This window comes from Arthrobacter sp. efr-133-R2A-63 (assembly GCF_030209795.1).
Lineage (GTDB): Bacteria > Actinomycetota > Actinomycetes > Actinomycetales > Micrococcaceae > Arthrobacter > Arthrobacter bambusae_A.
In genome coordinates, this window is the sequence record NZ_JARVRG010000013.1 from 56,489 (window position 1) to 114,159 (window position 57,671).

Consider the following 57,671-nt stretch of genomic DNA (forward strand, 5'->3'; position numbering starts at 1 on the left):
CAACTCGCTGAGAGGCTTGTCCGAAGACACGGCCAAGTACACGATCGGGAAGTCGCTGATGCTGCCGGCGAAAGACTGCGGCTCGACGTCGGCCGGCAGCACACGTTTCGCATTGGAGATGGCCCGATCGATCTGGTTGCGTGCCCGGTCCAGGTTCGAGCCGTACGTGAACACCATGGTGATCTGCGAAACACCGTTCCGTGACGTCGACGTTGTCGACTCGAGGCCCTCGACGCTGTTCAGCGCCGTTTCGAGCGGGCGGCTGAGTTGCTTGTCGACAACCTCCGGGGACGCGCCCGGCATGGACGTGATCACCGAGATCTGCGGGAACTCGATCGAGGGAATGAGCTCCTGCTTCAGGGACGACATGGTGATCACGCCGAACACCGCCGCGAAGACGGTGATCAGCGCGATCAATGCCCTGTTCGCCAGTGAAAGCCTTGCCAGACGGAACATTGCACTGTCTCCTGGGATCTACGGTCTGTCTCTTGTCTCGAACCGGCCGCAGCCCGGACGGCTGCTAGTGCTGGACGGCGTCGGCAGGCTCAAGCTGGAGTGAACGGGCAGTGCTCGCTTCCAACTCGGCCGCAAGTTCCGGATTGTCGTTCAGTTTGACGCCGTAGCCCGGCATCATTTCCTTGAGCTTGGACTGCCAGCCCTTGAAGTTCTTCGGGAAGGACCGCTGGAGCATCTCGATCATGATGGGGACGGCAGTGGAGGCTCCGGGGGAGGCCCCGAGCAGTGCTCCGATGGAGCCGTCACGGGCCGTGATCACTTCGGTGCCGAACTGCAGCACGCCGCCCTTCTTGGAGTCTTTCTTGATGATCTGCACCCGCTGGCCCGCGGTGATGAGCTCCCAGTTGGCGCCGTCGGCCTGGGGGTAGTACTCGCGGAGGGACTCCACCTTGGCGTCGTGGCGCTTGGCCACTTCCTTGATCAGGTACGCAGTCAGGTCCATGTTGTCCTTGGCCACGGCCAGCATCGGGATGATGTTGCCGGGGCGGATGGACAGCGGCAGGTCGAGGTAGCTGCTCGTCTTGAGGAAGTTGGTGGAGAATCCGGCGTAGGGGCCGAAAAGCAGGGAACGCTTGCCGTCAACGTAGCGGGTGTCAAGGTGCGGCACGGACATGGGCGGGGCGCCCACGGAGGCCTGGCCGTAGACCTTGGCGCCGTGCTGGCCCGCGATGGCCTCGTCAGTGCAGCGGAAGAACTGTCCGGACACCGGGAAACCGCCGTAGCCCTTGCTTTCCGGGATGCCCGATGCCTGGAGCAGGTGGAGTGCTCCACCGCCGGCGCCGACGAAGACGAACTTGGCGTTGATCCGGCTGTGTTCGCCGGAAGCCGGGTACTTGAGCGAAAGGTCCCAGCCGCCGTCGGAGGCTTTGCTCACATTGGTGACGTCGTGGCCATAGTTGACTTCAACGCCGTTGGCGGCGAGGTAGCCGGTCAGCTCCCGGGTCAAGGCGCCGAAGTCGACGTCGGTGCCTTCCGCGGCGCGGGTGGCGGCAACGCGCTGCTTGGCGTCGCGGCCCTTGACGATCAGCGGAGCCCACTTGGCGATCTGTGCCTGGTCTTCCGTGTATTCCATGCTGCGGAAGAGTGTGTTCGGCTTGAGTGCTTCATAGCGCGTCTTGAGGAAGTCTGCGTGCTTGTCGCCGATGACGAAGCTCATGTGCGGAACCGTGTTGATGAAGCCCTTGGGGGAGCCGATCAATTTGTTGTCCACGAGGTGGGACCAGAACTGCCGGGAGAGCTGGAATTGCTCGTTGATGTGGAGGGCCTTGGACGGGTCAACGGACCCGTCTTTCGCTGCTGGTGAGTAATTAAGCTCACAGAGCGCTGCGTGCCCGGTTCCCGCGTTGTTCCACGGTCCGGAGCTTTCCAGGCCGGCTTCGTCGAGTCGCTCAAAGAGGGAGATGGTCCAGCTGGGTTCGAGTTGCTTGATGAACGCACCCAGGGTTGCGCTCATGATCCCGCCCCCGATAAGGACGACGTCAGCGTGGTGTGTCTTGGAAATGAAGGTCACGATCTATCTCCGATAGCGGCGGCACTGGCTGTCACAGAATATCCCCGCGTGGGCACATAACTGAAATTGCGGCGGGACGTCAAGACTTCAGGCGAACGTTTGTAAAAACTTCGTTTAAGACAGGCGATGCCGGGTACTTCTCCACGCGGTCGGAGAGGGCCAAGGCCGAGATGGGGAATGCGATGGGCACTGCCGGGACGGTCGCCGCGATCTGGGCATTGATGGTCTGGTACTGCGAGTTGCGGTCAGCGCCTTCGGGGAGTCCCCGGGCCCGGTCGATCTTCGAGAACACCTGTGGATCGCTGTAGCCGAACTCGCCGTTGCTCTCTCCGAAGAGGGTGCCCACGAAATTGTCCGGGTCCGAGTAGGCGCCGTTCCAACCGAGCAAGTGGAGCGCGTGGTCGCCGGGGGATTGAACCTTCTGGAGGTAGCCGTCATCCCAGTTCACGGGTACCGGCTTGATATTCAGTCCGATGGCGGTGAGCTCGGCGCTGATCTCCGCATAGATCTTCTCCGGAGTGGGAAGGTAGGCGCGCGTGACATTGAGCGGGTAGTAGAACTTGAGTTCCTCGCCTTTGTAGCCGGACTTGGCGAGCAACTGCTTGGCCTTGTCCGGGTCGTATCCCAGGGACGGTGCGTTGTTGTTGAAGCCGCTCAGCTTGGGGGGAACGAACTGGGACGCCGGTGAGGTGTTGTCGATGAAGAACTTGTGGATGAGGGTGTCTTTGTCGATGGCCATCTCGATTGCCTGGCGCACCCCGAGGTTCTGGAGGGGCGCCACGGACTCGTTCATCCCCAGGTACATGACGGAGAACGGGTCCCGTTGGACAATTTGCATGCCCTTCTTGACGAGTTGGTCGAAGGTGCCGGCGGTGACGAGGTCGTATCCATCGATGGTTCCCGCGAGCAGGGCCTGGAGCCGGGCCTGCGGGTAGTCGAACGGAATGAAGTTGACCGTGGCAATCTCTCCGCGGTCGCCCCAGTAGCCCTTGTAGCTCTTGAGCGTGATCCGGTCTTGGCTCCACGAGGAGAAAACGTAAGGGCCGGTGCCCACAGGGTGCGAGGCGTAGGCCGACGCCGGCTGTCCTGACAGTTTCTTGTCTAGGACGTTGGCGGTCTCGTCGGCCAAGGCCTTCGGGGAGGACATGGCGAACGCCGGCAGCGTCAAGGCCTGCAGGAAGCCCGTGAAGGGCTTGGTCAGGTTGATTTGGACGTGGCCGGGGGAGACGACCTTGCAGTTCTTGAAGAGGGAAAGCGAAGCGTCGTCCGAGAAGGACTTGAAGACGCTCTTGAATGCGATGCCCGGTGCCTGCTGACGCAGCGTTGCCGGAAAGTTGAACCAACGGTTGAAGTTGCTGCAGACGGCGGCGGCGTCAAAGGCGGTTCCATCCTGGAAGGTGACCTTCGACCGCAACGTGAAGTCGTAGCTGAGTCCGTCATTTCCTTGTGACCAGGAGGTGGCAAGCAGGGGTGTTGGTTGGCCGGTGGAAGCATCGACCCCCACCAGGCCTTCCATGACTTGCCGCGTGATGCGATACGACTCGGAGTCGTTCGTCAATGCGGGGTCGAGTCCAAGGGGCATCGACGGGGTACCGAAGTTGAAGGTCTTGCTCGGCTCTGCCGAAGCGCCGCCCGCGGCCGAGGTTGACGGTGCTGGTCCAGGACTTACCGTGCACGAGGTCAAGGCAACGGCCAGAAGGCCTGCGCCGATTTGTAGCGTGATTCGGCGAAGCTTGCTGCTTACCACTCTTGTCCCCTCAAGGCAGTTGGACGGGCTGGGGCCCGCGGCAGCCGGACCGCAGTCCAGTCTAGTTCAGGGCCCTGAGTCCCGGCTGGAAAGCGGAAGTGCCCCGGCCGAGGACCGGGGCACTTCCTGAAAGTGCGCAAGGGGGGACTTGAACCCCCACGCCCGAAGGCACAGGAACCTAAATCCTGCGTGTCTGCCAATTTCACCACTCGCGCTGGTGTTGGTACCCGGACCGGGAGTCGGGGCTTCCGCTCCGGTCATATACCGGCCTCCATTGTACCCGCGGTTTCGCGTCGGCCGATTTAATCGTGGCGGCCGCGCGTCTGTGCCGCAGGGTGGCGGCTACTTGTCGATTTTGAGGTCCCTCCGGAGCTTGGCCACGTGGCCCGTGGCCCGCACGTTGTACTGGGCCGCCGCCACCTTGCCGTCGGGATTCACCACGATGGTGGAGCGGATCAGCCCTTGGTACGTGCGCCCATAGTTCTTCTTTTCGCCCCAGGCGGCATAGGCATCAGCGACCGTGTGCCCTTCATCGGAAAGCAGGGGAAAGGTCAGCGCTTCTTCGGCCACAAACTTTTCCAGGTCCTTCACGGTGTCCGGGGAGATTCCAAGGACGTCGTAACCGGCGGCCTGAAGGCTGGCGAGGGAATCGCGGAAGTCGCAGGCCTGCTTGGCGCATGCAGGAGTTGACGCCGCGGGGTAGAAATAGATCACCGTACTGCGGCCGCGATGCGAGGCCAGGCTGGCCTCGCGCCCCGTGTGGTCCTTGAGGGTGAAATCCGGGGCGGTGTCCCCTGGAATGAGTCTTTCAGCCATGTGTGCTCCTTGCTCGCGTCCGCGACCACCAAGCTTAGTGACGGGCCGGGCGCTTCACGAATTGAACTACCCCCGGCCGGATCTTCGCCGGGCGGTCTATATACTGGCCTTTATGCCTGATATGGAAAGGTGGCCCACTGGGCGCCTGCTCTCAACGGCCGCGCGCCTCGTGGAGCATGCCTGGAACGAGAAACTGCGCGGTATGGATCTGACCCATGCCGGGGTCATTGTCATGGAAGTACTTGCCGTCAACGGACCGACCACCCAGTCGATGCTCGCCCAGATCGTCCGGGTTCAGGCGCAGACGATGGGGAAGACGCTCACGAGGCTGGAGGCCCATGGGCACGTCAGCCGCGCACGCAGCGTGTCCGACCGCCGTAGCCAGGTGGTCAGCCTGACCGAAGCGGGGGAGCGCACCCTCGGCCTCGCCACGCAGTTGGAACGCGAAGTTCTTGCACCGGTTCCCGTGGACACGGCCAAGCTGCGGCGGGAACTGCAGGCGCTGGTACGCGAATTGGCGAGTAATCATTCTTCGGCAATTGTCAACGACATTGTTGCCGCAGTGGATTCAGGAGCGGCGGCGAGCGAGGCTTCCAACTAGGCCTGCGAAGCCCTGGTCCGCGAAGCGAAGCTGGCCGAAAAACAAAAAGATCCCTGGACGGCCATTCAGCCATCCAGGGATCTTCCCTTTGGTGCACCCCCCGGGACTTGAACCCGGAACCCATTGATTAAGAGTCAATTGCTCTGCCAATTGAGCTAGAGGTGCAATTGTTTGTTGCGCACAATGCAAAGAAATAACCCTTGAGCGGCTGTTGCCGCTCAAGGGCCCTTCCCTTTGGTGCACCCCCCGGGACTTGAACCCGGAACCCATTGATTAAGAGTCAATTGCTCTGCCAATTGAGCTAGAGGTGCATTTGTCGATTTCGATCCGCGGAGGGCTTTTCTTCCCTCGTTGATCTCCGCAACGACATGTAACTCTACACGACACTTGCCGAAGTGTGAAATCGACCAGCGCCTCCCTCGCGGCTCTGCCTGGGAGGCGTCTCTTTAGCTCCTTGAGGCTCTCAGCGGCGGTTCCTGCGGGGCGGCCGGAAGCCTGCTGCCTCCGCGTGGGCGCTCGAAACGAACCAGACCTCGGCTTTGACCTCGTCATAGGACGGGCTGTCTTCATCGTGATAGGTCATGGTGTCCGCATTGCCTTTGACGGTGTAGCCATCGGGGCCGCTCCCGTCAGCGGCCGCCGCAGCCGACCCTTCACCGTATGGCTGATCGGCGGCGAGATGCCCGCCCAAAGGCGACGCGCCCGTCGAGTCCGGGGCCTGGGCCCTCGGCTCAGCAGGGGCCGAGGCGGCCTCGGGAGTTCCCGCCCGGTCGTCCCGTGTGCCTTCCGCGGCAGCGTCGACAGCCTCCGCCGCAGCGGATTCGGCCCCGGGAAGTGTCGGTGCGTGGGCGTCGGTGTACTCGCGGTGGTGGATCGGCGCGGGGGTGGCCGGGGCGCCGCCTTCGCTCCAGGTGGCTTCCCACTCTGCGCTGTCGGCCGACTGTTCGGGAGTGGTTGGCTCCGTGGCCGCCGACGCCGGAGCGCCGGCGTCGGCCGGAACGGAAGGTCCGGCGTCGGCTACTGCGACGTCGTCGGCCGTCACGCCCCCTTCAAGTTCCGGCTCGGCGCCGGGAGGCTCGGCGGCTTCGGACACCGCGGCCTCGGACAGTACGGGTTCCGAGAGCGTGGGCTCCTCGATTGCGGGTTCCTCCACCGGGGTTTCGGCCGCGGGGGACTCTTCCGGGGCCGCCGCTCCGGTTTCGGGAAGCGGGGCCAGTCGCTCCCAGTCGTCGACGTCGCCCGCTTCGGTAGTCGGTTCCTGCTCCGGTTCGCGTTCGGGTGCGGCCGTTCGTGATGCGGCCGGGTCTGGATCGGCAGCCGCGGTGGTGGCCACCAACGGGGCGGAGCCTGTCAACGCGGCGGAAGCGACGTCCATTTGTGGCGATGCGGCGGTAGCGGATGGAGAGGACGAGGCCGCGGCGCCGGCGGATGACTTCGAGCTATTTCGGCTCAAGAGCCACCAAACAATTGCGACGATCAACACAATGACAATGACCCAGATCAACCAATCCATGGGAGGAGCCCTTCTGTTCGAGTGGCGCAGGTGTGTCGTGATTTGACGTTACGTCCGTGTCGCGGGGCTGTCTAGATTAGTGAATCCACATAGGTCAATCGAATCCCTGCCTTCCGGGCTCCTGCGATCCAGATGGACGGAATTGCAGATGACCATAAACGGTCGTCTCACATATTGAGACGACCGTCCAGTATTTGAATGAAATATTGCACGAAATAGGGACAAATTCGCCTTAACCCGCCAAGCGTGTTCGTTCGCCGCAGCTCAGGAGTCATAGACTCATGCCCATGAGTGACCACACCCCCATTGCGACAGACAACCAGCCGGACATCAAGCCACGCAGCCGGGTCGTAACGGACGGCATCCATGCCGCCCCCGCGCGAGGCATGTTCCGGGCCGTAGGGATGGGCGACGACGACTTCGCCAAGCCCCAGATCGGCGTCGCGAGCTCGTGGAACGAAATTACGCCGTGCAACCTCTCGCTCAACCGACTCGCCCAGGGCGCCAAGGAAGGCGTCCACGCCGGCGGCGGATTCCCCATGCAGTTCGGCACCATTTCCGTTTCGGACGGCATTTCGATGGGCCACGAGGGCATGCACTTCTCCCTTGTTTCCCGTGAAGTCATTGCCGACTCCGTTGAAACGGTCATGCAGGCCGAGCGCATCGACGGCTCCGTATTGCTGGCCGGCTGTGACAAATCCCTCCCGGGCATGCTCATGGCAGCCGCGCGCCTGGATCTCGCCAGCGTCTTCCTTTACGCCGGTTCCATCATGCCGGGTTGGGTCAAGCTCGAGGACGGTTCGGAGAAGGAAGTCACCCTTATTGACGCCTTCGAAGCCGTGGGTGCGTGCGCTGCGGGCAAGATGAGCCGCGGAGACCTCGACCGCATCGAACGCGCGATCTGTCCTGGTGAAGGCGCCTGTGGCGGTATGTACACGGCCAACACCATGGCGTGCATCGGCGAGGCCCTCGGCATGTCCCTGCCGGGCTCGGCCGCCCCGCCCTCGGCAGACCGCCGTCGTGATGACTTTGCCCGCAAGTCCGGCGAGGCAGTGGTCAACCTGCTCCGCCTCGGCATCACCGCCCGGGACATCATGACCAAGAAGGCGTTCGAGAACGCCATCGCGGTCACCATGGCCTTCGGTGGTTCCACCAACGCCGTCCTGCACTTGCTCGCAATCGCCCGCGAGGCCGAGGTCGAGCTGACCCTGGACGACTTCAACCGCATCGGCGACAAGATCCCGCACCTGGGCGACCTCAAGCCGTTCGGCCGCTACGTCATGACCGACGTCGACAAGATCGGCGGAGTGCCTGTCATCATGAAGGCGCTGCTCGACGCCGGCCTGCTGCACGGCGACTGCCTGACGGTCACCGGCAAGACCCTCGCCGAGAACCTGGAGTCCATCAACCCGCCTGACCTCGACGGCAAGATCCTGCGCGCCCTGGACAACCCGATCCACAAGACCGGCGGCATCACCATCCTGCACGGCTCCATGGCTCCGGAAGGTGCCGTCGTGAAGAGTGCCGGCTTCGACGCCGATGTCTTCGAAGGATCCGCCCGCGTGTTCGAACGCGAGCAGGGTGCGCTCGACGCTTTGGACAAGGGCGAGATCAAGGCCGGAGACGTCGTCGTGATCCGTTACGAAGGACCCAAGGGCGGCCCGGGCATGCGTGAGATGCTCGCCATCACCGGCGCCATCAAGGGCGCGGGCCTCGGCAAGGACGTGCTCCTGCTGACCGACGGCCGCTTCTCGGGCGGTACCACCGGCCTCTGCATCGGCCACGTCGCGCCCGAAGCCGTCGACGGCGGACCCATCGCCTTCGTCAAGGACGGCGACAAGATCCGCGTGGACATCGCCGCCCGCTCGTTCGACCTCCTGGTGGACGAAGCCGAACTCGAGTCCCGCAAGATCGGTTGGGAGCCCCTCCCGGCCAAATTCACCAAGGGCGTCCTCGCCAAGTACGCCAAGCTGGTGCACAGCGCCTCCACGGGTGCTTATTGCGGGTGATTCCGGGTTCCGGCCCAACTGACTCGCAGTTGTTGTCGTTTTGACGCCTCATAACGACAACAACTGCGAGTCAGTTGGGCAGCCGGGGTAGGACCAATCCGTGGACAATGGCGTCCATATAGTGAGATGGCGTCCTTATCGTTTGACACCTATCTCACTAAGAGGGAACACTGAACGCATGATCGCATTCGTTACTGTCGGCGCCACCGTGGGCACTGTCGTACTTACCAAGCGCGTGGCCTCCTAGCCCGACTGGTAACGAACCGTCACGCGCAACCCCTCGAAGAGCCGCAAGGCTGAGGGGTTTTTTTATTTCCCGCAGTGGATGGCGCATTTGAGCAAGAACCCGCATGAACGCAGTACCCGCAGTAACTTTCACTAATTGAAGATCCCCAAAGGAAGAGTCCGATGAGCAAAGGATCGCCGATCAGCCCCTCGCTGATGGCTGCAAAGTCCGCTGGAGCCCCCAAGGCTCCGGAAAAGGTCGACCGTCCGGCTGACGCCGTCGTCGACACTGCTGCAACTCCCTCTCCTGTACTCGGGCCGAACAACGTTGTACCCCCAACGGTGATGACCGGCTCGGAAGCTATTGTCCGCTCGCTCGAAGAACTCGGCGTCGACGATATTTTTGGTTTGCCCGGTGGCGCGATCCTCCCCACCTATGACCCCTTGATGGCCTCCAAGATGAATCACGTCCTGGTCCGTCACGAACAGGGAGCCGGCCACGCAGCGCAAGGCTACGCCATGGTTACCGGACGGGTTGGCGTCTGCATCGCCACCTCTGGCCCCGGTGCCACCAACCTCGTTACCGCCATCATGGATGCCCACATGGACTCCGTGCCCCTCGTTGCCATTACCGGCCAGGTATCGGCTTCCGTCATCGGCACCGATGCCTTCCAGGAAGCGGACATCGTCGGCATCACCATGCCGATCACCAAGCATTCCTTCCTGGTGACGGATCCCAACGACATTCCGCATGTCATGGCCGAGGCTTTCTACCTTGCGAGCACCGGGCGTCCCGGTCCCGTATTGGTGGACATCGCCAAGAACGCCCAGCAGGGCACCATGACCTTCTCCTGGCCGCCCAAGATCGATTTGCCGGGCTATCGTCCGGTGGTCCGCGGCCACAACAAGCAGGTGCGCGAGGCTGCCCGGCTGATCGCTGCGGCAAACAAGCCCGTCCTGTATGTCGGCGGCGGTGTGGTCAAGGCCCACGCATCGGCCGAACTTCGTGAGCTCGCGGAACTCACCGGCGCTCCAGTGGTGACTACCCTCATGGCCCGCGGCGCGTTCCCGGATTCCCACCCCCAGCACGTCGGGATGCCCGGCATGCACGGCACGGTTTCTGCGGTAACCGCGCTGCAGCAGTCTGATTTGTTGATCACCCTTGGTGCGCGCTTCGATGACCGCGTGACGGGTGTCCTCAGCACGTTCGCTCCGCACGCAAAGATCATCCACGCTGACATCGACCCCGCGGAGATCTCCAAGAACCGTACGGCCGACGTTCCGATCGTGGGCTCCGTCAAGGAGATCATTCCGGAACTGAGCGAGGCTGTCCGTACCGCTTTCGAACTGTCCGGCACCCCGGACCTCGGCGGCTGGTGGGCCTTCCTCAACAATCTCCGCGATACCTACCCCCTGGGTTGGACCGAACCGGATGACGGACTCAGCGCCCCCCAGCGGGTCATCGAACGCATCGGTGCGCTCACTGGTCCGGAAGGAATCTATGTCGCGGGCGTTGGCCAGCACCAGATGTGGGCTGCCCAATTCATCAAGTACGAGCGTCCCCATGCGTGGCTGAACTCCGGCGGTGCCGGCACCATGGGTTATGCCGTGCCGGCAGCCATGGGCGCCAAGGTCGGCGAACCCGACCGCGTGGTGTGGGCGATCGACGGCGACGGCTGCTTCCAAATGACCAACCAGGAACTGGCCACCTGCGCCATCAACAAAATCCCCATCAAGGTTGCCATCATCAACAACTCCTCGCTGGGCATGGTGCGCCAGTGGCAGACCCTCTTCTACGAAGGCCGCTACTCCAACACCGACCTGAACACCGGCCACGACACCGTCCGTATCCCGGACTTCGTCAAGCTGGCAGACGCCTACGGCTGTGCCGCGTTCCGCTGCGAACGGGACGAGGACATCGACGCCACCATCCAGAAGGCCTTGGAAATCAATGACCGTCCCGTGGTCATCGACTTCGTGGTCAGCCCGAACTCCATGGTGTGGCCGATGGTCCCCTCCGGAGTCTCGAACGACCAGATCCAGGTTGCCCGCAACATGACCCCGGAATGGGAAGAGGAGGACTAGCCATGAGCCGCCACACACTGTCCGTTCTGGTCGAAGACAAGCCCGGCGTGCTGACGCGCGTGGCCAGCCTGTTCGCCCGGCGGGCCTTCAACATCAACTCCCTGGCCGTCGGTCCCACCGAGGTCTCCGGGATTTCCCGGATGACCGTCGTCGTCGACGCCGATGGCGACCTCATCGAGCAGGTCACCAAACAGCTCAACAAACTGATCAACGTGATCAAGATCGTCGAGCTGACCTCAGAATCTTCCGTGCAACGTGACCACATCCTGGTCAAGGTACGTGCGGATGCCGCGACACGCCTGCAGGTCACCCAAGCTGCAGACTTGTTCCGTGCCTCAGTGGTTGACGTTTCCACAGACTCGGTGGTCATTGAGGCAACCGGTACCCCGGAAAAGCTCGCAGCGCTGCTTTCAGTGCTCGAGCCGTTCGGCATCCGCGAAATAGTGCAGTCCGGCACCTTGGCCGTTGGGCGGGGATCCCGCTCCATGAGTGACAGGGCTTTGCGCTCCGCTTAGGACACTGTCCCAGGCACAGCGCAGCAGCCCGATACCGAACCACAGACAATATCTACAAAACCACTCAAGAGGAGTTACGCAAGTGACTGAAATGTTCTACGACGACGACGCAGACCTGTCGATCATCCAGGGTCGCAAGGTTGCCATTGTCGGCTACGGTTCCCAGGGCCACGCCCACGCGCTGAACCTGCGCGACTCCGGCGTCGAGGTTGTCATCGCGCTCAAGGAAGGCTCGAAGTCGATCGCCAAGGCCGAGGACGCAGGCTTCACGGTCAAGAACGTTGCCGACGCCGCCGAATGGGCCGACGTCATCATGATCCTGGCGCCGGACCAGCACCAGCGCGCGATCTACAACGACTCCATCAAGGACAAGCTGACGGCCGGCAAGGCCCTTGCGTTCGCCCACGGCTTCAACATCCGCTTCGGCTACATCGAGGCGCCCGAGGGTGTTGACGTCATCCTGATCGCCCCGAAGGCTCCCGGCCACACCGTGCGTCGCGAGTTCGAAGCCGGCCGCGGTATCCCGGACATCATCGCCGTCGAGCAGGATGCTTCCGGTTCCGCCTGGGAGCTGGCCAAGTCCTACGCGAAGGCAATCGGCGGCACCCGCGCCGGCGTCATCAAGACCACCTTCACCGAAGAGACCGAAACCGACCTCTTCGGCGAGCAGGCTGTCCTGTGCGGCGGCGTCTCCCAGCTGATCCAGTACGGCTTCGAGACCCTGACCGAAGCCGGCTACCAGCCGCAGATCGCCTACTTCGAGGTTCTTCACGAGCTCAAGCTCATCGTCGACCTCATGTGGGAGGGCGGCATCGCCAAGCAGCGCTGGAGCGTTTCCGACACCGCGGAATACGGCGACTACGTCTCCGGCCCGCGCGTCATCGACCCCCGTGTCAAGGAAAACATGGCCGGCGTCCTCGCCGACATCCAGTCCGGTGCCTTCGCCAAGCGTTTCATCGACGACCAGGACAACGGTGCAGTCGAGTTCAAGGAACTGCGTGCCAAGGCAGAGCAACACCCGATCGAGGGCGTCGGCCGCGAGCTGCGGTCCCTGTTCTCCTGGCAGCAGCAGGACGAGGACTACGTCGAAGGCTCTGCAGCCCGCTAGTCAAGGCAACCGTTGAAGCAGCGGCAAGAGCCGTAGCAATTCAACACAGAACGCCGTTCGGGATAGGCTCGAAATGAAGCCGCCCGGCATGGAGGCCGGACCCGGTATACCGGGTCCGGCCTTCGTCGTCAAAGAATCGTTTCACCAAAACCCCACCTGAAAAAGAGAGCTAAAGAGGTCACCGGTGACTAGCACCAAGCCAGTAGTACTCCTCGCTGAGGAACTTTCGCCCGCCACGATCGAAGCCCTTGGTCCGGACTTCGAAATCCGTCAAACCGACGGTGCGGACCGCTCCCAGCTGCTCTCCGCAATCGTCGACGTCGACGCCATCCTCGTGCGTTCAGCCACCCAGGTGGATGCCGAGGCAATTGCCGCAGCCAAGAACCTCAAGATCATCGCCCGTGCCGGAGTGGGCCTGGACAACGTGGACATCAAGGCCGCCACCCAGGCCGGCGTCATGGTGGTCAACGCCCCGACGTCGAACATTGTGTCCGCCGCTGAACTCACGGTCGGCCACATCCTCAGCCTTGCCCGCCACATCCCGCAGGCCAGCTCCGCACTGAAGGGCGGCGAGTGGAAGCGCTCCAAGTACACGGGCATCGAACTTTTCGAGAAGAAGATCGGCATCATCGGCCTCGGACGCATCGGCGCGCTCGTGGCCGCCCGCCTGCAGGGCTTCGAGACTGAGATTCTCGCCTACGACCCGTACATCACCTCCGCCCGCGCCGCCCAGCTCGGCGTCAAGCTCGTCACCCTGGATGAGCTTCTGGAGAAGTCGGACTTCATCACCATCCACATGCCCAAGACCCCGGAAACAGTGGGCATGCTGGGCGCAGATGCCTTCAAGAAGATGAAGGAAACGGCGTATGTGGTCAACGTAGCCCGTGGCGGCCTGATCGACGAAGAAGCCCTTCATGAGGCTTTGGAAGACGGCCAGATCGCCGGCGCAGGCGTCGACGTCTTCGTCAAGGAGCCGAGCACCGACCTGCCGTTCTTCGGCATGGACAACGTCATCGTGACGCCCCACCTGGGCGCCTCGACGGACGAAGCCCAGGAAAAGGCCGGCGTTTCCGTGGCTAAGTCAGTGCGCCTCGCCCTCGCCGGCGAACTCGTTCCGGATGCCGTCAACGTCGCCGGGGGCGTGATTGCCTCCGACGTCCGCCCCGGAATCCCCCTGATCGAGAAGCTCGGCCGGATCTTCACGGCCCTGACCCACGCATCCCTGACGCAGATCGATGTCGAGGTCGCGGGCGAAATCTCCAGCCTCGACGTGAAGGTCCTCGAGCTGGCAGCGCTCAAGGGCGTTTTCGCCGACGTCGTGACCGAGCAGGTCTCCTACGTCAACGCACCCGTCATCGCCGAGCAGCGCGGCATCAACACCCGCCTGATCACGACGCCGGAAGCCGAGGACTACCGCAACGTCCTGACCATCCGCGGGGCACTGAGCGACGGCTCCCAGATCTCCGTGGCCGGGACGCTCACCGGGCCCAAGCAGGTCCAGAAGCTCGTGGGCGTCAACGGCTACGATGTCGAAATCCCGATCAGCGAGCACTTGGTGGTTGTTTCCTACGCGGACCGTCCGGGTGTCATCGGCACCATCGGCCACATCCTGGGCATGAACAACATCAACATCGGCGGCATGCAGGTGGCCCGCCAGAGCGAAGGCGGCCAGGTCCTGGCGCTGCTCACTATTGACACTTCCGTGCCGCAGCAGGTCCTTGAAGCCATCAAGGCCGGCATCGGCGCGGACATGGTCCGCGAAGTGGATCTGGAAGACTAGCATCCCAACCGCTTGAGCTAGAAATGTGTGCCGCACTTCACATCGGCGACATATTATTGGCCGGTCTGCCTACAATGGCTTGGTCCGAAATTCGGAACCGGCGGCAGGCCGGCCAATAACTTTTGCACGCACCCGGTGGATTCCTCTTGCCTCGGCATGGTTCCTGGGACAGCAGTGTGCACACCCGCAATCCAGGACTCAGGGAGCCCTATGAACGCCGTCCAGAGGTTCATCAGAAGCCGTGTGCTTCTGCTGACCGCGGCCATTTTGATCGTCGCCATGTGTTTGTCCGTATTCATCCAGAGCCAGTCGCAGGCCGCACTGAACCGGACAGTGGATGAGAACTCACGCGGCCTGTACGACATTCTGGTCCAGGCCAAGTCCGCGAACACCAAGGACGGCGGGGCCCTCCTCCAGCCGGACATCGCGAATGGCCAGGGTGGCATCAGCTTCCCGCAACTCGAGAAGATCCGCGGGCTGAGCGGTGCGGCCGTCGCGGCGCCCATCAGCCTCGTCTCCCGGGTGACGCAGAACCTGGAAACTCCGCGGCTTGATGCCATGGATTACCTTGGCTACAACGCGGGCCTGGCTGGTGGAGCCACTGCGGGGGATCCGACTGGAACGGACGCCAAGAAATGGCCCGCACCGGAGTCCGTGCTCCCCGCGCAGCCCAAGAAGTACCGCCTGACCGCCACCGCCGTGAGCTCCGACGGAGTGTCCCAGCAGACCCTCTTCCAGACCAGTGCTGAAGGCACGCTCGGCAAGGGGCAGGTCATAGAACAGCAGACTGCCGGCGGCAAGAGCATCCGCATCGCCGGCCCGGCGGGGGAGACCGGCATCAAGTTCCCTGCGCCTGCCGGTGGCTCGGAACACAACCTTTTCAATCTTTCCGTGGCGCTGCCCATGGCTCCCCAGGTCACCGAGTCGGTTGTCGCCGTCGACCCGACAGCTGAACGCGCGCTCCTGGGCTCGGCCGGAGACTTCCTCGCCCCGCTGCAGAAGGCTCCGCCGCCCGACACCCGCAACGCCGGAGCCATCGGCCGCTACTTCGAACAACTCTTCGCGAAGAGCCCTACGCAGCAGGAACTCGAACAAGGCCCGGATTTCATGGGCGTCAACCTCAAATACTGGGCACCCCTCATGACCCAGTACCAGCAGGCAAAGCTGTCCGGCCAGATCACGGATGCCTCGCAGGCCATCCCCTTGATCGTCCGGCAGGGAACTTCGCTGGATCTGAAGTATTCGGTCAAGATCCAGGAAATCGACGATTCGGGCAATGTCGTCAACGACGTCGGCACTGTCTCGCGTTCGTTGGACAAGGATTACCTGCCCTTCGTGTCAAAGTCGCCCTTCGCCCTGGAATGGCCTGGATCAACGGACCACAGCCAGTTGCTCGGCAACACGGGCAACTTCAGCCAAGGCCTGTACCAGCCCGCCGAGTGGAGCACGGACTTCGCAGGGGCACCCAAGTACACGGACGGCGCAACCTCCGCGAATGGCGCCGTCGGCAAGTCCGCAACACCGGGCGACTGGGTAACCGTCAACAAACTGCCCGAGAAATCGGCCTTCGGGGCGATCGTGGACCAGAGCCAGCGCAAGCCCGTCGACGAACGTTCGTACCGGGAGAACCTCTCCACCGGCTCGAAGCCGGCCACTCCGCTGCCCATGGTCTATGGGACGTTCGATCCGGCCCAGATCCAGAAGGCGGCCGGCGACGTCAACAAGCTGCCCTTGGGCGGCTATGACCCGGCACCGATGACGCTCCAGAAGGATGCTTCGGGCAATGACACCGCAGCCAAGGGCCTCAAGCCTTCGTTGAGCGCCACCGGCCTGGTCAGCCAGTCCGCCGGCGCCATCACCGACTACTACGGCCTTGCCGCAGCGCGCGGTTACGACTCCAACGCCAACGTCATCGACGCCGTCCGGGTCCGCGCCAGCGCGCCGGGCAACTGGAAACAAGCCCAACCGGAGGTCGACAAGCTCGCGGCCCAGATCCGCGACATGGGTCTCGAAGCCACAGTGGTGGCCGGCTCCGCGCGTGAAGACGCCAACATCTTCGTTCCGGGATACTCCAAGGACGACGCCGGCAAGGAATCCGCACTGGGCACCGTGCAGCAGTCGTGGGTCCGGCAGGATGCCGCCGACGCCGTTTCCGGTTCCCTGACGGGCACCAATATCACCCTCCTCTTCCTGACGCTGTGCGGGGCCACCCTCCTGACCGGCGCTTCGACTGTCAGCTATATCCGCCAGCGTCGCAGCGAAGCGGGGATACTCCGTGCCATGGGCTGGACCCAAAGAAAGATCCGCAGCTGGGTCCTTGAGGAGTTCGGCATCGGTGCGGCGATCGTTGCCGTGGCCGGCATTGCGCTGAGCCTTCTGAGTTGGAACCTGGCTACCGTCATTGTTTCCGCATCAGTGCTGCTCATCTACTGCGGAGCTGCGTACATCGCGGCCCAGCAATTGCGGCACCGCGACGTCGTCGACCAGGAACCCCAACACGACGAGCGGCTGATCGCAGTTGATTCGCCCCTGACGTTTGCGTACCGCCAACTGGTCACCCACCGGTTCAGCTCGGTGGCGCTGGCCGTGGCCGTGGGCGTGTTCGGAGCGGCCGTTGGTGCCCTGATCGCCTTGCTCATCGACATCCCGCGCGCGGCCGGGGCCAGTGCCCTCAGCGGCCTTGCCTCCGCCACCGTCGCGCTGCCGAGCGTCATCCTGGCAGTCTGCGGAGTGCTCGTGGGCCTCGTGCTGACCTTGGTCACCGGTCGCTTCGAGCTCCAGGCCAGGCGCGAGCAGCTCGGCACGCTCAGGGCCATGGGCTGGAACCCGGACATGCTGGGACAGGTCCGATTCTTCGAAAATGCCTTGGTCGGAGCCGCGGCACTGATCCTGGGCGTCCTGGGGGCGCTGGGCCTGGGCCTGCTGCTCGCTCCCTATGCCGCACTTTGGGCCGCTTTGGCCGGAGTGGTGGCAGTACTTTGCTGGATTCCCATTGCAACGAAGGTGGTCAAATGACTGACAATCTCGAACCCGATCTGACCGCGACCACGGAATCCACCGACGAGTCGTTCCAGACCCGCGCCAACACCATCGTGAGGGCTGCGGACCACGGCATGCCCTTGCAATTGAGCAACATCACCATCCGCTACGGCGGCGACAAGGGCGGGGCGGAGCCGGTCACCGTCGTCGAGGACTTCAACCTGACCTTGCACGCCGGTGAGATGCACTGTGTCGCCGGGCGAAGCGGCTCAGGCAAGACCAGCATCCTGACGGTGGGAGCGGGGCTCACGCTTCCGACGTCGGGCCGTGTCCTCTGGGAGGGCGACTCCCTCGAGAAGATGGGCGACGACGAAATCGCCGACCGCCGCCGCGCCCTGATCGGGTACGTGGACCAGGGCGGCGCCTTGATCGACGGCATGAGCGCTTTGGAGAATGTGCTGTTGCCGGCCGTTCCCGACGGCGAAGTGGAGCAGCGCACCGAAATGGCCAAGGACCTGCTGGACCTGGTGGGCCTCGGCCGGCGCATGCGCCACCGTCCGGCACAGCTTTCCGGTGGTGAGCGCCAGCGTGTCGCGATCGCCCGCGCCTTGATCCTGGGCACCCGCGTCCTGGTGGTTGACGAGCCAACGGCCAGCCTGGACCGCACCTCTGCCAACCGCATCATCAGCATCCTGAAGGACACCACCAGTGACGGGATCGCCGTGCTGGTGGCGTCGCACGACCACGAGCTTGTCAGGCTCAGCGATACGCTGACTGAATTGAACTAGCAACCGATGCCTCCGGTCCGGTCGCCATAGGCGGCCGGTCCCGTCTTCCATCTCCAAGAGAAGGTAACTTCGTAGAGTGACGTCTCCAGATAAACCCCCGTTCTACATCACCACTGCCATTACGTATCCGAACGGCGAGCCGCACATCGGTCATGCCTACGAGTACATCGCCACCGACGCGATGGCCCGTTTCAAGCGCCTCGATGGCTATGACGTGATGTTCTTGACGGGCACGGACGAGCACGGCATGAAGATTGCCCAGGCGGCGGAGAAGGAAGGCATCACGCCGAAGCAGCTCGTGGACCGGAATGCCGAAATCTACAAGGCTGCCCACGCTGCCTTGGGTATTTCCTACGACCGCTTCATCCGCACGACGGACGCCGATCACTACGCCGCTTCCCAGGCCATCTGGAAGAAGATGGAAGCCAAGGGCGACATCTACTTGTCCAAGTACGAGGGCTGGTACTCAGTCCGCGACGAGGCTTATTACACCGAGGACGAGACCGTCCTGAAGGACGACGGCGGCCGCTACTCACGCGATACCGACACGGAAGTGACCTGGACCGCGGAGGAGAGCTACTTCTTCCGGCTGTCCGCCTACCAGGACAGGTTGCTGGCCTTGTACGAGGAGCAACCGGAATTCGGCGCTCCCCAGTACCGCTTCAACGAGGTCATCAGCTTTGTCAAGCAGGGCCTGCAGGACTTGTCCATCAGCCGGACGACTTTCGACTGGGGCGTCCCGGTTCCGGGGAACGACAAGCACGTCATGTACGTGTGGGTAGATGCCTTGACCAATTACCTGACCGGGGTCGGCTACCCGGATGCCGATTCGGAGGCGTTCCGTAAGTTCTGGCCGGCAGACGTCCACATCATCGGCAAGGACATCTCACGGTTCCATGCGATTTTCTGGCCCGCCTTCCTCATGAGCGCCGGCCTGGAACTGCCCAAGCGGGTCATGATCCATGGCTTCCTGACCAACAATGGCGTCAAGATGTCCAAGTCCCTCGGCAACGTGGTGGCGCCCAAGGACTTCGTGGATCAGTACGGCCTGGACCAGGTGCGCTTCTTCTTCCTCCGCGAAGTGCCCTTCGGCGCCGACGGCAGCTACAACCACGAGGCCATTGTGGGCCGCATGAACGCGGACCTTGCCAACAACTTCGGCAACCTGGCGCAACGTTCGCTGTCCATGGTGGCCAAGAACTGCGAGGGCAAGGTGCCGGTTCCCGGTGAGTTCTCGGCCGAGGACTCGGCGCTGCTGGCACAAACGGGCGCACTGCTGGACGTGGCCCGCGCCGCCTTCGAGAAGCAGGAATTCAGCCGTGCCCTCGAGGCGATCTGGGCCGTCCTGGGTGACACGAACGCGTACTTCGCCGAGCAGGCCCCGTGGGTGCTGCGCAAGACCGACGTCGAGCGCATGAACACGGTCCTGTACGTCACGCTGGAAGTAGTCCGGATCGTGGCGATACTCGTCCAGCCGGTCATGCCGACGTCGGCGGCCAAGCTGCTTGAGGTGCTGGGACAGCCCGACGGCGAGGCGCGCCAGTTCGCGGCCATCGCCACGCCGATCGTCCCCGGCACGGAGCTCCCGGCTCCAGCCCCGGTCTTCCCGCGTTACGAAGAGCCCGCCGAATCCTAAACGCCCGCTCACTTATACCGCCTTTTGGGCAAACGCCCGCTCAGCTATACGGTGCCTGACGCGAACGCCCGCTCAGCTATACGGTGCCTGACGCGAACGCCCGCTCGGATCCGGTCCGTCGGCCGTGCAGATCGGAGCGGGCGTTTGTCTTTTCTCCCTCTTATGTGAGCGGGATCGACGGAAGGTGCCATATATGTGAGCGGGCGTCGGGAGCCCGGGGCGTTCAAATGGTGAGACGATTTTGACCAGAATGTGGATGCGTTGGCAGTCTGAAAACATGAGCGCAACGCAATCCGCCGCAACGATCAACCTGGCTGTCATTCCCGGCGACGGCATTGGCCCCGAAGTCATTGCCGAAGCCCTCAAGGTCCTGGAAAAGGTCGTCGCCGAAGAGGGCGTCACCCTGGAGCAGACCGAATACAAGCTTGGAGCCCAGCACTGGCTCGAAACCGGCGAAACCCTCCCGGACGAGGTCCTGGCCGATCTGCGTACCCGCGACGCCATCCTCTTCGGCGCTGTCGGCGCGGCCCCGGGGGACACCCGCATTCCTTCCGGCATCATCGAACGCGAGATGCTGCTCAAGCTTCGCTTCAGCCTCGACCACTTCGTGAACCTGCGCCCCTCGCGGCTCTACGGCACGGTGGGCAGCCCGCTCGCCAATCCCGGCACCATCGATTTCATCGTGGTCCGGGAAGGTACCGAGGGGCCGTACGTCGGCAACGGCGGTACGCTGCGCGGCGGGACCCCCCATGAGGTGGCCACCGAGGTATCGCTCAACACTGCCCATGGCGTCGAGCGCGTGGTCCGTGACGCCTTCCGCCGCGCCAGCGAGCGTCCCCGCAAGCATGTCACCCTGGTCCACAAGCACAACGTCCTGGTCTTCGCGGGCCATTTGTGGAAGCGTACTGTCGAGGCCGTGGCCAAGGAATTCCCCGAGGTCACCCACGATTACCTCCACATCGACGCCGCCACCATCTTCATGGTCACCGATCCCTCCCGCTTCGACGTGATCGTCACCGACAACCTCTTCGGCGACATCATCACCGACCTCGCCGCTGCCATCACCGGGGGCATCGGGTTGGCAGCCTCCGGCAACATCAATATGGACCGGACTGCGCCCTCCATGTTCGAACCCGTCCACGGTTCCGCCCCGGACATCGCCGGGCAGCAGAAAGCGGATCCGACCGCCGCCATCCTGTCCGCGGCCCTGCTGCTGGACCACCTCGGCTACACGGCGGCCGCCCGGAGGATCGAAACCGCCGTCGTCGCCGATATCGAAAGCCGCGACGGCGATAGCCGCAGCACCGCGGCCATCGGCGACGCCATCGCTGCCGCACTCTAGGGCCTGTACTGGCATTTTGGGGTCGGTGCCCGGGCGTAAGCTTTACTTGAATTATTTACCTGCTGCCGTGGTCCGTCGCTGAACCATATCCTCCAAGAGATGGTTCGCTCTGCCTGGTAGCCGACTGGAGGAAACATGACTCAGACTGCCCACGGCGTCGAATTCAGCCAGCAGCTCTCGGAGACCCCGAAGTCTGCTGAGGAGCGTGCAGCTATCCTGGCAAACCCGGGATTTGGCGACTACTTCACCGACAACACCGTCATTGTCGACTACAGCGTTGACACAGAGGGCAAGGGCGGTTGGCACAGTGCGCGCGTCGAGGCCTACGGACCGATTTCCCTGGATCCGTCGGCGGCAGTGCTGCACTACGGCCAGGAGATCTTCGAAGGACTCAAGGCTTACCGCCACGCTGACGGCTCCGTGTGGACGTTCCGTCCCGAGGCCAACGCTGCCCGCCTAAACAAGTCGGCGCGCCGCCTCGCCCTCCCGGAACTCCCCGAGGAATACTTCCTCGGTGCCATCCGCGAACTCGTGCAGGCGGACAAGGAATGGGTTCCGTCCGGCGACGGCGAAGCCCTGTACCTGCGCCCGTTCATGGTCGCGACGGAGGCGTTCCTGGGTGTCCGCGCGGCCCGCGAGGTCTCGTTCCGGGTCATCGCTTCTCCGGCCGGCAACTACTTCGGCGGCGAGCTCAAGCCGGTATCCATCTGGATCTCCCGCGAATACGCGCGCGCCGGCCGCGGCGGCACCGGTGCAGCCAAGTGCGGTGGAAACTACGCCGCATCACTGATTGCCCAAATGGAAGCCGAGGAGAACGGCTGCAAGCAGGTCCTCTTCCTGGACCACTTCAACGACGACGCTGTCGAGGAACTCGGGGGCATGAACGTCTTCTTCGTCATGAAGGACGGCTCACTCGTCACTCCTGCACTCACCGGAACCATCCTCGAAGGCGTGACCCGGTCGTCCGTCATCCAGGTGGCGAAGGACATGGGCCGCGAGGTTTCCGAGCGCAAGATCACCCTTGCCGAGTGGCGCGACGGCGTTGCCTCCGGTGAAATCGCCGAGGTCTTCGCTTGCGGCACCGCGGCTGTCATCACGCCCATCGGAGTTCTCAAGGACAAGACCGAGTTCATCGGCTCCGAGGACGCCAAGGCCGGCGAAACCACCATGGCCATCCGCCAGCAGTTGCTCGGCATCCAGACCGGAACGGTCGAGGACAAGCACGGCTGGCTCACCCGCCTGGCTTAAGGTTCAGCAGAGCGCCCGACGGCGGCCTCCCACTGCGGTGGGCGGGTCGCCGTCGTCGGTTAACCCGCAAGCGGGCTGTTGCCGGGGCTGCCTTGCCGGATCCGCGGTTCGATGAGTGCTTCCATCTTGGACTGCAGATACTGCTGGCCCGCTGCGGACGGATGATCGCCGTCGGGACCAATGAGGTCCGCCGCGTCGTTCATGATCCAGCCGAGGTCGATGGGATCAACGAAGTCGGCGCCGGCTTTCGCGGCAGCGGCCCTGTCCTGGTCGCGGATGTTGAGCCTTTCCGCCTCGGGCGTGCCCGTGTACGACGGCGGCCCGACCACCACGATGTAGGCGTCGGGAGCGCGGGACTTGACTGAGGCAAACGCGCGCGCTGCCGCGGCCTCGGTTTCCCCGGGGGTGGTTCCCATGTCATTTTCGGAACCGAAGAACAACACCAAGCGCGTCGCTTCCGTTACCGCCGCGTCCACCTGGGAACCGAAGGTCGATCCGTTGTCGCCGGCGCTGACATAACCGCTGCCATCATGCGCGGCATTGACGATGCTCGCATGGAACTGTTGAAAGCCGGGGTCCTTCCCCACAAGATTGGGCCAGGCATCGGCTGGGGAAGTGCCGTGTCCCGTGCTGAGGGAGTCTCCGATAATCACCACAGTGGGCTGGCCCGGGCCCGCGGCGGACCGTGGTCCGGTGTCGGAGGAACAAGCGCTGAGGAAGGCGAGGGCTGAAAGACAGACCGTTGCGATCGCCGTCGTCCGGAGTCCGTGTCTCCGGGGTTGACTCCGCAGCAATTCGACCACTCCTCCGCAACTGTCGCCGAGCGTCCTTCCCAGTGCCTTGGCACCATGCTACGTCGTATGCCGTGCCGGCTCCGAGGCACCCGGCTTCCGTTCCCGGGTCCGTCCACGCCGTGTGCCAAGATGGAGAAGTGAATCCGGCCAGTGACTCCTCTTTCCAGAACAGCAGTCCCTTCACCCGCTCGCTGCTCGCACCCAATCCGGGCCCGATGAGCCTCGACGGCACCAATTCGTACATCATTGCGGGTCCGGACGCCCGGGGAGTTGTCATCGTCGATCCCGGACCGCTCGACGAATCCCACCTGGCGGCACTCGCCGCTGCAGGAACGGTGGAGCTCGTTCTCATCACCCATCGCCACAAGGACCACACGGAGGCCTCCGTGCGCTTCCATGAACTCACCGGCGCGCCCGTCCGCGCGGCGGATCCGGTGCAGTGCCATGGCGGCGAACCGTTGCGGGCTGGCGAGGTCATCCAAGCCGCGGGAGTGGAGATCCGCGTGCTGGCCACGCCAGGCCATACCTCCGACTCAGTCTGCTTTCACCTTCCGGGCGACGGGCCGGACGGCTCGGTGCTGACGGGCGATACCATCCTGGGGCGGGGCACCACCGTCCTGGACTATCCCGACGGACGGCTGGGGGATTACCTCTCCAGCCTCGACACACTCGAAAGCCTTGGCCCGGCGACGCTGTTGCCCGCGCACGGCCCCGTTCTGCCGGCTGTCGACGCGGTGTGCCGCGAGTACCAGGCCCACAGGGAGATGCGCTTGGAGCAGATCCGTGAAGCCCTGGCGCGGCTCGGGGCCCAAGCCGGGGTCCAGGCAGTCACCGATGCGGTGTATCCCGACGTCGATCCTTCCGTTCGGTGGGCCGCTGAAACCTCGGTGGCGGCGCAATTGGACTATCTGCGCGGCTAGCAGACCCCTCCGCAGTGCGCGCGTAGCGTCCGCCTGCGGACGGTACGCTAGAACCCATGCGTATCGCCCGGTTTGTTGTTGATTCTGATCCCGTCTACGGCGTCGTTGAAGGTGAGCCCGGCAGTGAAGTCATCACTGTCATCCACGGCGACCCCTTCTTCAACGGCGTCGAGCGGACCTCGGTCCGCCACAAGCTGGAGGACGTGCGCCTGCTGGCACCGATCATTCCGCGCAGCAAGGTCATCGGCGTCGGGCGGAACTTCGCCGAACATGCCCGGGAACTCGGTAATGAAGTTCCGCAGCACCCCTTGCTGTTCCTGAAGCCGAACACCGCCGTCGTTGGCCCGAACGATCCGATCGTGTTGCCGGAGTTCTCGGAGGAGGTCTCCTTCGAAGCGGAACTCTGCGTCGTCATTGGCCGCATTTGCAAGGACGTGCCCGAAGACCGCGTGGACGACGTCATTTTCGGTTACACCTGCGGGAACGACCTCACGGCCCGCGACGTCCAGAAAACGGACCTGCAGTGGGCACGTGCCAAGGGCTTCGACACCTCCGCGCCGCTCGGCCCGTGGATCGAGACGGAACTCGATCCCGAGGACCTGGCCATCAAGGGCTGGCTCAACGGCGAACTCCGCCAGGACGGCAGCACCAACCAGATGATCCGCAGCGTGCGGGAGCTGGTGTCGATCGTTTCGCAGGCTTTCACCCTGCTTCCCGGTGATGTCATCATGACCGGGACTCCGGCCGGCGTCGGGCTGGTCCAGGAGGGCGACCGCTACGAGATCGAGATCGAAGGCATCGGCCGCTTGTCCAACCCGGTAGTGCGCCGGTAAGGCTTTGGCGGGCCGCCGCAGGTCCCCCCGCCCCTAGTGGCACTGGGCATTCCGCCCACTGCCACGGGGTAAAGTTGGAACCATTATGACTACTGTTGCTGCGTCGAACTCTGCCGCCATTCCTGCCGTGACCGCCGAAACCCCGGTCCGCGTCCGGTTCTGCCCGTCGCCCACCGGAACTCCGCACGTTGGATTGATCCGTACGGCCCTGTTCAACTGGGCCTACGCGCGGCACACCGGCGGCAAGCTGATTTTCCGGATCGAGGACACCGACTCCGCCCGCGACAGCGAGGAGAGCTACCACCAACTGCTTGACGCGCTGAAGTGGCTCGGCATCGACTGGGACGAGGGCGTCGAAGTTGGCGGTCCGCACGAGCCGTACCGCCAGTCGCAGCGCGGCGACATGTACCAGGACGTCATCGCCAAGCTCAAGGCCGGCGGCCACATCTATGAGTCATTCTCCACTCCCGAGGAGATCGAGGCACGACACCGGGCTGCCGGGCGCGATCCCAAGCTCGGCTACGACGGCTTTGACCGCCATGTCACCGAGGAACAGCTCGCACAGTACAAGGCCGAGGGCCGCAACGCCGTGTTGCGCCTGCGCATGCCGGACGAAGACCTGACCTTCAACGACCTCGTGCGGGGGGAGATCACGTTCAAGGCCGGATCGGTGCCCGACTTCGCCGTGGTTCGTGCCAACGGAGCCCCGTTGTACACGCTGGTGAACCCCGTGGACGATGCACTCATGGGGATCACGCACGTCCTCCGCGGCGAGGATCTGCTCAGCTCCACTCCGCGGCAGATCGCCCTCTACCGTGCGCTCTACGCCATCGGCGTGGCCGAATACATGCCCGAGTTCGGCCACCTTCCCTACGTCATGGGCCAGGGCAACAAGAAGCTTTCAAAGCGCGATCCGGAATCCAGCTTGTTCCTGCACCGGGAACGCGGCTTCATCCGCGAAGGATTGCTCAACTACCTGTCCCTCCTGGGCTGGTCCCTGAGCGCTGACGAGGACATCTTCACCGTGGAGCAGCTCGTGGCCAGCTTCGACATCCACGATGTCCTGGGCAACCCTGCGCGCTTCGACATCAAGAAGGCCGAAGCCATCAACGGAACGCACGTCCGCATGCTCAGCCCGGAGGATTTCCGCCAGCGGCTTGTGCCGTACCTGCGTGCCGCAGGCTTCGTGGGTGAGATCCTGACCCCGCGCCAGGAAGAGATCCTCGCCGAGTCCGCGCCGCTGGTCCAGGAAAGGATCACCCTGCTGGGCGAGGCTCCGGAGATGCTCGCCTTCCTGTTCAAGAACGACGACGCGATCGACGTCGCCGACGACGCCCGCAAGGGCCTCCCCGAGAACCTGGGCGAGGTGCTGGACGCCGCATTGGCAGCATTGGAACCGCTCGCGGACTGGACAGCGGAAAGCATTCAGACAGCCCTCAAGCAGGCTTTGGTGGAGGATCTTGGCATCAAGCCGCGCCTTGCATTCGGCCCTGTGCGCACGGCAATTTCCGGCCGCCGCATATCGCCGCCGCTGTTCGAATCGATGGTCATCCTGGGCAAGGAATCCTCGCTCACCCGCTTGCGCGCGTTCCGCGGCTAGTCCAGGCACGCCGTGACCCACGCACTTCATGAGTCGTTCCGCACGGTCCGGGGCGTCCTGTTCGACATCGACGACACCCTGGTGGACCTTGAATACGCCATGACCACGGCCCTGCGTGACGTCAGCGAACACCTCCTGCCCGGCCTGGACCAGGCCGGGTGGGAGAAGTTCGGACGGATCTTCACGCACGAAACCACGCATTTCTATGACCGCTACCTCGCCGGTGAATTGACGTTCAACGAGCAGCGGCTGCTGCGCGGCCGTGCGGCGCTGGGGCATTTCGGCGTCGAGCTTGGCGGTGAGGACTCCCACACGTGGCTCAACGACTACTCGCGCCTGCAGCCCAGTTATGTCAGGGCCTTCAGCGACGTCCTGCCGGTCCTCGATGCCCTGGACGGCCTTGGCATCCCTTATGGCGCCGTGAGCAACAACGTCCATGACTACCAGCGGGTCAAGCTCGACAGCGCAGGACTCGCGCGGGTGTCGGTTCTCGTCGGCACGGACACCGTGGGCGTGCCCAAGCCGGACCCCGCCATTTACCTGGAAGGGGTCCGCCGCTTGGGCACCACCCCGGCTGAGACCCTTTTCGTGGGCGACAACCGACTTCTCGACGCCGACGGCGCCACTGCCGCCGGATTGCGCGGCATCTGGCTGAACCGCACCGGCGAGCCCGACTCCGATTTCTCCGGCCGGGAAATAGATTCCTTGACGCGGTTGCTCGCCTGAGGCTTCCGCTACCCGGCCAGCCGGAACTTGCGCAGGAAGACGAACGCCCCGACGGAACCCGCCCCCAGGACGCCCACAAGCCCGAGCGCCGTACCGGTATCCGATTTCTCGGTCATGCTCGACGGCGATACCGCCGCAGCTCCCTGATGGAGTTCCGTGGTGCCCGCCGCGATTCGCGCATTTCCATCCGCGAGTTTGTTGGCACCGGTGGACAACTGGGCCGAGCCCGCCGCCAGTTTGGCATTTCCATCCGACAACTTGGAGGCACCCGCTGCCAACGCAGTGGACCCGTCCAGGAGACCGGGGGAGGAGGGATCCGCGGGGCTGCCCTTGATTCCCGTCATCAACGAGTCAGTGCCCGCAGCCAAGCGCGACGTTCCGTCTGTCATGCTGGCGGTGGCCTTGAGGAGACCCGGATGCTCGGGGTCGCCCGGTACGCCGTCCATGCCCACCCGGATCTTTGCAGTCCCGTCGGCGAGCATTTGGGTTCCCAGGACAACGCCCGGGGACGCTGGATCCTGGCTGTTGAGCTTCTGGGCGAGAGTGGCGAAACCGGCCGTCAGCTTGCCGGTCCCTGCGGCCAGCTTCCCCGTGCCGTCGGCAAGCCGGCCGGTGCCGTCATGCAGTTGGGTCGCTCCGGCCGAAAGCTGGCCCGCGCCGGCCTGCAATTGCGAAGCTCCCGCGTCAAGGCGGTGTGCGCCATCGTTGAGTGCATTGATCTGGGCCTTCAGCGCTGCCAGCGGCACCACGCCCTGGATGCCGTTGGCGGCGTCGGCGAGCTGCTGTAGCCCTTGGGCCAACGCGGCGGAGCCCGTTCCCTTGGTGGGGTCGTCGCCGGCTCCGGGGTAACCTTTGAGCTGATCGGTGCCCGCAGCGAGCCTGGAGGCGCCCGCGTCGAGTTGCGCAGCACCGGCGTCGAGCTGGGCGGCTCCGTTGTTGAGCTGGTTCGCGCCGTTGTTCAGTTGAGTGGCGCCGTCGCCGAGATTGTTCTCAGCGTTGCCGCCGGGCGTCGGAGTCAGCGCCGCGGAAAGTTGCACGGCACCGGCTGCGAGCTTCTGCGCACCGTCGTCCACTTTGTAGACCCCCGGCGCAAGCTTGGCGTTGACGTCATTCTGGATTTTCACGGCACCTGTAGCGAGTTTGTCTGCTCCGTCCTTTAGCTGCTGGGCTCCAGGGGCCAGCTTGCCCTGGATTCCGTTCTGGACTTTTGAGGCGCCATCCGCCAGCTTCGCCGCACCTGTCCCGGCTTCCGCAGCTCCGCCTGCAAGCCTCGCTGCGCCGTCTTTTAGCTGGCCGGCGCCGGCAGAGGCCTGTGCGGCACCGTCATCGAGCTGCGCCGACCCTGCCGCGATCTTCCCGATGACCAAGGTATAGAAGCCGAGGAGGGCTATGAGCAGAAGTGCGAGTACGGCGATGGCGACGATCTGGGCACGGCTTCGTGTTCTGGTGGCATTGGCAGGGTTCGGTGTCATGGGCAATTCCTCTCGATGACTTCCCGGCAGCGGCACTGCTGCCGGGGATCCCCCCATGTGACGCAGCTAACAGGCGTTCCGGCCTGGAGCTGTGCCACGAAACAAGTGCGTGGCGTTGGTTACCGATTGGTAACTTACCGAGAGTAAACCTAGGATCCGGTCGATTGCAAGGGTTTTTCCCAGTTCGTCCGTTCGCTCGGGATAGGGCCGGGCCGGCCTCGCACCTGGGTGCTCGATTTGTGTGCATCGAAAGTCTCGGGTAAAGTAACTACTCGTGCTGAGGGGCACGGAGCGAAGGTTTAAGCCATCGAATCCGGCCTAAAAGTGCCAATGGGATATGGTGTAATTGGCAACACTACGGTTTCTGGTACCGTCATTCTAGGTTCGAGTCCTGGTATCCCAGCTCTGAATAATCCGCATATTTGTGCGGGAATTCGGAGTTTCTCATCGGTTTGCCGATTTGAAACAAGGCTGAATGTGTGAAATACTCATTCAGCTTGAATACCGGAAGCGGAATTCACAAAGCGGTAAAACACAGTGCAAGGCCCCATCGTATAGCGGCCTAGTACGCTGCCCTCTCACGGCGGTAACGCGGGTTCGAATCCCGCTGGGGTCACCAATGAATCCCCCGGAACCAACAGGTTCCGGGGGATTTTTCTTTGTGTCGGTTGGATGGAACGTCGGACGCCGTACCTTTCTCCCCTTGCTTGCTGCGCGAAAGTCCAGGGGTGCCGCGATTCGCCGTGTCACAAACGCTTTTCCGGCTCAAAAGAGGGAACGCCGTACGGGTGGCGCTCAGGTGGTCTTTTGGAGGGCTTCCGCGGCGTCCCTGACTTTGATGAGCGTGCGCAGGTTCCGGGTGGTGATGCTCGCTTTATAACGCGCCTTGGCGGCGAGCTTGCTGAAGGGGCTATCCAGGGTGCCTCCCGCCGGGGCGAGCCATGCCGAGGCCTCGGGACCCAGCCGGACATGCTCGACGCCGCCGTGCCCTGGTGCCCCGAGAGCCGTGCCGGCGTCGAATAGTTCATCCAACATGGCAGTGTCAGAGGCGAGGGTGATGTAGCTGTGCGTGGCTTTGTCGTCGGCCGGGTAGGGGCAGGCTTCGACTAGTTCGGCGACCCTTTCGGCGGTCAGGACCACCACCCAGGCGTCGTAGCCAAAGGCTTCCCTCAGGCACTTCTCAAACTGCTCCTTGACTCCCGCGGCGTCGAGCTCGCTCTTGAGTACCGCGTTGCCACTGGCCAGCAGGGTCTTGACCTCATTGAAGGGATACGCCGCGAGGGCCGCTTTGAGGTCGGCCATTTTGATGTTGATCCCGCCCACGTTGATCCCGCGCAGGAACACGGCAAAGCTGTCCATGCGCCTACCCTACATGCGCCCCTCGACGAGAGGGGCGCCACGGCGAAGCAGTCGGGAATCGGGACGCGGCTAGTCGTTGTTTTTACGCAGGGCTTCGGTCAATACCCGGGCGGCGTTGCAGACGACTTCGGCGTGGAGTCTTCCGGGCTGACGGGTCAGGCGCTCGATGGGGCCGGAGATGGATACCGCGGCAATGACGCGGCCGGAAGGGCCGCGCACGGGTGCGGACACCGAGGCGACGCCAGGCTCGCGTTCACCGAGGCTCTGGGCCCAGCCCCGGCGTCGTACTCCCGCCAGGACGGTGGGCGTAAAGCGGGCGTTCTGGAGTCCGTCCAGGAGGCGGTCGTGGTCTTCCCACGCCAACAGGATCTGGGCGGCGGAGCCGGCCTTCATGGAGAGCTGGGTGCCCACGGGAATGGTGTCGCGCAGGCCGATCGGGCGTTCCGCCGAAGCGACGCAGACGCGCCAGTCGCCCTGGCGGCGGAAGATCTGGGCGCTTTCGCCCGTGGCGTCCCTCAATTGGATCAGGACAGGGCCGGCGGAAGCGATGAGCCGGTCCTCGCCGGCTGCCGAGGCAAGCTCGACAAGACGGCTGCCGAGGACGAAGCGTCCTTGGATATCGCGGCTCACGAGGCGGTGGTGGACGAGCGCCAGCGCCAGCCGGTGCACGGTGGGGCGGGCCAGTCCCGTTGCTGCCACAAGTTGAGCCAAGGTGGTTGGCCCCGCCTCAAGTGCGTCGAGTACTTGGGCTGCTTTATCGATGACGCCGACTCCACTAGAATTGTCCATGTAATGATATTGCCGTCTCAATATCTGAGATGCAAGTTGTTTCACTGGCGCAGTTCGGATCGCTGATGTTCAGTGGAAGTAGTCAAGCCAACCGCAGTGAAGGGAGCAGGCCGTGGGAAAGACACTGGCCGAGAAAGTTTGGGATGCGCACGTGGTGCGCAAGGGCGAAGGCGAAGGAGCCAACGCCCAGCCCGATCTTCTGTTCATCGACCTGCACCTCGTGCATGAGGTGACCTCCCCGCAGGCCTTCGAGGGCTTGCGCCTCGCCGGACGCCCCCTGCGCCGCCCCGACCTCACCATCGCCACGGAGGACCACAACACGCCGACCCTGGACATCGACAAGCCGATCGCCGACCTGACCAGCCGGACGCAGATCCAGACCCTGCGCAACAACTGCAAGGAGTTCGGAGTCCGCCTGCACTCGCTCGGCGACGCCGAGCAGGGCATTGTGCATGTTGTCGGCCCGCAGCTGGGCCTCACCCAGCCCGGCATGACGGTTGTCTGCGGCGATTCGCACACCTCGACCCACGGTGCCTTCGGGGCGCTCGCGATGGGTATCGGCACCTCCGAGGTGGAACACGTCATGGCCACCCAGACACTGTCCCTCAAGCCGTTCAAGACCATGGCCATCAACGTTGAAGGCACCCTGCGCCCAGGCGTGTCGGCAAAGGACATCATCCTGGCAGTCATCGCCAAGATCGGCACCGGCGGCGGCCAGGGCTACGTCCTGGAGTACCGCGGCTCGGCCATCCGGGCCCTCTCCATGGATGCCCGCATGACCATCTGCAACATGTCCATCGAGGCCGGCGCCCGCGCCGGACTGGTGGCTCCGGACCAGACGACCTACGACTACATGTACGGCCGCCCGCACGCTCCGCAGGGCGACGAGTGGGATGCCGCCGTCGAATACTGGAACACGCTGCACACTGACGATGACGCCGCTTTCGATGTCGAGGTGGACCTCGACGCCGATACCTTGGAGCCGTTCGTGACCTGGGGGACCAACCCGGGCCAGGGGATTTCGCTCAACGAAGCCGTGCCCTTCCCCGCGGACTTCGGTGACGAGAACGCCAAGCTGGCCGCGGAACGGGCCCTGCAGTATATGGGTCTCGAAGCCGGCACGCCCATGAAGGACATCCGGGTGGACACGGTCTTCCTGGGCTCCTGCACCAACTCCCGCATCGAGGACCTCCGTGCCGCGGCCGACGTCATCCGCGGACGGGAAAAGGACCCGAAGGTCCGGATGCTGGTGGTTCCCGGTTCGGCTCGTGTCCGCCTGGAAGCCGAAGCCGAGGGCCTGGACAAGGTGTTCAAGGAATTCGGCGCTGAATGGCGCTTCGCCGGCTGCTCCATGTGCCTGGGCATGAATCCGGACCAGCTGGAACCGGGGGAGCGCTGCGCGTCCACCTCGAACCGCAACTTCGAAGGACGCCAGGGCAAGGGCGGCCGCACCCACCTGGTTTCGCCGGTCGTCGCCGCAGCCACGGCAGTACGCGGAACGCTGAGCTCGCCTTCGGACCTGGAGCCCGCCTCTGTTTCCGCATCCACCACCACCGACGCCGCCTAGGAGGATCCCCATGGAAAAGTTCACCACCCACACCGGCATCGGTGTCCCGCTGCGCCAGAGCAATGTTGACACCGACCAGATCATTCCAGCGGTCTACCTGAAGCGGATCACGCGTACCGGTTTCGAAGACGCCCTGTTCTCGGCGTGGCGCAAAGACCCGTCCTTCATCCTGAACCAGGAACCCTTCAACGCCGGCTCCGTGCTTGTGGCGGGACCCGATTTCGGTACCGGTTCGTCCCGCGAGCACGCGGTCTGGGCATTGAAGGACTACGGGTTCAAAGCTGTATTGTCTTCCCGGTTCGCGGATATTTTCCGCGGCAACTCGGGAAAGCAAGGGCTCTTGGCGGCCGAGCTTGCCCAGGACGACATCGAGCTCATCTGGAAGGTCCTCGAAAACGCGCCCGGCACCGAAGTCAAGGTGGACCTCGTGTCCAAGACGGTTGAGTGCGGTAACGTCGTGGCACCCTTCGAGATCGATGACTACACCCGTTGGCGCCTCCTCGAGGGCCTGGATGACATCGGGCTGACGCTGCAGCACGAGGAAGACATCACGGCCTACGAGGCCACGAGGCCTTCCTTCAAGCCGAAAACCCTCCCTGCGCGAATCCAGTAGCTCGCATCAACGAGCTTCTGCGCCGTGAAAGGACCGGCGCACCCGAAGGAACGGGTGCGCCGGTCCTTTTCGTGTGCGTGGCACTCCGGTTCGCCGGGCACGAACGCGGGGTCACTTAGGGCCCATGCCGCGCGGCAGCATGGGCCCTAAGTGACCCCGCGTCGCGGAAAGGCCAGCCCGCCGCGTCGTATGTGGAAAAGTCCGCCATGCAATGCCGATTCCGTCCCCTTCAGCACCAGCAAACCCGCCTTCGCCACGCCCCTCCATTTCGAATCGGTAACGTCAGCTTTTATGCTTAGCTGGAGCCTTCGTAAGTGTGGGGGCATCAACTCGTGAGGAAACCGGTATAGATGAGTAGTGTTCTGACAATCCGCGGCGGCGTCCCCTTGACCGGCCGCGTCACCGTCAGAGGTGCCAAGAACCTTGTTCCCAAGGCCATGGTGGCTTCCCTCCTCGGCAACGAACCCTCGGTGTTGAGGAACGTTCCGGAGATCAAGGACGTGGAGGTCGTCACCAGCCTGTTGCAGCTTCATGGCGTGACTGTCCAGAAGGATCCCGTCACCGGCGATCTCACTCTGGACCCCAAGAATGCGAAGACTGCGTCCAGCACCGCTATCGACGCACACGCCGGCGACTCCCGCATCCCGATCCTGCTGTGCGGTCCGTTGATCCATGCCATCGGCGAAGCATTCATTCCCGATCTCGGCGGCTGCAAGATCGGCGACCGGCCGATCGACTACCACTTGAACGTGCTCCGCCAGTTTGGCGCCGTCGTCGAAAAGCGCCCGGGCGGCATCCACATCTCCGCTCCCAAGGGCCTCCATGGCGCGAAGATCTCCCTCCCGTACCCGTCGGTGGGAGCTACGGAGCAAGTCCTGCTGAGCGCCACGCGGGCAGAGGGCATCACCGAACTCAGCGGTGCCGCCACCGAACCGGAAATCATCGACCTCATCGCGGTGCTCCAGAAGATGGGCGCCATCATCAGCGTTCAGACCGATCGCACCATCCGGATCGAGGGCGTCCGCGACCTGGGCGGCTACGACCACCGCGCCCTGGCAGACCGCAATGAATCGGCGTCGTGGGCTTCCGCCGCCTTGGTGACGCGTGGAGACATCTTTGTTGAAGGTGCTTCCCAGCGGGACATGATGACTTTCCTCAACACCTACCGCAAGGTGGGCGGCGGCATGGACATCCGCGAGGACGGCATCCGCTTCTACCACCCCGGCGGAAAGCTGAGCCCCCTCGTCCTTGAAACGGACGTGCACCCGGGCTTCATGACCGATTGGCAACAACCACTCGTGGTCGCCTTGACGCAGGCTGAAGGCGTATCGATCGTCCACGAAACCGTGTACGAGAACCGTTTCGGCTTCACCGACGCGCTGACCCGCATGGGCGCAACCATCCAGGTCCACCGCGAATGCCTTGGAAGCGTGCCATGCCGCTTCGGCCAGCGCAATTTCCTGCATTCCGCCGTCGTCTCGGGACCTACTCCGCTGCGGGGCACCGACATTGACATTCCCGACCTCCGTGGCGGATTCAGCCACCTTATTGCGGCGCTTGCCGCGACCGGTACGTCCAGGGTGACCGGGATCGACATCATCAACCGCGGCTACGAGCGTTTCACTGAAAAACTTGCCGGGCTGGGCGCCGATTTCGACCTCACCGAATCCAAGTAACGGGGGATACCTTGAAGGAATCGGCCCAGAGCCGTGCCATGTTCGCTGTTCTTGCGGGAGTTGCGCGACCGCTCATGAACATCCTCATGGCAAAGAAGTGGGAGGGGACCGAAAAGCTCCCCGCGCGTGGCTTCATTGCGGCCCCGAACCACTGCACCGAAATCGACCCGATTGTGGTGGGGCACATGCTCTACAACATGAAGCGTCCACCGCATTTCCTCGCGAAATCCGGCCTCTTCAAGGTCCCCGTCCTGGGTAGCCTTTTGCGCGCTGCGAACCAGATTCCCGTGGAGCGCTCGACGGCGGGGGCGAACCGTTCGTTGCAAGCCGCCCAGGAAGTGGTGGATGCCGGCGGTGCCATCATCATTTACCCTGAGGGCACGCTGACGCGCGATCCTGATTTGTGGCCGATGAAGGGTCACACGGGAGCGGCGCGCCTGGCGCTCCAGACCGGTGCTCCCGTGGTTCCCATCGCCCATTGGGGTGCCCAAGAGGTGTTCCCCCGTTACGCCAAGCGCCTGCATGTCTTCCCACGGAAGACTTCCCGCATCCTGGTCGGCGATCCGGTTGATCTCAGCGCTTTCGAAGGCCGACCGCTGGATCGGGCCACCCTGGTTGAGGCTACGGACGTCGTCATGGACGCCATCACGGAGCTCCTTGCAACCTTGCGCGGGGAAGAACCGCCCAAGGAACGCTGGGACCCTGCCGCCCACAACCAGTCGAAGCACGGTCGCTTCCAAGCGACTGAAGGAACCTCGGGCGCCGACGCCACGGACGGACAGAAGTGACCTCCGGGGAAGAACTCATAGGCGATAACGGTGTTGTCGCCGTCCTTGGCGCGGGATCCTGGGGTACCACGTTCGCGAAAGTCCTGGCGGATGCTGCGATAGCCACCGGTGCGGAGCGGATCATCCGGATTTGGGGCCGGCGGGACGAAGTGGTTGCCCAGATCAACACGGAGCACCGTAACGCCCAGTACTTGAAGGACATTGCGCTGCCCGATTCCATCACGGCCTCCACGGATGTGGCCGAGGTCCTTGCGGGCGCCGGGCTCGTGATTCTGGCCGTGCCGGCGCAGTCGCTTCGGCTTCAACTGCGCAAATGGAAACCACTCGTGGCTCCCGGCGCCGTGGTCGTTTCCCTCATGAAGGGCCTTGAACTCGGTACCGATTCCCGCATGAGCCAAGTGATTTCCGAGGAACTCGACATTCCGCAGGAACGGGTCGCCGTCGTTTCAGGCCCCAACCTGGCAATGGAGATCGCGCGCCGGGAACCCACGGCCTCCGTGGTGGCATGCAGCGACGAAGCAACGGCCGCATCATTCGCGCTCTACTGCACCGCGCCGTACTTCCGCCCCTACACGAGCAACGACGTGGTCGGCGTCGAAATCGGGGGAATCGTGAAAAACGTGATCGCCCTCGCCGTCGGCATCTGCGAAGGCAAGCAAATGGGCGACAATACCAAGGCGTCCGTGATCACTCGCGGCCTTGCGGAAACCTCCCGGTTGGCGCTTGCCCTCGGTGGCGAGGCACGCACCATTGCTGGCCTCGCCGGGCTCGGAGACCTGGTTGCCACCTGCTCTTCGCCCTTGTCCAGGAACCATACGGCAGGACGCTTGCTCGGCGAAGGTTTGACGCTGGAACAGGTCACCGAGCGCATGACCCAGACGGCGGAAGGCATCAAATCCGGGTACGCTGTCTACGAACTAGCCGGAAAACTCGGCGTCGACATGCCGATCACCGCGGCCGTGGTAGCCGTCCTCGAAGGCAAACTGTCCGTTGATGAACTTGGGCCCAGACTCCTGGCCCGCTCCCTGAAGTCCGAAGGCGATTACTGACTGTGACCGAAGAATCCCTGTCTGCCGGAACTGCCGAGACTGCCGCTTCCACCGGAACTGCCGAGTCCACCGGAACTGCCGAGTCGACGATGCCGGCCGCTCCCCGGCGGCCCCGCGTCGCCGTGCTCTTTGGCGGTCGGTCCAGCGAACACGCAGTCAGTTGCGTGACGGCGGCCGGCGTCATGGGCGCCATCGACAAAGACAAGTACGACGTCGTCCCCATCGGGATTGCCAAGTCGGGCCAGTGGGTGATCCCCTCCGCTGACATCAGCCAGTGGTCGCTGAGCGCAACGGCCTTGCCTGAGGTGCCTCCTTCGGGGAAGACCGTCACCCTCGCCGAGGTGGGTGGAGCCCACCAATTGATCGTCACGGCGCCGAACGCAGTACCTGAGGAACTTGGTTCCGTGGACGTCGTGTTTCCGCTCCTGCACGGGCCCTGGGGCGAGGACGGCACCATCCAGGGTCTTTTGGAGCTTTCCGACACCCGCTATGTGGGAGCCGGAGTGCTGGCATCCGCCGTCGGCATGGACAAGCATTTCATGAAGGTCGTTTTCGAGGCCGCCGGCCTTACGGTGGGACCGTATGTGGCAGTCACTGACCGTGATTGGATCAATGACGCCGAAGCCGTGCGCAAGCGTGTTGACCGCCTCGGCTTTCCCGTGTTCGTGAAGCCCGCCCGGGCCGGTTCCTCGATGGGGATCTCCAAGGTTGACTCGATGGACGGATTGGATGCCGCCATCGACGAGGCACGGAGGCACGACCTCAAGCTCGTGATCGAGGCCGGCATTGTGGGCCGCGAAATCGAGTGCGCCGTCCTGGAAGGACGAGGCACCGCGGTCCCGCGAACCTCCATGCCCGGGGAGATCGCCGTAGCTCCAGGCGAACACGAGTTCTACGACTTCAACGCCAAATATGTGGAGGACGGCGCCGCAGCCCTGAGCTGCCCGGCCGATATTCCCGCCGAGGCCATTGCACGCGTCCGTGAACTCGCTGCGGCTGCCTTCGACGCTGTCGGTGCAGAAGGCCTCAGCCGCGTGGACTTTTTCTACACGCCGGACGGCGAACTCATCATCAACGAAATCAATACGATGCCCGGATTCACCCCGAAGAGCATGTATCCGCAAATGTGGGCGGCCTCCGGGCTTGGCTACGCCGAGTTGATCGACGAGCTCATCTACCTGGCGCTCAACCGCAAAACCGGCCTGCGCTGACAGCAGGCTGTCGCTGACAGCCTGCTGCGGCACGCCTGCTACTTGCCGGGGGCGCCGGTGGGCAGGTTCTGCAGCAGCTCAGGCTGGCCGACGCACTTGCGGACGGCCTTGATCTTCGACGCCGCCGGTGCAAGGTCCGCAAGGACCGTGGCGGAGCTGATCTTGTTCGGGTCCATGAGGATCTCCGTGGCGGGCTCGCGACCATAGGTGGTCAGGGTCCATGCCGGGTTGCCTTCCTTGATGACCCAGTCGACGTCGTTCACGGTGACGCAGCGGTCCGTGGTGGGGCCGGGCACATTGACCCCGCAACGCAGAATCAGTACCGACGGGTCGCCCCATGCCGCCGTGGCCTGGCTATTGGTCTTCCGCAGCGCGGCATCGCCGATCGTATCCGGGAGCGCCACCATCATGGGCGCGCAGGCGGCATTCGCGGCATCGGCCGCGGGCTGGACGTCGACCACGGGGGAGCAGGCTGCAAGGCTGAGGACCGAAACCGCCGCGGCTGTCAATGAACAGAGGACGCGAACGTACACAGCGGCTTTCGTTTGTTGCATTGATCAAGCCTATCGCGGCTGCGGCAAACCGAGGATCGGAGCAGCGGGCGCCAGCGGACAGCCCTTTGATGTCGGCGGTTCGCGATAGCGTAGAGCTGTGTCCATAGAACAACAGACTGTCGGTGAGCTCTCCGAAGGGGAGCTCCTCGTACGCATCTTTCCGCGCCTGAAGCACAGCAGCAGCGTGCTGCTCGGGCCGGGGGACGACGCCGCCGTGGTCGCTGCCCCGGATGGCCGGACCCTGATTTCCATCGACACCCAGACCCAGGACCAGGACTTCCGGCTGGAATGGAACAACGGATACCGGACCACCGGGTATGACGTCGGCTGGAAGTCGGCGGCACAGAATCTCAGCGACATCAACGCGATGGGCGGCACTGCCGTATCCCTCGTCGTCAGCCTGACCATGCCGCCCGGAACTCCGGTCCTGTGGGTCGAGGACTTCGCCGATGGCCTGACGGCCGGCATCGTCGGACTGGGGGCACCCGATTGTTCAGTCGCCGGGGGAGACCTCGGCCGTGGCCGCGAAATCGCGGTGACCGTTGCCGTCGTCGGGACGATGCATGGGCTGCCCGCCGTCCTCCGCTCCGGGGCCCGTCCCGGTGACACCCTGGCCCTTGCCGGAACTGTTGGACGAGCTGCAGCGGGACTTGCCCTCCTCGAAAGCACCATACCCGTGGGCCAGCTGAACGCTGCCCAGCGCGCACTCATGGACAGCCAGTGCCGGCCGCAGCCGCCCCTCGCCGCAGGACCGCTGGGTGCCAAGGCAGGCGCAACCGCCATGATGGATGTCTCGGACGGGCTCCTGCGCGACGCCGGCCGCCTCGCCGTAGCCAGCGGCGTCGTCCTCGACCTCGACCCCATCGCGCTCAAGGCCCTCGCCACTCCCTTGGAAGCCGCCTCGGCTCCCCTTGGCCTCGATCCCATGGAATGGGTCCTGGGTGGCGGAGAGGACCATGGACTGCTGGCGACATTTCCAGCAAATGTTCAGCTACCTTCCGGCTTCACTGCGATAGGCTCGATCCAGGCCGTTGCCGAAGGACAGCACAGCGGCGTCCGGATAGCGGGAATGCCCGCTGACACCGCGGGATGGGATCACTTTGCAGACTAAGATTGCCGCCAATACGCACGCCATGAAGCGGTGGCTTGGCAAAGCTGAGACGACGCTCGGGAACCACAGCGACCGTCTCAACGCCATCAACATCTTCCCGGTGGCAGATGGCGACACCGGAACCAACCTCTACCTCACCGTCCGTGCCGCTGCCGCAGCTTTCTCTGATCGTTCCACCGCGGACGAGCCGGTCAACGACGTCGGCGTCGTTCTGGCCGCGGCGGGGCGGGCGGCCATGGAACAGGCCCGGGGGAACTCCGGGACACTCTTTGCCGTCTTCTTGTGCGCACTGGCCGAGCCGCTGGCAGGGCACACGCGCCTTAGTGCGCCGCTGCTTGCCGCCGCCTTGAACCGGGCCCAGATCCGGGCTTGGTCGGCCTTGAGCGAGCCTGTACCGGGCACCATGCTTTCCGTCCTCGACGCTGCCGCGAGGGCAGCCGGCGAATGCGATACCGCGCACAACGGGGATGACAGCAACCAGGCGCTCGGCCTGGCCCTCGACGCCGCCGTCAACGCCGCGCTGGATGCGGTGGTGCAAACCGAGGACCAACTCGCCACGCTGCACGCCGCCCGGGTAGTGGACGCGGGCGGGGTGGGCATGTTGCTGATCCTGGACTGCCTCCGTTCGGCCGTGCTCGGCGAGGAACTCCAGGATGAGCTCCTGGACGGGCTGCACGGCTATGACCTGCAGGATCCGCATATCCACGCCGGGATGCCTGCCGACGACGGCGTCGAAGTCATGTGCACCATCAGCCTTTCACCATTGTCCGCTGCCACGCTCCGCCAGCGATTGGACGAACTCGGCGACTCCGTCATCATGAGCCAAGTGGGCAGCGCGAGCAACCCGTCGGGATCGAACGGTGCCGGGGACGACGACGATGACGATGAGGACGCTGCGGAAGCCAGCTACCGCTGGCGCGTGCACGTTCACGTTCCGGACGCTGAAGCCGCTGTGGCCGTCATCCGCTCACTCGGCGACCCCACCGACATCTCCGTCAGCCAGCTCTCGATGCCGCGCGACCCAGGGCTTCCGGCGGGCCAGCACGGGCATGAATACTGAGCTCCACCTTCCCCTCGAGCGGCGGATCGGCAAACGCTCCGCGTCCGTCATCGGGAAGCACCTTGGCCTGGACACTGTCGGGGAGCTGCTGAACTACTTTCCCCGCCGTTACTTGAACCGTGGGGAACTGACGCCCATCAGTAAACTGCCGTTGGATGAAGAGGCCACCCTCATTGCCAGGGTCCTGTCCAACTCAACCCGGCAAATGCGGGCGCGCCGGGGATCGTTGACGGACGTCGTGGTCACGGACGAGGCCAGCGGCGAACAGATCCCCGGAACATTGAAGATCAGTTTCTTCAACGGCTTCCGCGCCCGCAGCGAGCTGCAGCCGGGGCGCCGCGTGATGTTCTCAGGCAAGGTGAGCCGCTACGGCGGATCCCTGGGCATGACCAATCCGGACTTCATGCTCCTCGACGAGGACCCGGAGCTGGGCGGTTCCGTCGATCCGGAAAAGCTGGCTGCCATGCCCATTCCCGTTTATCCAGCCACCGCGAAACTCACCAGTTGGTCCATCCACAAGGTCATCACGACGCTGCTGGACACCATCGACGTGGACGGCATCGAGGATCCGCTGCCTGCCGAAATCGCGTCCCGGGAGAAGTTCCTGGCGGTGGGGGAGGCGTACCGGCTGATCCATTCCCCGGAAACGGCAGCGGACTGGCAGCGTGCCCGTGACCGTTTCCGCTACCAAGAGGCACTCGTCCTGCAGGCTGCGCTGGCGCGGCGCCGGGCCCAGTTGGCTGCCGAGGAGGCCACCGCCCGGCGGCCGTTGCCCGAAGGGCTCCTTGCCGCCTTCGACCGGCAGCTTCCGTTCACGCTGACTGCCGGCCAGGCCGCCGTGGGAAAGACGCTTTCCCACGAGCTGGCACAGGACTCGCCCATGAACCGCCTGCTTCAGGGCGAGGTCGGTTCCGGAAAAACGATCGTGGCCTTGCGGGCCATGCTGCAAGTGGTGGACGCCGGCGGACAGGCTGCACTTCTGGCACCCACGGAGGTCCTCGCGGCCCAGCACTTCGATTCCATTCGGAGGACCCTGGGCCCGCTGGCGCGCGACGGGTTGTTCGGCGGCGCCGGGATGCTGGGTGGCGCCGGATCGTTGGACGGCGGGGCGGGGAGCGGCCCCGGGTCGGTCCAGGTCGCCTTGCTGACTGGCTCCATGCCGACGGCTGCCCGTAAGCAGGCCATGCTGGACGCGGCCTCGGGCAACGCCGGCATCGTGATCGGCACCCACGCACTGTTGAGCGACAAGACCTCATTCCAGGACCTCGGCCTGATTGTGGTGGATGAGCAGCACCGCTTCGGGGTGGAGCAGCGCGACGCCCTGCGGGCCAAGGCCAACCGGCCGCCGCACCTGCTGGTGATGACTGCCACCCCGATCCCGCGCACGGTTGCCATGACCGTCTTCGGCGACCTTGAGACGTCCGTGCTCGACGAACTTCCAGCGGGCCGGGCACCCATCTCCACCCACGTCGTCGGACTCGCGGAGAATCCGGGCTGGGCGGCCAGGATCTGGAAACGCTCGCGGGAAGAAATCGACGCCGGTCACCAGGTGTACGTTGTTTGTCCCAAGATCGGAGACGACGACGACGGCGACTTCAGCCCGGGCGAAGCGGAACCAAGCGACGCCGGACTTTCGGACGAAGGCCCGGCGCGCGAGCTCGCTTCGGTGACCGCCGTCGTCGAAACTCTCGGCCAGGAGCCGGCCCTGCGCGGCGTCCGGGTGGAGCCCCTTCACGGACGGCAGGATTCGGCGCTCAAGTCCGAAACCATGGCCTCGTTCACCGCTAACCAGACCCAGTTGCTGGTGTCCACCACCGTCATCGAGGTGGGCGTGGACGTCCACAATGCCACGCTGATGGTGATCCTTGATGCCGACCGCTTCGGCATTTCCCAACTCCACCAGCTCCGCGGGAGGGTGGGCCGCGGCGGTCTTCCGGGCACATGCCTGCTGGTCACGACGCTCGAACCCGGCCACCCCAGCCGCAGGCGCCTTGACGCCGTAGCGTCCACTACCGACGGCTTCGAACTTTCCCAGGAAGACCTCAAGCTGCGGCGCGAGGGAGACATCCTCGGCGCCTCGCAATCCGGCGGGCGCTCCACGCTTAAACTGTTGCGGGTCCTGGAGCATGAGGACGTGATCGCCCGCGCCCGCACGGATGCCCAGGGGCTCGTTGCCAACGATCCCGGGCTCGAGGGCCAGCAGGCCCTGGCCGCCGCAATTGACGAATATCTGAACCCCGAAAAGGAGGCGTTCCTTGAACGCGGCTAAGGAGTCCATTCCGGAAGGCACCGCGGTGTGCGCAGCCCCAGGGGTTGGCCGATGAGCAGGATCATTGCCGGCGTGGTCGGTGGCAACCCGCTGGTCAGCGTCCCCGGAAACGCCACCAGGCCCACGACGGACCGCGTCAAGGAAGCCTTGTTCTCGCGGCTCGAGGCGCTCGACGCCATCGACGATGCCCGGGTTCTGGATCTTTATGCGGGTTCGGGTTCGCTCGGCATCGAAAGTGCCAGCCGGGGGGCGCGCTCTGCCGAACTCGTGGAATCTGATGCACGCGCCTCCGAGGTCTGCCAGCGGAACGCAAACATGGCCAACCAGGTCCTGGGACGCAGGATTGTCTCCGTCATTCGTTCCAAAGTGGAGTCCTTCCTGGAACGCGCGGCGGATGACGTCCTCTGGGACCTCGTGTTCCTGGATCCGCCCTATCCCTTGGATGAACCTTCCCTGAAGGCAGTCCTCGCCAAGCTCGCCTTCCACCTTGATGAAGGTGCGGTGGTCGTCGTCGAGCGTTCCTCACGGTCTCCGGAACCGGACTGGCCGGACACCTTGGAACGGTTTGCCGACAAGAAGTACGGCGAAACCAAGCTCTGGTTCGCCGAACCCGTCTAGCGCAGTGCCCACAGGTCCGTCGCTGGCCCGATAGGCGGCGCTAGCTGGAAATCCGGTCCAACTCCACTCCGCTCAGCACGGCTGCCGGGTGCGGCCCCCGGGCCAGGAGTTCCGCTGTCCACTCGGCGGGCCAGGGCCGGCGCGTTCCCACCAGGATGATGTTGCCGGGGTAGCGGCCGGCGAACATGCCGCTTTCGGCGAACGCAGCAACGTCGGGCAGCGCCCTGCGCATCGCGGCGACCTGGCTGCGTACCAGGGTCAGGGCCGCTTCGTCGCCGACGTTGACGATGAGCACTCCCTCGGGCCGGAGCCGCGCTGCGGCCTCTTCGTAGAACTCCTGGCAGGCGATATGCGCAGGAGCCTCCGGACCGGAGAAGATGTCCAGGATCACGACGTCGAACTCGAGTTCCGCGGGCAGCTCGGCGAGGGCTTCCCGCGCGTCGCCGATATGGGTCTCCAAACGGGTGCCGTCGGGCATGGGCAACTTCTGCAGCACGAAGTCGAGCAATTCACGTTCGAGCTCGACGGCGTGCTGTTCCGAACCGGGCCTTGTCGCCTCGATGTAGCGGGCCAGGGTCAAGGCCCCCGCTCCGAGGTGCAGGGCGGTGATGGCTTGCCCGGCTGGCGCTGCGAGATCCACCACATGGCCGATCCTGCGGAGGTACTCGTAGAAGATTTCCGCCGGTTCCGCGAGATTGACATGGGATTGTTCTGCGTCGCCGATGCGCAGGATGTAGGCGCCGTCGATCAGGGTGTCGGTTTCGATCGCGGCATGTTGGCCGGTGGTCCGGAGGAAACGCCGCCCCTCGTGGATTTGCCCGGCGGACATGGTCAAAGCTTGTCCCGCAGGGTGGCCAGTCTGGCGGCGGCTTCTTCCAGTACTTCGGTCTTCTTGCAGAACGCGAATCGGAGCAGGCTGCGCGTCCTCTCCGCGCCTTCCGGGTGGCAAAACACCGGAACAGGAATGGCCGCCACTCCGACGAGCTCCGGCAGCCTTCGTGCCAGGTCCACTGAGTCGCTGATGCCGAGGGGCGCGGTGTCCACGTTGATGAAGTATGTTCCCTGCGGAGTGTAGACGCCGAAGCCGGCGGCCCGTAGTCCCTCGGCCAGGATGTCCCGCTTGTGCTGGAGGGCGGACGCGATGCCGGCGTAGAACTCATCGGGCAAGGCGAGGCCTACAGCAATCGCACTTTGGAAGGGGGTGCCGGAACTGTAGCTGAGGAATTGTTTGACGGTGCGGATCGCCGCTACCAGATGGGCAGGTCCGCTGAGCCATCCGATCTTCCAACCGGTGAACGAGAAGGTCTTGCCGGCCGAGGAAATCGTGACGCTTCGCTCGGCCGCTCCGGGGATGCCGGCGATCGGAAGGTGCTGCACGCCGAAGGTGAGGTGCTCGTAGACTTCGTCGCTGAGGATCACGGCGTCGTATTTCCGGGCGAGCTCGACGACGCGTTCCAGCACCTCGCGAGGGAAGACCGCGCCCGTGGGATTGTGCGGGTTGTTGAGGAGGACAACCTTGGTGCGTTCACTGAATGCCGATTCCATGGCATCCACGTCCGGAAGGAAGTCCGGTGCCAGCAGGGGAGCGGTCACGTGCTTGGCCCCGGCAAGCCCGATGATGGCGCCGTAGGAGTCGTAGAAGGGCTCGAAGGTGAGGACCTCGTCGCCCGGTTCGATGAATGCGAGCAGTGACGCGGCGATGGCTTCAGTGGCCCCGGTGGTCACGATGACCTCGGTCTGCGGGTCCGGGGTGAGTCCGTAGAAGCGTTCCTGGTGCGCAGCGACGGCTTCGCGGAGTTCAGGGATGCCTTTGCCGGGCGCGTACTGGTTGGCTCCCGCCGTAATCGCTGCTAGGGCCGCTGCCTTGATCTCCGCGGGGCCGTCCTCGTCCGGGAATCCCTGGCCCAGGTTGATGGCGCCGGTGGACAGTGCCAAGGTGGTCATTTCTTCGAAGATGGTCACTCCGAGGCTGCCGTCGGCCGAAAGCAGGTTGGCTCCGCTGGCGGCTCGCTGCCAAGGCGCGGCGGACGTGTTCTGGCTGAGAGAGGCCGGGCTCGTCACTGTGGGGCTGCCTTCCTGGGGTGCTGGCTTCCGGCTCCTCCGGCCCGCCGTTCCAGCCATGGTATCGCCATAGTGCCTGCGGCCCCGGATGGGGTAGGTTCGAACCATGAGACGCGCTGTGTGCCCTGGCTCCTTCGACCCCATCCACAACGGACATTTGGAAGTCATCGCGAGGGCCGCCGGCTTGTTCGATGAAGTCGTCGTTGCTGTGTCCACCAACTACGCCAAGAAGTACCGCTTCAGCCTGGAAGAGCGCATGGACATGGCCCGGGAGACACTGGCTTCCTTGCGGGGGATCATCGTGGAGCCCATGGGTGAGGGACTGCTCGCCGAATACTGCAGGCACCGGGGAATTTCGGCGATCGTGAAGGGCCTGCGTTCGTCCTCGGATTTTGACTACGAACTTCCCATGGCCACCATGAACCGCCAGTTGTCCGGCGTCGAGACTGTCTTCCTTCCGGCGGAGGCCCACTACCTGCACTTGTCGTCCACGCTCATCAAGGAAATCTCCCTCCTCGGCGGCGATGTCTCCGATTTCGTGCCGAAATCGGTACTCAGGAGGCTCCTCGCTGGCGGGTCGGCTGCGGAGTAGCCGCACAACGGGTAAGCTGGATCGGTACCTCGGGCAGAACGCGTTGCAATTGACCCGGTTTGAGTCCGTTCACGCGTTCAGGCTAAGATGGTACGTCGGTCATATGTTCTACAGGAGTTCTCATTAAGCGAGATGCAAGTTCGCCTTTGACGCTGGACGTCAAGGACCTCGGACGTAGTCCAGGAAGCATGCGGACGCTCACGGAACATGTACCCGCGCCAAGTGACCTTGGCGTGGCACTCATTGGCGTTCAGGAAGGCTCGGATATCGAGCTCGACCTGAGGCTTGAGGCCGTACACGAAGGAATTCTGGTATCTGGAACCGTATTCGCTGAAGTCAAGGGCGAATGCGGACGATGCCTGGATCCCCTTGCGTATGACCTTGAGGTCAATGTGCAAGAACTTTTCTTCTATGAGGGCGTGGAGCTTTCGGACGAAGAAGACGATGAAGAGCAACGTCGAGTCGAGCACGATCTAATCGATCTTGAACCGGTGTTGCGGGACGCGGTTGTAACCATGCTGCCGTTCCAGCCGGTGTGCCGGGAAGACTGCCAGGGCCTCTGCTCAATATGCGGAGTGCGTCTGGAAGACGAGCCGGGGCACCACCACGAGGACCTGGATCCTCGCTGGGCTGCCCTAGCTGAACTGGCTAAGACCGACCGGCAAACTGATTAGTAAGTGCTGACTAAAAGAGAAATGAGATAGCCGTGGCTGTTCCCAAGCGGAAAATGTCTCGCGCAAATACACGCGCCCGCCGTGCCCAGTGGAAGGCAACTGCCCCCAACTTGGTCAAGACCATCGAAAACGGCCAGGTTGTTTACAGCCTGCCGCACCAGGCAAAGGTCGTCACCGACTCCGCCGGGACTGCGCTGTTCCTTGAATACAAGGGCCGCAAGGTCGCAGACGTCTAAATCCGCCACAAGGCTGACAAGGATGTCTTCAACTGAAGAGCTTCTGAAGCGTCTCGGTGTCTCCATTGACGCCGAGACGCTTCGTCTTGCTCTGACACATCGTTCATACGCGTATGAAAACGGCGGGATTCCCACCAATGAGCGCCTCGAATTCCTGGGCGACTCCATCCTGGGCTTTTCCGTGACCGATTCGCTGTACCGCGACAACCCTGCACTCCCGGAAGGCGAACTGGCGAAGCGACGCTCCGCCGTCGTCAGCACCCGCGCCCTCGCAGGTATCGGCCGGGATCTCGGCATCGGCGAATTCATCTATCTCGGGCAGGGCGAGAGGCTCACCGACGGTAAGAACAAATCGTCAATTCTTGCCGACACCATGGAAGCGCTCATCGGCGCCACCTATCTTTCCAACGACATTGAGACCGCCCGGCAGCTCGTTATGCGGCTCGTTGGTCCCTTGCTCAAGGACGCCGCGGCCCTTGGGGCCGGCACCGACTGGAAGACCAGCATGCAGGAGCTTGCCGCCAGCCGTCAGCTCGGGTCCATCTACTATGCCGTCGAAGGCTCCGGTCCGGACCACGCCCGCACCTTCGAAGCCGTCCTCCAGATCGGCGGCACCCCCTACGGCAAAGGCGCCGGCCACTCCAAGAAGGAAGCCGAGCAGGAAGCCGCCGCAGACGCGTGGCGCACGCTGAACAGCAAGGTCACGCTGAACAGCAAAGCCGACGCTCCGGCTGATCCTGCGCACAGCGCCTGATTCCACATGCCGGAACTGCCCGAAGTCGAAGTGGTCCGCCGCGGCCTGGCACGTTGGGTGCGCGGCCGGACCATCACGGGGGTGGATGTCCTGGACCCCCGCTCGATCCGCCGCCACGCGTTGGGCACGGAAGACTTTATCGGCAACCTTGAGAACTCCACGGTTTTGGACGTCGTCCGCCGCGGCAAGTTCCTGTGGATGCCCCTGCGGACCGAGGAACCCGGCGGCACAGCAAGTACCCCCGAAGCGCTTCCCGGAGTCGCGCTGATGGCGCACCTCGGCATGAGCGGGCAGCTCCTCATGCAGGATCCCGGGGTTCCCGATGAGAAGCACCTCAAAGTCCGTCTCCGCCTCAGCAGTGCGGACGGCATGCCTGAGCAGCTGCGGTTTGTGGACCAGCGGATCTTCGGCGGGCTCTTTGTCACCTCGCTTGTACCGACGCCCGACGGCGGTCCCGGCGGCCAGGGCGAGACGCCCCTTCCGGAAATTGCCGAAGAAGCCTCGCACATCGCCCGCGATCCTTTGGATCCGCACTTTTCCTTCGACGACTTCTACCGCAAGGTCAGATCCCGCAAGACCGGGCTCAAGCGGGCCTTGTTGGACCAGGGAGTCATCTCGGGGATAGGCAACATCTACGCCGATGAATCCCTCTGGCGGGCCAGGCTGCACTACGCCAAGCCGACAGACACCCTCAAGCGGGCCGATGCGCTGAGGCTCGTCGACGCCGCCAAGGACGTCATGAGCGACGCCCTCGCCGCCGGCGGGACGAGCTTCGATTCGCTCTACGTCAATGTCAACGGAGATTCGGGATATTTCGCCCGGTCCCTGGATGCCTATGGCCGGGCGGGCGAGCCGTGCAGGCGTTGTTCCGCAGCCGGACTTCCGGGTGTCATCAAACGCGAGCAATTCATGAACCGCTCCTCGTACACGTGCCCGATCTGCCAGCCGAAGCCGCGCAACGGCCGCTGGTAGCGAGGATTCGCGGGTTTTCCCCGCAAATCCGCGGATTTCCGCCGTCGGGCAGTAGATTTAGGCCGTAAAGCAGCCACTGCCGCCATTGAAAGTGATCCGAAACACCTTGCATCTGAAAAGTTTGACTGTCCGGGGATTCAAGTCGTTCGCGTCGGCCACGACGTTCGACTTCGAGCCGGGCGTCACCGCCGTTGTCGGCCCCAACGGTTCGGGCAAGTCCAATGTGGTTGACGCGCTGGCGTGGGTCATGGGCGAACAAGGCGCCAAGACCTTGCGCGGCGGCAAAATGGAAGACGTCATCTTCGCCGGCACCTCGGGGCGGCCCCCCCTGGGCAGGGCGCACGTTGCGCTGACGATCGACAACGCCGACGGCGCCCTGCCGATCGAATACAGCGAAGTCACCATTTCCCGCACACTGTTCCGGACCGGCGGCTCCGAGTACGCCATCAACGGCGCGCCATGCCGCCTCCTGGACATCCAGGAACTGCTCTCCGATTCAGGGCTCGGCCGGGAAATGCATGTGATCGTGGGGCAGGGGCAGCTGGACCGTGTCCTGCACGCCACACCCGAGGACCGCAGGGGATTCATTGAGGAAGCCGCCGGCATCCTCAAGCACCGGCGTCGCAAGGAAAAGACCGTCCGCAAGCTGGAGGCCATGCAGGCGAACCTGCAGCGCCTTGGCGACCTCACGGCGGAAATCCGCCGTCAACTGACGCCGCTGGGCAAACAGGCCGAAGTCGCCCGCCGCGCCCAGACCGTGCAGTTCGATGTCCGCGACGCGAAATCCAGGCTGTTTGCCGATGATCTTGTCCAGCTCACCCGGGCGCTGGAGAAAGACGTGGCCGACGAAGCCGCGTTGAAAGAGCGCCGCGAGGTAGTCGAATCGGAGCTCGGCGCAGGCCGCCAACGCCAGATCCGCCTTGAGCAACTCGCGGCTGAGGCCACACCCAGGCTCAACGCCGCCAGGGACAACTGGTACCAGCTGTCCGCTGCGAGGGACCGGCTTCGCGCCCTCGGATCACTCGCTACCGAACGCCGCCGCCTCCTCGGTGCCTCCGATGTTGCCCCGGATTCAGGCCGCGACCCGGACCACCTGGACCGGCAGGCAGCCCGGGTCCGGCAGGAACAGTCGGAGCTGGAGCACGACATCCTGGCGAAGCAAGCGGGCCTCCTCGAGGCCACGGCAGCCAAACAGGAAGCCGAGCACCTGGCCGCGGCCGAGGACAAACGCCTGACAGCAGTGCTGCGGGCGGCAGCCGATCGCCGTGAGGGCCTCGCGAAACTCGTCGGCCAGTTGGCTGCCGCACGCTCCCGGGCCGAAGCGGCCGAGGCTGAGCGGGGCAGGCTCAGGGACTCGCTGGCAGCCGGTGAAGAGCGGCGTCGCCACGCGCAAAGCGAGTTCACGGCCCTTGAGTCCCAAGTGGCCGGCGTTGAAGACGGCGAAGAAAGCCTCGACGCCGAATACGAGGACGCAAGCGCCCTTCTTGACGAAATCAACGCCGAGATCGAAGCGTTGAAAGCTGCCGAGCGCGACGAAGTCCGCGAACGCGATGCGCTCACCGCCCGTCGTGATGCACTGCAGCTTAGCCTCAACCGCAAGGATGGCTCTTCGCGTCTTCTGTCCTCGGACCACCCCGGCATCCTGGGTTCGCTTGCTTCCCTCGTGACGGTGGAGCCCGGGTACGAGACCGCCGTTGCCGCAGCGCTTGGCAGTGCTTCGGACGCGGTCGTGGTGGCCGACGGCCCGGGGGCCGTCGCCGCGATGCAGCTGTTGAAGGACGCCGACGCCGGGCGTGCGTCGCTTTTGGTGGCAGGCGCGGTAAGCGCCGCGGATACAGGGTCCGGCCAGCAGGAATTGCCGACGCTGCCCGACGGTGTGCGCTGGGCCGCCGAGCTGGTGGCGACGGACGCTACGGAAGCGGTTGGTGCGCTGACCCTCCTGGCGCGCACCGCCGTCGTCGAGGACTTGCGCGCGGCGGCAAGCCTCATTGCCGGCAACCCGGAGCTTACCGCGGTGACCCTCGAAGGCGACGTCTTCAGGGCCCTGACGGTGGACGGCGGATCGGCCACGGCGCCGTCCCTTCTTGAGGTCCAGGCCGCAGTGGACGACGCCGACACCCGGCTCCTGGAGCTCACCACCCGTCTTGAACGGGGCAGGTTCGCCCTGGCTGGAGCCGAAGCCCGCCGTGCCGATGCCCAGGAACGTGCGAACGCGGCGCTCGACAAACTTCACGATTCGGATGCCCGCCTGGCTGCCGTCGCGGAACGGCTTGGCCATTTGAATTCCCAATTACGCAGCGCCGTCGCGGAACGCGATCGAATGGCCGAGTCCCTGGCCAAGGCCGAACTGAACATCGCCGTGGCAGAGGAATCCCTTGAGCTTGCGGCCGAGCGGCTGGCCGCGGCACAAGAGGCCCCGCAGGAGGAAGAGCCTTCCACGGAGCACCGCGATGCCTTGGCCAGGGCCGCCAGTGATGCCCGGGCCCGTGAGATGGAAGTCAGGCTCGGGTTGCGGAGCGCCGAGGAACAGCTGGCCGCAACCAGCAACCGGGCTGCATCCCTCGAACGGGCTGCAGCGAGCGAACGGCGGGCTCGCGAGGAGGCGGCGCGCCGGGCAATGCGCCGCAAAGCGCAAGCCGAGCGGGCCTCTGCCGTCGCTTCCGCCGTCGAACAGGCCATACGGTTCGTTGACGTTTCAGTGGACCTGGCAGCCCGCGACCGCGATGTCGCCGAGGGCGTCCGGGAGCAGCTCGAAAAGGAACTCGTTGATATCCGGAGCAGCAACGAGAAATTGGCCCAGGAACTGGCCGGGCTGACGGATTCGGTCCACCGCGACGAACTCGCCCGGGCCCAGCAAAGGCTCCGGATTGAAGCTTTGGAAACGCGCGCCATTGAGGAGCTCGGCCTGTCAGCGGAACAACTCGTGGCCGATTTCGGTCCGGAGCAGCCGGTTCCCGTGCCGGCGGCTTCGGTCGACAAGTGGGCCGAACTCCGGGCGCCCGTGGACGAGGACGGGAACGCCATCGTGGAGGGTGTTCCCTTTGTCCGTGCCGAGCAGGAGAAACGGCTGCGCAGGGCCGAACGGGACCTCGCAGCCCTTGGCAAGGTGAACCCGTTGGCGCTTGAGGAATTTGCGGCACTCGAGGAACGGCACCAATTCCTGAGCACGCAGTTGGAAGACCTCAAGTCGAGCCGCAAAGACCTCCTGGACATCATCAAGGAAGTGGACAACCGCGTCCAGCAGGTCTTCGCCGAGGCCTTCGCCGATACCTCCAAGCAGTTCGACCACGTCTTTGCCCGGCTCTTCCCCGGCGGGGAAGGCAAATTGGTGCTGACGGACCCCGACGACATGCTGACCACCGGCATCGAGGTGGAGGCACGGCCCGCGGGCAAGAAGATCAAGCGATTGTCCCTGCTTTCCGGCGGCGAACGGTCGCTGACAGCCGTCGCCTTGCTCGTGGCAATTTTCAAGGCGCGGCCTTCGCCTTTCTACGTCATGGACGAAGTGGAGGCCGCACTGGACGACACGAACCTGGGCAGGCTCATCACGATTTTCGAAGAGCTGCGGGAGTCCAGCCAATTGATTGTCATTACGCACCAGAAGCGGACCATGGAAGTCGCGGACGCCCTCTACGGAGTGACAATGCGGGGCGACGGCGTGTCCACCGTCATCAGCCAGAGGCTCGGTGCCGAGGTCTAGCTTTGTGAGAAGCTAGGGGAGTGAACGATCTCCTCCCCATTATTTTGTCCATTGTCGCTGCCATCGTGGTGGTCGGAGGGCTGATTCCTGTCCTGCTCAAGGCGCGGAAGTCCTCCTCGACTTACGCTGGAACGCGCGACGCCAACGACCCCGCTGACAAGGCGGCGGCAGGCGGCGGAACGATCGTCGACGACGCCCCCGGGGCCGCGCCGGACCGCACGGCGCCCGCTCCCGTCGTCGAACCTGCCGACCTTGCCGTACCAGGGACCGACGTTCCGGACGACGCAGCCGGCCTGGAGCTTATCCAGGTGGAGACCCCCGCGCCTGTCGAGGGCCGCCTCAACCGGCTTCGCGCGCGACTGGTCAAATCCAACAGCATTCTCGGCAAGGGTCTCCTGGCCCTGCTTTCGAGCGACAAGATCGACGAAAACGTCTGGGACGAAGTCGAAGAAACACTGCTCCTCGCCGACCTCGGCACCGAGCCCACCATGCAGCTGGTCGATGCCCTCCGTGCACGGGTCAAGGTCCAGGGCACACGCAGCCCGGAGGACGTCAAGGCCCTCCTGCGCGAGGAACTCATCAAGCTGGTGGACCCCACGATGGACCGCAGTTTGAACGTGGAACGCAAGGGAGCCCACCCGGCCATCATGATCGTCGTCGGCGTCAACGGGGTGGGCAAGACCACCACCGTCGGCAAGCTGGCGCGTGTTCTCGTGGCCGAAGACAAGGACGTCCTGCTGGGCGCAGCGGATACCTTCCGCGCCGCGGCCGCGGAGCAGCTCGCCACGTGGGGCCAGCGGGTCGGCGTCGCAACCGTCAGGTCGCACGTCGTCGGCGCGGACCCGGCCTCCGTCGCCTACGAAGCCGTCAAGTCCGGCATCGAGCAGGAAGTCGACGTCGTGATGATCGACACCGCCGGTCGCTTGCAGAACAAGGTCGGCCTCATGGACGAGCTCAGCAAGGTCAAGCGCGTCATCGAGAAGCTGGCCGAAGTGGACGAAGTCCTTCTGGTACTGGACGCGACCACCGGCCAGAACGGACTGAACCAGGCCAAGGTCTTTTCCGAGGTAGTCAACATCACGGGAATCGTGCTCACGAAGCTCGACGGCACCGCGAAGGGCGGGATCGTCGTCGCGATCCAACGGGCCCTCGGCGTTCCGGTCAAGCTGGTCGGCCTCGGCGAGGGCCCGGACGACCTCGCGCCGTTCGAGCCCGAAGCCTTCGTCGACGCGCTGCTCAACTAGCCGCCTCCAGCCCAACTGACTCGCAGTTGATGTCGTTTTCAGGCCTGAAAACGACATCAACTGCTAGTCAGTTGGGTGAGCCGACGGGTTCCGGGGCGCGGGGCATCGGCTCGCGGGCCACGGACCAGCCGACCGCGGCCAGCAGGAGGATGCCGCCGGTGGCGCCGAACGCCCAGCCGTAGCCAAGTCCGTCCGCCAGGAGGCCAACCAGGACGGGGCCCACGATAGCTCCGGCGTCCGAAGCCATCTGGAAGACCGCCAGCACCTTGCCACCGGATCGGCCACGACCGATGATGTCCCCGACGGCGGCCTGCTGGGCCGGGCTTAGCAAGCCGGAGCCGAAGCCGGCCGCGGCAGACGCCGCGAAGAACGCGGGAAGGTTGCCGGTCAACCCGATGGTGGCGGTGGCCAGACCGGTGACCACCAAGCCCAACAGCATCATGGGCTTGCGGCCGAAATTGTCGGCCATACGGCCCGAGAAAGTCAGCGCCAGGGCGTTTCCCCCCGCAAACACGGCCAGCGCCCAACCCGCGGAGGCCGATCCTCCGGCCAGCACGACCACCGCGAACAACGGCACCGTGGCCATGCGCACCCCGAGGGTAGCCCAGCCGTTGCCGAAACTGGAGAACAGGGCGGCCCGGTAGGCAGAATCGCCCAAGGCATCCTTCATGCGCATTGCCGGCCCCGCCGCACTGCCTTGCTTCGCTGCCCCTGAACTTCCCGTCAGCTGCGTGCGGACAACCAAAGCCGCCAGGACCAAGGCTGCCGCGTACGCGAGGAACGGTACGCGCAACCCGAACCCGGCCAGCAGTCCGCCGACCACCGGGCCCAGGACGCTGCCGATCAGGAAGGCCGAGGCATACGCGCCGGAGACCCGCCCGCGGCTTTCCGGAGGGGCGAGCCTGATCAACAGGCCCATGGCTGCAACCGTGAACATGACAGAACCGGCTCCGCCAAGTCCCCGGAAGACCAGCAGCTGCCAATAGCTCTGCGCGAAAGCGCACGCCGCCGTCGACGCCGCCACTATCAGCAACCCTGCGATGTACACAGGACGCTCGCCGAAGCGGCCCATCAGGGCGCCCCCGGCGGGAGCGAACACCAAACGCATGAAGGCGAAAATGCTGACGATCACCGCGGCTGCCGTTGCCCCGACGTCGAACGTGGTTGCGAACTGGGGAAGCACGGGCGCCACGAGTCCAAAACCCAGTGCAATCAGGAACGCCGCCGCCAACATCACCTTGATGTCCCGTGGCATTTCAGCCTTGGCGGCCCTCGCCCCTGGTTCGGCGGGGGATTCGGGGCTTGCGGTCATGGTGTCGGGGTCCTCTGGCTAGTCGGAACGCGGGGAAATGGAACTGACGAAACATATCCGTAACAAGGGTGATATGCACCATTTACGTTCGAGAAGTTCTTGTAACAGCCCTGCAATCTAAAACCTTCGCAGGTGAAACACTGCCCCGCAAAACTCTTATGTAGAACGCAAATGCGTTGGGACAGGCGGCTTAGCCCGCATCTAAAGCAGAGAGGACGCAGACATGGACTTCACCGCCGGTCTCGTTTGGCTCCTGGTCGCATCAGCATTCGTGCTGTTCATGACCCCGGGCCTGGCATTCTTCTATGGCGGCATGACCCGTGCCAAGGCCGCCCTGAACATGATGATGATGAGCTTCATCGCCATCGGCACAGTGACCCTCGTGTGGGTCCTCTGGGGCGCCTCGATGTCTACGAGCAACACGGACAACTTCTTCCAGATCTTCGCGAACCCGTTCAGCCACTTCGGCCTGCACAACTTCACCGATCCGGCAGACCTGCTCCACGTAGGGTACGCCGCAACCTTCGCGATCATCACTGTCGCCCTCATCTCCGGTGCCATCGCGGACCGCGCAAAGTTCTCGGCCTGGACGCTGTTCACCCCGATCTGGGCGACTCTCGTCTACGCCCCCTTGGCCTACATGGTCTGGGGCGGCGGTCTCTTCTCGGCAACCGGCTGGTTCGGCCAGACCTTCGCTCCCGTCATCGACTTCGCCGGCGGCACCGTGGTGCACATCAACGCCGGTGTGGCAGGCCTCATCCTCGTCCTGATCATCGGCAACCGCAAAGGCTTCGGCAAGGACCCGAACCACCGCCCCCACAACGTGCCCTTGGTCATGCTTGGCGCAGCCATCCTCTGGTTCGGCTGGTTTGGCTTCAACGCCGGTGCTGCGGCAACCGTGCAGCAGGCCGGACTGATCTGGATCAACACTCTCGTCGCGCCGGCAGCGGCCATGCTCGGCTGGCTTGTCGTGGAGCGCATCCGTGACGGCCACCCCACCTCGCTCGGCGCGGCTTCGGGCGTCGTCGCCGGCCTGGTTGCCATCACCCCGGCTTGTGCCAACGTTTCCCCGCTCGGCGCCATCGCCCTTGGTGTAGCAGCCGGTGTTGCTTCGGCCCTCGCGGTCGGCCTCAAGTTCAAGCTCGGCTACGACGACTCGCTCGACGTCGTCGGCGTGCACCTGGTGTCCGGCATCATCGGGACCGTGGCCATCGGCTTCCTCGCCACCCCCACCCAGGGTCCCGCGGGCCTTTTCTACGGCGGCGGGACCACCCAGTTGGTTGCGCAGTCCCTGGCGGCACTCTGCTCGATCGTCTTCACCGGCGTGATGACCTTCATCATCGCTTACCCGATCCACAAGCTCATGGGCTTCCGCATCTCCGAACGCCAGGAGATCGCCGGTGCAGACCTCAGCCTGCACGCCGAAACGGCATACGAGTTCGGCGTCGGCGGCCACGGCGGAAGCTTCCAGCCCCTTCACGACCTCATCACCGGAAAGTCCTCGGCCGAGCCCGAGGCAGCTGACGAAGCATCCGTATCAGGCAAGGAGAGTGTCCAGGCATGAAACTCATCACGGCGATCGTCCGCCCGGAGAAGCTCGACGCCATCCGCGAGGGGCTCGAAGCATACGGGGTACAGGGACTGACGGTCAGCGCGGCCAGCGGCTACGGCCGGCAGCGCGGTTACACAGAGGTGTACCGCGGAGCCGAGTACAACGTGGACCTGCTTCCCAAGATCCGCGTGGAGGTCCTGGCCACGGATGAGCAGGCAGACGACATCCTCGATGTGCTGATTGCTTCCTCCAACACGGGCCGTGCCGGCGACGGCAAGGTCTGGACAGTGGACGTCTATGAAGCAGTCCGTGTCCGCACGGGCGAGCGGGGCGCAGCGGCCATCTAAGGCACCAACGCAGAAGAGGGGCCGGGTACCTGGAAAGGTACCCGGCCCCACTTGCGTGTCCGCTTCCGCAGGAGCGCGGCCGCCTGCTTAGCCCCCGACGGCGGTGGGCCAGTCCGCGGGACCGGGGCCGCCGGCCTCGTACTCTTCGAGCGGAACGGAATCCCTGGCCCAGGCCTTGATCACGGGCTCGATGATCCGCCAGCAGTCGACGGCGGTGTCGCCGCGGACCGAGAGCAGGGGATCGCCGGTAATGACACCCTCCAGCACTTCTCCGTAGGGCAGCAGATCGGACGCATTCAGTTCCGTATTGAGCGTCACGCGATTGAGCATGAAGATGTTTCCGGGACCGTTGACATCGACGTCGAGCTGCAGGGTGTCAGGACCGAAACCGATGCGCAGCTGGTTGGGGGAGTCCACGCCCTCGAATCCGGTCGGCAGGTGGGGGACGGGCCGGAAGGTGATGATCGCCTCTTTCCGGGCGGCACCCAACGCCTTTCCGGAGCGCAGGATGAAGGGGACGCCCTTCCAGCGCCAAGTGTCGATGCCCACTTCGACCTCCGCGAGCGTCTCCGTTTCCCGGGCAGGGTCCACGCCGTCCTCTGCTGCATAGTCCGGCACGTCCCGGTCACCGATCCGGCCGGCGGTGTAGCGCGCCCGTCGGGTGGACTTCTTGTACGGCGCGGCGATGCTGCTCGCACGCAGTACCGTCGAAATCGCGTCGCGGAGATCGCGCTCCCCGATGCTGGAAGGGGCATCGATGGCCAGCAGCGCCATGATGTGGAGCAAGTGGCTCTGGATCA

Annotated in this window: 48 protein-coding genes and 5 tRNA genes (2 of these 53 running past the window's edge); 36 read left to right on the forward strand and 17 right to left on the reverse strand. The window is 64.4% G+C overall.

What is annotated here, in order from left to right:
* The 5 genes from QRN45_RS06830 to bcp form a co-directional block, all read right to left on the reverse strand.
* On the reverse strand, window positions 1-456 hold the 5' portion of the coding sequence (locus QRN45_RS06830) for an efflux RND transporter permease subunit (protein WP_241707464.1). Its footprint begins 2,766 nt before the window's first position; 456 of the gene's 3,222 nt are visible here — the first part of the coding sequence; its start codon is at window positions 454-456; its stop codon lies off the left edge, out of view.
* Window positions 457-520: 64 nt separating this feature from the next.
* Window positions 521-2,026: a malate:quinone oxidoreductase gene (locus QRN45_RS06835; RefSeq protein ID WP_284762776.1), complete on the reverse strand. Its 1,506-nt coding sequence runs from the start codon at window positions 2,024-2,026 to the stop codon at window positions 521-523.
* A 79-nt stretch (window positions 2,027-2,105) separates the two neighbouring features.
* On the reverse strand, window positions 2,106-3,773 hold the full coding sequence (locus QRN45_RS06840; RefSeq protein WP_171983554.1) for an ABC transporter substrate-binding protein: 1,668 nt from the start codon (window positions 3,771-3,773) through the stop codon (window positions 2,106-2,108).
* Between the two features lie 133 nt (window positions 3,774-3,906).
* Window positions 3,907-3,988 (reverse strand) — tRNA-Leu (locus QRN45_RS06845).
* 127 nt (window positions 3,989-4,115) lie between these two features.
* Complete coding sequence (gene bcp, locus QRN45_RS06850) at window positions 4,116-4,589, reverse strand: thioredoxin-dependent thiol peroxidase (RefSeq protein WP_284762778.1); 474 nt, start codon at window positions 4,587-4,589, stop codon at window positions 4,116-4,118.
* A 112-nt stretch (window positions 4,590-4,701) separates the two neighbouring features.
* On the opposite strand from bcp, the gene QRN45_RS06855 reads away from it, so the two are divergent.
* The gene (locus QRN45_RS06855) at window positions 4,702-5,190 is read left to right on the forward strand and encodes a MarR family winged helix-turn-helix transcriptional regulator (protein WP_241707467.1); all 489 of its coding nucleotides are present in this window, start codon (window positions 4,702-4,704) and stop codon (window positions 5,188-5,190) included.
* Window positions 5,191-5,279: 89 nt separating this feature from the next.
* Here the strand turns inward: QRN45_RS06855 and QRN45_RS06860 are convergent.
* From QRN45_RS06860 to QRN45_RS06870, 3 genes are all read right to left on the reverse strand, one after another.
* Window positions 5,280-5,355 (reverse strand) — tRNA-Lys (locus tag QRN45_RS06860).
* A gap of 70 nt (window positions 5,356-5,425) precedes the next feature.
* A tRNA-Lys gene (locus QRN45_RS06865) sits at window positions 5,426-5,501 on the reverse strand.
* A 152-nt stretch (window positions 5,502-5,653) separates the two neighbouring features.
* Window positions 5,654-6,703, reverse strand: a complete 1,050-nt coding sequence (locus QRN45_RS06870) for a sunset domain-containing protein (protein ID WP_284762780.1) — start codon at window positions 6,701-6,703, stop codon at window positions 5,654-5,656.
* 287 nt (window positions 6,704-6,990) lie between these two features.
* Here QRN45_RS06870 and ilvD point away from each other — a divergent pair, with 287 nt between their 5' ends.
* The 10 genes from ilvD to QRN45_RS06920 all read left to right on the forward strand — a co-directional run bounded on the left by ilvD (window position 6,991) and on the right by QRN45_RS06920 (window position 22,418).
* Entirely contained in the window at window positions 6,991-8,712 is a 1,722-nt protein-coding gene (ilvD, locus tag QRN45_RS06875; protein ID WP_241707469.1) for a dihydroxy-acid dehydratase, read from the forward strand.
* A gap of 408 nt (window positions 8,713-9,120) precedes the next feature.
* Window positions 9,121-11,022, forward strand: a complete 1,902-nt coding sequence (locus tag QRN45_RS06880) for an acetolactate synthase large subunit (protein ID WP_241707470.1) — start codon at window positions 9,121-9,123, stop codon at window positions 11,020-11,022.
* Between the two features lie 2 nt (window positions 11,023-11,024).
* Complete coding sequence (ilvN, locus tag QRN45_RS06885; RefSeq protein ID WP_028264679.1) at window positions 11,025-11,537, forward strand: acetolactate synthase small subunit; 513 nt, start codon at window positions 11,025-11,027, stop codon at window positions 11,535-11,537.
* An 82-nt stretch (window positions 11,538-11,619) separates the two neighbouring features.
* A complete protein-coding gene (gene ilvC, locus QRN45_RS06890; RefSeq protein ID WP_078108575.1) occupies window positions 11,620-12,645 on the forward strand; it encodes a ketol-acid reductoisomerase in 1,026 nt (341 codons plus the stop codon).
* 184 nt (window positions 12,646-12,829) lie between these two features.
* A complete protein-coding gene (gene serA / locus QRN45_RS06895) occupies window positions 12,830-14,425 on the forward strand; it encodes a phosphoglycerate dehydrogenase (RefSeq protein WP_241707471.1) in 1,596 nt (531 codons plus the stop codon).
* A gap of 210 nt (window positions 14,426-14,635) precedes the next feature.
* Complete coding sequence (locus QRN45_RS06900) at window positions 14,636-17,440, forward strand: ABC transporter permease (protein WP_241707472.1); 2,805 nt, start codon at window positions 14,636-14,638, stop codon at window positions 17,438-17,440.
* Window positions 17,437-18,192, forward strand: a complete 756-nt coding sequence (locus QRN45_RS06905; protein WP_078108578.1) for an ABC transporter ATP-binding protein — start codon at window positions 17,437-17,439, stop codon at window positions 18,190-18,192. Before QRN45_RS06900 ends, QRN45_RS06905 begins: the two co-directional genes overlap by 4 nt.
* Window positions 18,193-18,268: 76 nt before the next feature.
* Window positions 18,269-19,828: a methionine--tRNA ligase gene (gene metG / locus QRN45_RS06910; RefSeq protein ID WP_284762781.1), complete on the forward strand. Its 1,560-nt coding sequence runs from the start codon at window positions 18,269-18,271 to the stop codon at window positions 19,826-19,828.
* Between the two features lie 277 nt (window positions 19,829-20,105).
* Window positions 20,106-21,170, forward strand: coding sequence for a 3-isopropylmalate dehydrogenase (locus QRN45_RS06915; RefSeq protein WP_372489618.1), 1,065 nt, complete (start codon window positions 20,106-20,108; stop codon window positions 21,168-21,170).
* 135 nt (window positions 21,171-21,305) lie between these two features.
* Window positions 21,306-22,418 carry a branched-chain amino acid aminotransferase gene (locus tag QRN45_RS06920; protein ID WP_284762782.1) on the forward strand — a complete coding sequence of 371 codons (1,113 nt, stop codon included), beginning with the start codon at window positions 21,306-21,308 and terminating at the stop codon, window positions 22,416-22,418.
* A gap of 59 nt (window positions 22,419-22,477) precedes the next feature.
* On the opposite strand, the gene QRN45_RS06925 is transcribed toward QRN45_RS06920, so the two are convergent.
* Complete coding sequence (locus QRN45_RS06925) at window positions 22,478-23,071, reverse strand: SGNH/GDSL hydrolase family protein (protein ID WP_284762783.1); 594 nt, start codon at window positions 23,069-23,071, stop codon at window positions 22,478-22,480.
* Between the two features lie 278 nt (window positions 23,072-23,349).
* Here QRN45_RS06925 and QRN45_RS06930 point away from each other — a divergent pair, with 278 nt between their 5' ends.
* From QRN45_RS06930 to QRN45_RS06945, 4 genes are all read left to right on the forward strand, one after another.
* On the forward strand, window positions 23,350-24,132 hold the full coding sequence (locus QRN45_RS06930) for an MBL fold metallo-hydrolase (RefSeq protein WP_284762785.1): 783 nt from the start codon (window positions 23,350-23,352) through the stop codon (window positions 24,130-24,132).
* 56 nt (window positions 24,133-24,188) lie between these two features.
* The gene (locus QRN45_RS06935; protein WP_241707477.1) at window positions 24,189-24,965 is read left to right on the forward strand and encodes a fumarylacetoacetate hydrolase family protein; all 777 of its coding nucleotides are present in this window, start codon (window positions 24,189-24,191) and stop codon (window positions 24,963-24,965) included.
* Window positions 24,966-25,050: 85 nt separating this feature from the next.
* A complete protein-coding gene (gene gltX, locus QRN45_RS06940; protein ID WP_078108585.1) occupies window positions 25,051-26,565 on the forward strand; it encodes a glutamate--tRNA ligase in 1,515 nt (504 codons plus the stop codon).
* 12 nt (window positions 26,566-26,577) lie between these two features.
* Window positions 26,578-27,291 (forward strand): HAD family hydrolase, encoded by a 714-nt coding sequence (locus QRN45_RS06945; protein WP_284762788.1) that lies wholly within the window; start codon window positions 26,578-26,580, stop codon window positions 27,289-27,291.
* A gap of 8 nt (window positions 27,292-27,299) precedes the next feature.
* Here QRN45_RS06945 and QRN45_RS06950 read toward each other — a convergent pair whose 3' ends face one another.
* A complete protein-coding gene (locus tag QRN45_RS06950; protein ID WP_284762789.1) occupies window positions 27,300-28,763 on the reverse strand; it encodes a hypothetical protein in 1,464 nt (487 codons plus the stop codon).
* 331 nt (window positions 28,764-29,094) lie between these two features.
* Between QRN45_RS06950 and QRN45_RS06955 the strand changes: the two genes are divergently transcribed.
* Both QRN45_RS06955 and QRN45_RS06960 read left to right on the forward strand, forming a co-directional pair.
* Window positions 29,095-29,166, forward strand: a tRNA-Gln gene (locus QRN45_RS06955).
* A gap of 140 nt (window positions 29,167-29,306) precedes the next feature.
* Window positions 29,307-29,382, forward strand: a tRNA-Glu gene (locus QRN45_RS06960).
* A 176-nt stretch (window positions 29,383-29,558) separates the two neighbouring features.
* Here QRN45_RS06960 and QRN45_RS06965 read toward each other — a convergent pair.
* Together QRN45_RS06965 and QRN45_RS06970 are read right to left on the reverse strand one after the other, a co-directional pair.
* Window positions 29,559-30,122 (reverse strand): DUF1697 domain-containing protein, encoded by a 564-nt coding sequence (locus QRN45_RS06965; RefSeq protein WP_284762790.1) that lies wholly within the window; start codon window positions 30,120-30,122, stop codon window positions 29,559-29,561.
* A gap of 69 nt (window positions 30,123-30,191) precedes the next feature.
* Complete coding sequence (locus QRN45_RS06970) at window positions 30,192-30,911, reverse strand: IclR family transcriptional regulator (RefSeq protein WP_028264661.1); 720 nt, start codon at window positions 30,909-30,911, stop codon at window positions 30,192-30,194.
* 112 nt (window positions 30,912-31,023) lie between these two features.
* On the opposite strand from QRN45_RS06970, the gene leuC reads away from it, so the two are divergent.
* From leuC to QRN45_RS07000, 6 genes are all read left to right on the forward strand, one after another.
* Window positions 31,024-32,478, forward strand: coding sequence for a 3-isopropylmalate dehydratase large subunit (gene leuC / locus QRN45_RS06975; RefSeq protein WP_284762791.1), 1,455 nt, complete (start codon window positions 31,024-31,026; stop codon window positions 32,476-32,478).
* Between the two features lie 10 nt (window positions 32,479-32,488).
* Window positions 32,489-33,091, forward strand: coding sequence for a 3-isopropylmalate dehydratase small subunit (gene leuD, locus QRN45_RS06980; protein ID WP_078108589.1), 603 nt, complete (start codon window positions 32,489-32,491; stop codon window positions 33,089-33,091).
* Between the two features lie 350 nt (window positions 33,092-33,441).
* Complete coding sequence (murA, locus tag QRN45_RS06985) at window positions 33,442-34,767, forward strand: UDP-N-acetylglucosamine 1-carboxyvinyltransferase (protein ID WP_059387657.1); 1,326 nt, start codon at window positions 33,442-33,444, stop codon at window positions 34,765-34,767.
* 11 nt (window positions 34,768-34,778) lie between these two features.
* On the forward strand, window positions 34,779-35,555 hold the full coding sequence (locus tag QRN45_RS06990; RefSeq protein ID WP_264636557.1) for a lysophospholipid acyltransferase family protein: 777 nt from the start codon (window positions 34,779-34,781) through the stop codon (window positions 35,553-35,555).
* Window positions 35,552-36,604, forward strand: a complete 1,053-nt coding sequence (locus QRN45_RS06995) for an NAD(P)H-dependent glycerol-3-phosphate dehydrogenase (protein WP_284762792.1) — start codon at window positions 35,552-35,554, stop codon at window positions 36,602-36,604. Before QRN45_RS06990 ends, QRN45_RS06995 begins: the two co-directional genes overlap by 4 nt.
* Before the next feature lie 89 nt (window positions 36,605-36,693).
* Entirely contained in the window at window positions 36,694-37,815 is a 1,122-nt protein-coding gene (locus QRN45_RS07000; protein WP_284762826.1) for a D-alanine--D-alanine ligase family protein, read from the forward strand.
* A gap of 38 nt (window positions 37,816-37,853) precedes the next feature.
* On the opposite strand, the gene QRN45_RS07005 is transcribed toward QRN45_RS07000, so the two are convergent.
* Window positions 37,854-38,369, reverse strand: coding sequence for a DUF3515 family protein (locus tag QRN45_RS07005; RefSeq protein WP_241707484.1), 516 nt, complete (start codon window positions 38,367-38,369; stop codon window positions 37,854-37,856).
* A 97-nt stretch (window positions 38,370-38,466) separates the two neighbouring features.
* Here QRN45_RS07005 and thiL point away from each other — a divergent pair, with 97 nt between their 5' ends.
* From thiL to rsmD, 4 genes are read left to right on the forward strand one after another with little or no spacing between them, the layout of a single operon-like run.
* Window positions 38,467-39,480 carry a thiamine-phosphate kinase gene (thiL, locus tag QRN45_RS07010; RefSeq protein WP_284762794.1) on the forward strand — a complete coding sequence of 338 codons (1,014 nt, stop codon included), beginning with the start codon at window positions 38,467-38,469 and terminating at the stop codon, window positions 39,478-39,480.
* Window positions 39,481-39,502: 22 nt separating this feature from the next.
* Entirely contained in the window at window positions 39,503-40,540 is a 1,038-nt protein-coding gene (locus QRN45_RS07015; RefSeq protein ID WP_284762828.1) for a DAK2 domain-containing protein, read from the forward strand.
* Complete coding sequence (locus tag QRN45_RS07020) at window positions 40,530-42,809, forward strand: ATP-dependent DNA helicase RecG (RefSeq protein ID WP_284762796.1); 2,280 nt, start codon at window positions 40,530-40,532, stop codon at window positions 42,807-42,809. The genes QRN45_RS07015 and QRN45_RS07020 overlap by 11 nt, the downstream gene beginning before the upstream one ends.
* A gap of 51 nt (window positions 42,810-42,860) precedes the next feature.
* A complete protein-coding gene (gene rsmD, locus QRN45_RS07025; protein ID WP_264636553.1) occupies window positions 42,861-43,427 on the forward strand; it encodes a 16S rRNA (guanine(966)-N(2))-methyltransferase RsmD in 567 nt (188 codons plus the stop codon).
* Between the two features lie 40 nt (window positions 43,428-43,467).
* Here rsmD and QRN45_RS07030 read toward each other — a convergent pair whose 3' ends face one another.
* Both QRN45_RS07030 and QRN45_RS07035 read right to left on the reverse strand, forming a co-directional pair.
* Window positions 43,468-44,256 carry a spermidine synthase gene (locus QRN45_RS07030; protein ID WP_139359739.1) on the reverse strand — a complete coding sequence of 263 codons (789 nt, stop codon included), beginning with the start codon at window positions 44,254-44,256 and terminating at the stop codon, window positions 43,468-43,470.
* Between the two features lie 2 nt (window positions 44,257-44,258).
* Entirely contained in the window at window positions 44,259-45,548 is a 1,290-nt protein-coding gene (locus QRN45_RS07035; protein ID WP_284762797.1) for an aminotransferase class I/II-fold pyridoxal phosphate-dependent enzyme, read from the reverse strand.
* A gap of 46 nt (window positions 45,549-45,594) precedes the next feature.
* Here QRN45_RS07035 and coaD point away from each other — a divergent pair, with 46 nt between their 5' ends.
* From coaD to ftsY, 7 genes are all read left to right on the forward strand, one after another.
* The gene (coaD, locus tag QRN45_RS07040; RefSeq protein ID WP_059387664.1) at window positions 45,595-46,080 is read left to right on the forward strand and encodes a pantetheine-phosphate adenylyltransferase; all 486 of its coding nucleotides are present in this window, start codon (window positions 45,595-45,597) and stop codon (window positions 46,078-46,080) included.
* Between the two features lie 146 nt (window positions 46,081-46,226).
* Window positions 46,227-46,754 carry a YceD family protein gene (locus QRN45_RS07045; RefSeq protein WP_059387665.1) on the forward strand — a complete coding sequence of 176 codons (528 nt, stop codon included), beginning with the start codon at window positions 46,227-46,229 and terminating at the stop codon, window positions 46,752-46,754.
* A 32-nt stretch (window positions 46,755-46,786) separates the two neighbouring features.
* Complete coding sequence (rpmF, locus tag QRN45_RS07050) at window positions 46,787-46,990, forward strand: 50S ribosomal protein L32 (protein WP_028264646.1); 204 nt, start codon at window positions 46,787-46,789, stop codon at window positions 46,988-46,990.
* A gap of 22 nt (window positions 46,991-47,012) precedes the next feature.
* On the forward strand, window positions 47,013-47,744 hold the full coding sequence (gene rnc, locus QRN45_RS07055; protein ID WP_284762800.1) for a ribonuclease III: 732 nt from the start codon (window positions 47,013-47,015) through the stop codon (window positions 47,742-47,744).
* Between the two features lie 6 nt (window positions 47,745-47,750).
* The gene (mutM, locus tag QRN45_RS07060; RefSeq protein WP_284762802.1) at window positions 47,751-48,716 is read left to right on the forward strand and encodes a bifunctional DNA-formamidopyrimidine glycosylase/DNA-(apurinic or apyrimidinic site) lyase; all 966 of its coding nucleotides are present in this window, start codon (window positions 47,751-47,753) and stop codon (window positions 48,714-48,716) included.
* A 106-nt stretch (window positions 48,717-48,822) separates the two neighbouring features.
* Window positions 48,823-52,416, forward strand: a complete 3,594-nt coding sequence (smc, locus tag QRN45_RS07065; protein WP_284762803.1) for a chromosome segregation protein SMC — start codon at window positions 48,823-48,825, stop codon at window positions 52,414-52,416.
* 20 nt (window positions 52,417-52,436) lie between these two features.
* Window positions 52,437-53,660 (forward strand): signal recognition particle-docking protein FtsY, encoded by a 1,224-nt coding sequence (gene ftsY / locus QRN45_RS07070; RefSeq protein ID WP_264636546.1) that lies wholly within the window; start codon window positions 52,437-52,439, stop codon window positions 53,658-53,660.
* A gap of 67 nt (window positions 53,661-53,727) precedes the next feature.
* Here ftsY and QRN45_RS07075 read toward each other — a convergent pair whose 3' ends face one another.
* A complete protein-coding gene (locus tag QRN45_RS07075; RefSeq protein ID WP_284762804.1) occupies window positions 53,728-54,972 on the reverse strand; it encodes an MFS transporter in 1,245 nt (414 codons plus the stop codon).
* Between the two features lie 223 nt (window positions 54,973-55,195).
* On the opposite strand from QRN45_RS07075, the gene QRN45_RS07080 reads away from it, so the two are divergent.
* On the forward strand, window positions 55,196-56,536 hold the full coding sequence (locus tag QRN45_RS07080) for an ammonium transporter (RefSeq protein ID WP_078108602.1): 1,341 nt from the start codon (window positions 55,196-55,198) through the stop codon (window positions 56,534-56,536).
* Entirely contained in the window at window positions 56,533-56,871 is a 339-nt protein-coding gene (locus tag QRN45_RS07085) for a P-II family nitrogen regulator (protein WP_028264639.1), read from the forward strand. The genes QRN45_RS07080 and QRN45_RS07085 overlap by 4 nt, the downstream gene beginning before the upstream one ends.
* An 87-nt stretch (window positions 56,872-56,958) precedes the next feature.
* On the opposite strand, the gene QRN45_RS07090 is transcribed toward QRN45_RS07085, so the two are convergent.
* Window positions 56,959-57,671, reverse strand: partial view of a glucose-6-phosphate dehydrogenase gene (locus QRN45_RS07090; RefSeq protein ID WP_284762805.1) — the 3' portion only. 688 nt of this gene lie beyond the right edge of the window; 713 of the gene's 1,401 nt are visible here — the last part of the coding sequence; its start codon lies off the right edge, out of view; its stop codon occupies window positions 56,959-56,961.

Excerpts from the sequence above, each read along its gene's own strand:
- bcp (WP_284762778.1), bottom strand. The coding sequence starts at position 4,589 with ATGGCTGAAAGACTCATTCCAGGGGACACCGCCCCGGATTTCACCCTC.
- QRN45_RS06855 (WP_241707467.1), top strand. The coding sequence starts at position 4,702 with ATGCCTGATATGGAAAGGTGGCCCACTGGGCGCCTGCTCTCAACGGCC.
- QRN45_RS06870 (WP_284762780.1), bottom strand. The coding sequence starts at position 6,703 with ATGGATTGGTTGATCTGGGTCATTGTCATTGTGTTGATCGTCGCAATT.
- ilvD (WP_241707469.1), top strand. The coding sequence starts at position 6,991 with ATGAGTGACCACACCCCCATTGCGACAGACAACCAGCCGGACATCAAG.
- QRN45_RS06880 (WP_241707470.1), top strand. The coding sequence starts at position 9,121 with ATGAGCAAAGGATCGCCGATCAGCCCCTCGCTGATGGCTGCAAAGTCC.
- ilvN (WP_028264679.1), top strand. The coding sequence starts at position 11,025 with ATGAGCCGCCACACACTGTCCGTTCTGGTCGAAGACAAGCCCGGCGTG.
- QRN45_RS06900 (WP_241707472.1), top strand. The coding sequence starts at position 14,636 with ATGAACGCCGTCCAGAGGTTCATCAGAAGCCGTGTGCTTCTGCTGACC.
- QRN45_RS06905 (WP_078108578.1), top strand. The coding sequence starts at position 17,437 with ATGACTGACAATCTCGAACCCGATCTGACCGCGACCACGGAATCCACC.
- QRN45_RS06915 (WP_372489618.1), top strand. The coding sequence starts at position 20,106 with ATGAGCGCAACGCAATCCGCCGCAACGATCAACCTGGCTGTCATTCCC.
- QRN45_RS06920 (WP_284762782.1), top strand. The coding sequence starts at position 21,306 with ATGACTCAGACTGCCCACGGCGTCGAATTCAGCCAGCAGCTCTCGGAG.
- QRN45_RS06935 (WP_241707477.1), top strand. The coding sequence starts at position 24,189 with ATGCGTATCGCCCGGTTTGTTGTTGATTCTGATCCCGTCTACGGCGTC.
- gltX (WP_078108585.1), top strand. The coding sequence starts at position 25,051 with ATGACTACTGTTGCTGCGTCGAACTCTGCCGCCATTCCTGCCGTGACC.
- QRN45_RS06950 (WP_284762789.1), bottom strand. The coding sequence starts at position 28,763 with ATGACACCGAACCCTGCCAATGCCACCAGAACACGAAGCCGTGCCCAG.
- QRN45_RS06965 (WP_284762790.1), bottom strand. The coding sequence starts at position 30,122 with ATGGACAGCTTTGCCGTGTTCCTGCGCGGGATCAACGTGGGCGGGATC.
- QRN45_RS06970 (WP_028264661.1), bottom strand. The coding sequence starts at position 30,911 with ATGGACAATTCTAGTGGAGTCGGCGTCATCGATAAAGCAGCCCAAGTA.
- leuD (WP_078108589.1), top strand. The coding sequence starts at position 32,489 with ATGGAAAAGTTCACCACCCACACCGGCATCGGTGTCCCGCTGCGCCAG.
- murA (WP_059387657.1), top strand. The coding sequence starts at position 33,442 with ATGAGTAGTGTTCTGACAATCCGCGGCGGCGTCCCCTTGACCGGCCGC.
- QRN45_RS07000 (WP_284762826.1), top strand. The coding sequence starts at position 36,694 with ATGCCGGCCGCTCCCCGGCGGCCCCGCGTCGCCGTGCTCTTTGGCGGT.
- QRN45_RS07005 (WP_241707484.1), bottom strand. The coding sequence starts at position 38,369 with ATGCAACAAACGAAAGCCGCTGTGTACGTTCGCGTCCTCTGTTCATTG.
- QRN45_RS07015 (WP_284762828.1), top strand. The coding sequence starts at position 39,503 with ATGAAGCGGTGGCTTGGCAAAGCTGAGACGACGCTCGGGAACCACAGC.
- QRN45_RS07020 (WP_284762796.1), top strand. The coding sequence starts at position 40,530 with ATGAATACTGAGCTCCACCTTCCCCTCGAGCGGCGGATCGGCAAACGC.
- rsmD (WP_264636553.1), top strand. The coding sequence starts at position 42,861 with ATGAGCAGGATCATTGCCGGCGTGGTCGGTGGCAACCCGCTGGTCAGC.
- QRN45_RS07030 (WP_139359739.1), bottom strand. The coding sequence starts at position 44,256 with ATGTCCGCCGGGCAAATCCACGAGGGGCGGCGTTTCCTCCGGACCACC.
- QRN45_RS07035 (WP_284762797.1), bottom strand. The coding sequence starts at position 45,548 with ATGGCTGGAACGGCGGGCCGGAGGAGCCGGAAGCCAGCACCCCAGGAA.
- coaD (WP_059387664.1), top strand. The coding sequence starts at position 45,595 with ATGAGACGCGCTGTGTGCCCTGGCTCCTTCGACCCCATCCACAACGGA.
- rnc (WP_284762800.1), top strand. The coding sequence starts at position 47,013 with ATGTCTTCAACTGAAGAGCTTCTGAAGCGTCTCGGTGTCTCCATTGAC.
- mutM (WP_284762802.1), top strand. The coding sequence starts at position 47,751 with ATGCCGGAACTGCCCGAAGTCGAAGTGGTCCGCCGCGGCCTGGCACGT.
- QRN45_RS07075 (WP_284762804.1), bottom strand. The coding sequence starts at position 54,972 with ATGACCGCAAGCCCCGAATCCCCCGCCGAACCAGGGGCGAGGGCCGCC.
- QRN45_RS07080 (WP_078108602.1), top strand. The coding sequence starts at position 55,196 with ATGGACTTCACCGCCGGTCTCGTTTGGCTCCTGGTCGCATCAGCATTC.
- QRN45_RS07085 (WP_028264639.1), top strand. The coding sequence starts at position 56,533 with ATGAAACTCATCACGGCGATCGTCCGCCCGGAGAAGCTCGACGCCATC.